Origin of the sequence: Streptomyces sp. NPDC048636 (genome assembly GCF_040650655.1) — a bacterium.
GTDB lineage: Bacteria > Actinomycetota > Actinomycetes > Streptomycetales > Streptomycetaceae > Streptomyces.
In genome coordinates, this window is record NZ_JBEZHR010000022.1 from 1 (window position 1) to 54,470 (window position 54,470).

Below are 54,470 nucleotides of genomic sequence, written 5' to 3' on the forward strand. Positions count from 1 at the left end.
AGGGGGGACCCTGTGGGAGAGTAGGACGCCGCCGAACAATTTTTAGCCTCGGTCCCGGACATTCAATGTCCGGGACCGAGGCATTTTTGCGTTCAAGGCAGGACCCGCGGCGCGCGGCAGGACCGCACGTACAGTGACCTACGCGAAGTCTTCTCTGTTCCGATGTCGAGAACCCGTGACTGGCTCCGTCCCCGTAGTGAAGGCGACCAGGACGGGTCGCCCCAGTACTACCGAGGAGAGAAACGATGGCCAAGTACCTGCTGCTCAAGCACTACCGCGGCGCCCCGGCATCGGTGAACGACGCGCCGATGGACCAGTGGACGCCGGAGGAGATCTCGGCCCACGTGCAGTACATGAACGACTTCGCGGCCCGGCTGGAGCAGACCGGCGAGTTCGTCGGCGGCCAGGCACTCGCCCCCGAGGGGACATGGGTGCGGTACGACGGTGAGGGGCGCCCGCCGGTCACCGACGGTCCGTTCGCGGAGACCAAGGACCTCATCGCCGGCTGGATGGTGATCGACGTCGACAGCTACGAGCGCGCCGTCGAGCTGGCCGGAGAGCTGTCGGCCGCCCCCGGGAAGGGCGGCGAGCCGATCCATGAGTGGCTGGAGCTGCGTCCGTTCCTGGGCCCGCACCCCACCATCACCGAGTGCCCTCATCGATGAACGAGGCCCTCATCCGGAGCCTCACGCCGAGCGTGCTCGCCGTCCTCGTCCGCCGCGGAGCCGATTTCGCGGCGGCCGAGGACGCCGTACAGGAGGCGCTGATCGAGGCGGTCCGCGTCTGGCAGGCCGACCCGCCGCGGGATGCGAAGGGCTGGCTGACCACCGTGGCCTGGCGGAAGTTCCTCGACGCCACCCGCTCGGATGTCGCCCGCCGCCGGCGTGAGGACCTGCTCGACGAGGAACCGGCACCCGGGCCCGCGCCCGCGGTGGACGACACCCTCCAGCTCTATTTCCTGTGCGCCCACCCGTCGCTGACGCCGTCCTCCGCGGTCGCGCTCACGCTGCGCGCCGTCGGCGGGCTGACCACCCGGCAGATCGCCCAGGCCTACCTGGTGCCCGAGCCGACCATGGCGCAGCGCATCAGCCGGGCCAAGCGCACCGTCTCCGGTGTGCGGTTCGACCAGCCCGGCGATGTCGCCACCGTGCTGCGCGTCCTCTATCTGGTCTTCAACGAGGGCTACTCCGGTGATGTCGACCTCGCCGCCGAGGCCATCCGGCTCACCCGGCAGCTGGCGGCCGCGATCGACCACCCCGAAGTGGCGGGGCTGCTCGCCCTGATGCTGCTCCACCATGCCCGCCGCGCGACCCGGACCGCGCCCGACGGCGGTCTGGTGCCGCTCGCCGAGCAGGACCGCGGCCGGTGGGACACGGAGTCGATCGCCGAGGGCGTGGAGGTTCTCCAGGCGGCCCTGGCCCGCGACCGGCTGGGCGAGTTCCAGGCCCAGGCCGCCATCGCGGCACTCCACGCCGACGCGCGCACCGCCGAGGAGACGGACTGGGTGCAGATCGTGGAGTGGTACGACGAGCTCGCGCGGCTGACCGACAGCCCGGTCGTCCGGCTCAACCGCGCGGTGGCCATCGGCGAGGCCGACGGAGCGCGCGCCGGGCTGGCGGCGCTCGCGGCGCTGGACGAGGCCGTGCCCCGCCACACCGCGGTGGCCGCGTACCTCCATGAGCGGGACGGCGACGCGGCGACGGCGGCACGGCTGTACGCCGAGGCGGCCCACAAGGCACCCAACCTGGCCGAGCGCGACTATCTGACGCGCCAGGCCGCCCGGCTCAACACGCGCCGGAGTCACTGACGGGCGGCGCCCGGACTCCCCCGCGGCTCCGGTTGCAGCCCACCGCGGGCCTCCGGCGCCGCTCGGTCAGCCCTGCTCCTGGGCCGCCAGGGAGTGGTGCGGCCAGCGTGCCCGTGCCTGCTCCCGCGAGCGCATCAGCGCCAGGGTGGGCAGACCCTGGGCGGCACCCTGGGCCAGCAGATCAGGCAGCGCCGGGAGCGGGGCCACGGCGGCGACATCGTCGAGGACGACGGTGAGTGGTGGGTCGAGCCGACCGGAGGATGACCGTTCGGCCATGCGCCGGCCGTGCTCGACCACGTACGAGGCGAGTGCGGTCAGCAAGGGCATCGCACCCGGATGGGTCCGCGGATCCTCGATGGATTCGCCCATCACATAGAGCGTTCCCCCTTCGCCCACGAATGACTCCAGCGCGAGCGCATCGGCACGCCCCGGATTGCAGGCGTCCCGGATGTGGATCGAGGACAGTGCGCCCAGCGTCCGGGCCGTCAGTTCCTGGGCCAGATCGCGCCGTTCGGGGTGAGCGGTGAGTGTGGCCTCGAGCTCGCCCGCGGCACCGCCCGCCGCCTTGGGGCTGGTCCGCAGGATGCGTACGGGCTCATGGGCGGAGCTGCCCTGTGCCCAGCGGTGCACCTGGCGGAAGGGGCGGCCGTCCACCGCCGCGGCATGCAGCCAGCAGCGGAGCAGTGTCTCCGCGGCCTCCGCCATGGGCCTGTCCATCGCGTGCGCGGGACGTACGGGGGCGAGGAGCGCCGCGGCGCGCGCGGCCGCGATGTCACGGGATCCGCAGTCCGCCGCCGGGTTCCAGCGCAGCCGGGCGGGGGTGTCGAGGAGATGGGACGGATCGAAGACATGGGTGGGGCCGAACGTGGCCCGTGCGTCCTTGGTCGAGGACCAGAGCGCGGCGTTGCTGGTGACCACCAGGACGGGCCCGACGGCCTCCAGGACGGCCGCGGCGGCCGACGTACCGCGCTGTGCGCCGAAGAGCACCCGGGACCGGGTCAGCTCCCCGTCGGGGAGTGCGGCGGTCACGGGGTCGGGGCGGGGCGTCGGCAGCGGGGCGTCGCCGTCGGCGGTGGGAGCGTCCGAGGCGGTGGCGGCGTCCGAAGTGGTGGCGGCTCGCTGCTCGGCGACGGGGGCGGTGGCCATGGGCGCGGGGCCGGTGTTGACGGCGGCGGACGCGGGGACCGCGCCGGGTGGCCGGGGGCTGCCCGGGCCGGGGACCGCCGCGGCGCTCGCGGGCGGGGCCGTCTGCTCCTCGTGCGGGCTGCCGGGGCCCGGGGCCGCGGCGCCGTATCCGGCCGTCTCGTACGCGCCGCCCGTGGTGGGGGCGGGTGGGAGCGGCGCGGCGGTGCCGTGCACCGCGCCCCGTCGCTTCGCCTCGGTGGCCGCCTCCGTCTCCGCCGCGGCCTGGATCGCCTCGGCGCGGCGTCCGGCGCGGACCGCCCGGTAGCGGGTCACCGTGCCGATGGTGAAGACCGTCAGCACGATCAGCACCATCAGCTCGCTGATGAAGATGCCCCAGAAGAGTCCGTACCCGGAGAGCTGCGCCTTCGGGGTGACGGGCCATGCCGCCGCGAGGTTGTGCGGCTCCTCGACCAGGTGACGCAGCGCCAGCGGCGTATGCATGAAGGCCAGTCCGTCCGGCCAGGCGCCGTGGGCGAACAGCCCGGCCAGGCCGGTGGCCGACCACACAAGGCAGGTCAGGCCCAGTAGGAACGCCATGACGCCGATCAGCAGTCCGTCCGGAATGCCGCCCTCCGGGCGGCCCGGAGGTCTCCCGTATTCCGCGGGCCCGCCGCGGTTCAGCCCCGCTCTCATGTCATGCCACCGTGGATCCGTACGACGGTCCGCCGTATGCCTCCGCCTCCGCGGCCTCGACCGCCGCGGCGGCCCGTTCCTCGGCTTCCGCTTCCGCCGCCATCTGGACGGCGAGCCCGTCCTCCGTCATGGCCCGGTCGGTGTACACGAGGGGGCGTTCGGCCTCGGTGATCAGGTGTTTGACGACCTGCACGTTGCCGTTGACGTCCCAGACGGCGATACCGGGCGAGAGCGTCGGAATGATCTCTACCGCCCAGCGGGGCAGCCCCAGCACCCGTCCGGTGGCCCGTGCCTCATCCGCTTTCTGGGCGTAGATGGTCCGGGTGGACGCCATTTTGAGGATCGCCGCGGCTTCCCGTGCCGCGGCGCCGTCGACCACGTCGGAGAGGTGGTGGACCACGGCGACGAAGGACAGCCCGAGCCGTCGGCCGAACTTCAGCAGCCGCTGGAAGAGCTGGGCGACGAAGGGCGAGTTGATGATGTGCCACGCCTCTTCGACCAGGAAGATCCGCTTCTTGCGGTCCGGCCGGATCCAGGTGTGCTCCAGCCAGACGCCCACGATGGCCATCAGGATCGGCATCGCGATCGAGTTGCGGTCGATATGGGAGAGGTCGAAGACGATAAGCGGTGCGTCGAGGTCGATTCCGGCCGTGGTCGGCCCGTCGAACATGCCGCGGAGGTCACCGTCGACCAGCCGGTCCAGTACCAGGGCGACGTCCAGGCCCCAGGCCCGTACGTCGTCTATGTCGACGTTCATCGCCTCGGCGGACTCGGCCTCGGGGTGCCGTAGCTGCTCGACGATATCGGTGAGCACCGGCTGCCGGTCGACGATGGTCTCGTTGACGTAGGCGTGCGCGACCTTGAGGGCGAACCCGGAGCGCTCGTCGAGCCCATGGCCCATCGCCACCTCGATGATGGTGCGGAGCAGGGCGAGCTGACCGGTGGTGGTGATGGACGGGTCCAGGGGGTTGAGCCGGATTCCGCCGTCCAGGGCCGCCATCGGGTCGAGCCGGATGGGCGTTATGCCGAGCTCCTGGGCGATGAGGTTCCATTCGCCCACGCCGTCCTCGCCCTGGGCGTCCAGCACCACGACCTGGCGGTCGCGGAAGCGAAGCTGGCGCAGGACGTAGGTCTTCTCCAGGGCCGACTTCCCGTTTCCGGATTCGCCGAGCACCAGCCAGTGCGGGGCGGGCAGTTGCTGGCCGTAGAGCTGGAAGGGGTCGTAGATATAGCCCTTCCCGGAGTACACCTCGCGACCGATGATCACGCCGGAGTCACCGAGGCCGGGTGCCGCGGTGGGGAGATAGACGGCCTGTGCCTGTCCGGTGGAGGTGCGGACGGGCAGCCGTGTCGACTCCACCTTTCCGAACAGAAAGCTGGTGAACGCTTCGGTGAGAGCGCTCATCGGATCGGCCACGGCGGAGCCCCTATCGTCCCTGTCGTCCCAGTCGTCTCTATCTGCTCTACTGGCTCGGTCGGCTCTATCGGCGGATGCCGGTCGCGAACGGCAGCGTGTTCACAAAAGCCCGGTGGTGCTCACGATCGCACCACTCCAGCTTGAGATAGCTCTTCCCCGCCGAGGCCCGGATGGTCCGCTTGTCACGCGCGAGTGCCTCCGGTGAGCGGGAGGAGACGGTGATGTAGCCGACGAGGTTGACGCCCGCGGCGCCGCTGGCGAGATCCTCACCGCGCTGGTCCAGACGGCCGTGGGCGGCGATGTCCCGGGGGTCGACGGTGCGGTTCATCTTCGCGGCACGGCTCGCTTCGGCCTCGTCGTTGGTCTTCTCGGTGAGCATCCGCTCGATGGCGATCTCGGTGGGCTCCAGGTCCATACAGACCGCGACCGTACGGATGACGTCGGGGGTGTGGACGAGGAGCGGGGCGAGGAAGTTGACCCCGACGGGCGTCATGGGCCACTCCTTCACCCATGCGGTGGCGTGGCACCAGGGGTCGCGGGTGCTGGACTCGCGCGTCTTCGCCTGGAGGTAGGTGGGCTCCATCGCGTCCAGCTCGGCGGGCCAGGCGTTCCGCTTGGTCATGGCCTGGATGTGGTCGATGGGGTGGTCCGGGTCGTACATCGAGTGGATCAGCGAGGCCAGCCGGCCCTGTCCGAGGGGCTGGCGGACGCGGATATCGGCCTCGGCGAGCCGGGCGCAGATGTCGGTCAGCTCGCGGGCCATGACCACGGCCAGGCCCGCGTCCTTGTCGAGGCGGCGGCCACCGGAGCTGTGGCGGGTCGCGCGGGCGATGGCCTGGGCCTCGGCGGCCAGGTCGCGGGTGTAGTGCATACAGGCGACGAGGTACGCCCGGTGCTGCTCGGAGGAGGTCGAGACCATCGACTGGAGCTGGTCGTAGGAGTCCTTGAGCCAGTGGGGCGCCTCGCGGTCGCCGCGGCGCTCGACGTCCTTGGCATGGGCGTCGGGGTCGGCGGGGAGGGTACGGGCCAGCATCTGTAGGCGCGTCACGAAGCCGTCGCCGTTGGCGACATGCTTGAGCAGGGTGCCGAACCGGTCGACGAGGGCCTCCTGGTCCTCGCTGTCGCGCAGCCCGACGCCGGGGCCCTCGATCTCGATGGCGGCGGTGACGGTGCGGCGGTCGGCGTGCAGCAGTACGGCGATCTCGTCGGGGCCGAAGGGGGCGGCCAGCCAGTTGATCCGGCCGATGCCGGGGGGCGGGCCGACCTCGACCTCACGGCCGTCGAGCCGGGTGCCGGCCTCGGCGGCGGGGGAGCGGTAGGCGGTGGTGCCCTTGCGGACGGCGCGCTTATAGGAACGGTTGATCTCGAACCACCGGTAGAAGGTACGGCCGTTGTACGGCACGTACACGGCGGCGAGGGCGAGGGTGGGGAAGCCGACCAGGGCGAAGATGCGCAGGCTGAGCACCGGCACCAGCAGCCCGCACATCATGCCGACGAACGCGCCCCCGATGATCAGGGCGATCTCACCGGTCTCGCGGTTCTTGCCGACGATCGCGTTGGGTCGGGCGCGGCCGATCAGATAGGTGCGTCGGGCCGTATGGACGGGGTGGGCCTGGGCGTCGAACGTCACCGCCGGTCACCTCCCGGGGGGTTGCCGGAGTTTCGGTTCGGGGTGCGGGGGGCGCCGCCGCGGCTGCCGCCGCCGGTGTGGCCGGTACGGCTGGCGGAGGAGGCGCCTCCGCCTCCTCCTCCACGGCCGCCGGGGCTGCCGCTGCCGCTGCCTCCGCCGGAGCGGGTGCTGTGGGCGGCCACGCCGCCGGAGACGGGGTTGGCGGGCTTGGCCGGTGCCGCACCGCCACCTCCTCCGCCGTCGCCGCCGCGGGCGCTGTGGGTGTTGATGCCCTGCTTCACCAGGGCGGCGGGCGAGCTGATGATGGCGGCGGCCTGACGGGATGCCGGGTCGGCGCTGGCGCTGCGGGCCTTGACGATCTCATCGCCGAAGCCGGGCACGAAGCGGTAGATCATCGCGCTGGCGAAGATGGCCAGGATGATGATGGAGAGACCGGAGACGACGGCCGAGAAGGCGTCGGGTTCGTCGCCGGAGGTGGAGAGCGCCCCGGCGAGGGCGAGGACCGTGACGACCACCGGCTTGACGAGTATCACGGCGATCATGATCCCGGCCCAGCGGCGGACGTGGCCCCACATGTTCTTGTCGACCAGGCCGGAGTAGACGGCGGTGCCGAGCAGGGCGCCGACGTAGAGCAGGGCGGCGCGGATGACCAGCTCGAGGCAGAGGACGCCCGCGGCGAGGATCGTCACAAGGGAGACGACGATGAGCATGATGGGGCCGCCACCGATGTCCTCGTCCTTCTTGAGGGCCTCGGCGAACGAGCCGAAGAAGGCGTCGTTGTCCGCGCCCGTGCCGGAGGCGATGGCCTCGGTGACGGCGTCGGTGGCGGTGACGACGGTATAGAGGATGAGCGGGGTGAAGGCGGAGGCCAGGACCGTCAGCCAGAGGAAGCCGATGGCTTCGGAGAGCGCCTCGCCGAGCGGCGCGCCGCGGATGGCGCGCTTGGTGACGGCGAGGAGCCAGAGGATGAGGGTGAGGACGGTCGAGGCGGCGAAGACGACGGCGTACTGGCGGAGGAAGGCCTCGTTGGTGAAGTCGACATTGGCCGTCTCTTTGACCAGCTTGGAGAGCTTGCCGACGAGCCAGGCGGCGGCGTCGGCGCAGCCGCGGGCCAGGGAGGCGGCGGGGTCGAGGGGGTTGGAGGGGTCGGGGGGGCCGTTGGAGCCGCCGCCAGAACCCTTGCCGCAGGGCGCCGGGCCGATGATGTCGTCACAGTGACCGTCGTCCGGGCTGGGAGTGGGATCCGGGGCGGCAGCGGCACGGCTTGCCAGCAGGACAGCGGCCGCCTGTACGGACGCGAGGACGCCGACGAGAGTCAGCGCGCGGCGGGGGCTAGCGGGCATAGGTGAACCCTCCGTACTGCTCGACTGCCTTGGCGATCTCGTCGGCCGTTGAGGCGGTGCGGTCGCTGTTGACCGGGGCGGGCCCGTCCTTCTGGCGGTAGCCCTCGGCCTTCCAGTCGTTGTCCACCCAGCGCAGCTTCAGCGTCAGGGTGAACCAGTCGTTGGTGACCGGGTTCTTCGATCCTTCACCGGCGGTGCCGAACACGCCGGTGCACCAGACCTCGACCGTCGCGGCGGTGGCGGCGAACTTCCTGACCTTGGTACCGATGGGGGCGGTGCGGGAGACGTAGGTCATCCCTTCGGGCGCCTTGCCGTCCGTATCCAGGCCGATCCGCTCGAGCGAGTCGGCCGAGTACGCCTTGTCCAGCTTGGTCTGGAGCGATCCCGCGGCCGCGCTGGTGAAGATCTGGGGCACGAGCTCATGGCGCCGCTCGCGGTTGAACATATCGGCGGACCCCAGCGCCACCGCGTAGTTCGCCGCCGCGCTCTGCGCCCCCTGCTCGGTCTTGGGGAAGCCGGAGGCGATGCCCGTCACGCTGTTCTTGCCCTCGACCGGGCGCTGGCCGGTGGGGGCGGTGGGCTGGCTTTCGGCGCTGGTGCCGTTCGCACCGCCGCCGTCGGAGTCGCTGTCCTTGCCGCCGCCGCGGTTGACGAACGCGATGGCCGCGAGGAGGAGGACGACGACGCCGACCACGGTGATCAGATTGCGGCTGGGCTTGGCCGTGCGGCCGGGGCCGCGGCGGGGTGGCCCGTAGGGGTCGCCGTCGCCCTCGGGCAGGCGGGTGCGTGTCAGGTGGGTGTCGGAGGCCGCGCCGCGGCCGCGGCCCGTGTCATGGCCGTCGTAGTCGCCGCCGTATCCGTCGTCGCCGCCCATGCTCATCGCGCGTACGCCCCTTCAACCGTGCCGTCCCTGCCGCCGACCGGGCCGCTCCAGCCGCCCGTACCGACCGCGTCGACCATGGCCGCTCTTGCGCCACCCGTATACGACGGTAACGGTGCGGACTGACGCTCGGGCGCGGTGGTGTGAGTGGACATCAAGCTGACACGACCTCAGCGGGAAGGGCGGGCATCAGGGAGCAGCCTCGGGTAACGGGAAGGGGGCCGGTAGGGGGGATCGGGGGCGTACGCCGGGTGGGCGGGGCGGCTCCGGGGCTCGAAGAGCAGCGCGCGCTCCGGCGCCTGCGCCGGTTCCACGGGCTCCGCGCTCCCCTGCACGGTACGTCCGTCCGCCACTCCGGGGGGCGGCTAGATGGCCATGCCGTACACGATCGTGAAGAGGGTGCCCAGTGAGCCGATGATGAACACGCCGGTGAGGCCGGCGACGATCAGCCCCTTGCCCTGTTCCGCGCTGAAGGTGTCGCGCAGCGCCGTGGCACCGATCCGCTGCTTGGCCGCACCCCAGATCGCGATGCCGAAGCAGAGCAGGAGCGCGACGGCCATCACGACCTCGATCATCACGCGGGCCTCGCTGCCCAGGCTCCCGAACGGACCCCAATCTGGGGCGATTCCGCCGATGATGGTGTTGATGTCGCCCTTTTCGGCCGCTAGGAACATTTTGAACTCACCGCCCCTTATGGGTAGTTGTATCTGCCTCGCCGTCATGGCGTGGGCCGGTCTCTATCTTCGCTGACGATTCCGCTTCCGCATGTCGACTTGGCGGCATTTCTTGGCGGATCTCGCACATGTTGTGGACCACGGTGGCCCGGCCGGTGGGCGAGGCGCGTCAGAAGAGGGCCCTATGGTTACTCTGTGTATCACGCACCCGGGTGTCGGGCAACGATGAGTGACCGCCATCAGGCCCAGTGACGCGTCACCCGACACGCGGGTCGGGCACGCCGTTCGGTGGCTCAGGGTCACCCGTCCGGAGTCGGCCCCGGAGTTGGTCCCGTGCCGCCCGGAGCCGGCCCGACGGTTCGTCATCCGCCCTCACCCCTCGGTGAAGTCGTCGAATCCCGCCCGGACGTGGTCCGGGCGCCTCGGACGCGCCGGACTCTACGCGTTCCACGGTCCGCCGGGAGGCGGCCTGGGCGGAGCGGCGAGGCACAGGGGGCGCGTACCCGGCTCCGCCGTATGGTTTCGGCTGGGAAGCGGCTGAATTTCGCCGCGCGTACGGAAACGCGTTCGCACCACCGGTGGATGGGGGAGGATGGCCGGGTGCGCAAGGTCTGGCTGGGCGTCAGTGTCGGTCTCGGGGTCACGTCCTCGTTCGTCGGCCTGCTGGTCGTCGGCACCTATATGGTCGCCGCGGATCTGACCGGCGGCGGCAGCGGCAGGGCCGTCGGGCTGGCCAGAGGCGCCGTGCCGGCCGCGTACGAGTCGCTGGTCCAGAAGTGGGGCAATTCCTGTCCCGCCATCAACCCCGCGCTGCTGGCCGCGCAGCTCTACCAGGAGAGCGGCTGGAACGCGAAGGCGCAGAGCCCGGCCAACGCCAGGGGGATAGCGCAGTTCATCCCCTCCACCTGGGCCGCGCACGGGGTGGACGGCGACAAGGACGGCGACCGGGACATCTGGGATCCGAACGACGCGATCGCGTCGGCGGCCGCCTACGACTGCTCCCTCGCCAAGTATGTGAAGGATGTCCCGGGCGATGCCACGCGCAACATGCTGGCCTCGTACAACGCCGGTGCCTACGCCGTGATCAAGCACGGTGGAGTGCCGCCGTACCGCGAGACGCAGAACTACGTGAAGACGATCACCACCCTCGCCAAGAGCTTCGAGGCGCCCGTCCAGCGGGTGCAGCCCTCACAGCAGTCGGCCGGGGCGATCTACTTCGCGCAGAAGCAGCTCGGCAAGCCGTATCTGTGGGGCGGTAACGGGACGCCCGATCAGGACGGCCGGTTCGACTGCTCGGGGCTCACCAAGGCGGCGTACAAATCGGTCGGAATCGAACTCCCGCGCGTCGCCAACGACCAGTGGAACGCCGGGCCCCACCCCAAGCGGAACGAGCTGATCCCCGGGGACCTGGTCTTCTTCGCCTACGACCTCGACGACCCGAGGTCGATCCACCACGTGGGGATGTACGTGGGCGGCGGGTACATGATCAACGCTCCTTACACGGGCGCGGTGATCAGGTTCGACAAGATCGACTCCCCGGACTACATCGGCGCGACGCGGGTGACACAAGATGGCGCAAAAGCGTTGCCGCGGGCGAACTCCGCGTAAAGATTCCCCCTGAGCTGGGACGATGGGTCACCCTTCGATAACGTCCCGGTGATCGTTGGGTTGAGAACGGAACGCCCGGCGGAAAGAGGGCGTTCCCTTGGGAGTGGACGATTCCACCGACGGGATCAGTGTGGTCCGACGTGAACGGGTGCCGGTTCTCCGGCACCGGTCACGGCGGCCACCGGCCGTCATCACCACGGGGGCCGTCAGCGGCTGTAGCAACAGGCAAGAGATAAGGGGCCACGGCACATGGCTGGACTCGCGCTGGACGGGTCGAACCCCGATGTCAGCCTGCTCTACGACATCAACGGACTCGCCAAGGACGCCCCCCACTGGTTCGACCGTGTGATGGAGTTCGTCGGCGAGTCCGGGATCGTCATCGCACTGGTCCTGGTGGCTCTCGGGGCCTGGTGGAGTGTGCGCAAGCGCTCCCAGGAGGCGCCGTCCGCCGTCGCGGGGCTGATATGGGCGCCGCTGGCGGCCGGGCTCGCGCTGGTGGCCAACATCCCCATCCGCGGCTTCGTCCAGCGGCCCCGCCCCTTCAGGGACCACCAGGGGCTCGACGTCCTGGTCGCGGGCAAGACCGACTACTCCTTCGTCAGTGATCACGCGACGCTGACCATGGCCATCGCCGTCGGCGTCTTCATGGCCCACCGTGCCTTCGGGGTCGGTGCCATAGCGCTGGCCCTCCTCGAAGGCTTCTGCCGGGTCTACATGGGCGTGCACTACCCCACGGACGTGATCGGCGGGTTCGCCCTGGGCACGGCGGTCACCTTGCTGCTGGCGCCGCTGGCGATGATGCTGCTCACCCCGCTGACGACCGCCATCGCGGGCTCGCGCGCGAGCTGGCTGGTACGGGACGGCCGCGCCGATCGCGCTGTCGGGACCGCGCCGGGGGAGGGGCTGCCGGAGCTGCCCGAGCACCATGCGCCCGGCGGCGAGCGCGGCAGCAAGGACCTCGCGGCCTAGCCCCCGTTCCCCCGTTCACATAAGGGAAGGCCCGGCGGATGGACCGCCGGGCCTTCGGTCATGCGCGGGGGTTACAGCGCCTGCGGGAAGTCGAAGAGCCGGTCCGGGTCGTAACGCTTCTTCAGCTGGGCCAGCCGGTCCGCGGCGGGTCCGTAGTACGCCTTCCGCCAGTCCTTCAGGGACGCGTCGGTGTAGTTCTGGTACGCCGCCCCCGAGGCGTGGCGCCGCATCGCCGCGTGCGCGCCGACCAGCCAGGAGTTCTGCGCGTCGCCCGAGCCGCTCGCCGCCCAGGAGCCGGTGTACTGCGCGAGGAACCGCGAGCGGCGGTGGACGAACGAGGTGCTCTGGGCCGATACCCGGTTCACGGCGCCGCCGAGCGCGGTGAGCGCGATGCTGACCGAGCCGCCGCCGCTGGTGCGCCGTCCGAACCGCTCGACCTGGTCGAGCATGGCGCGGACGCCCGCCGTGCTCAGTGAGTGGTCGTAGAAGTCCGAGCGCGCCGCGTAGGTCTCACGCTTGAGCACCCCGGAGGCGCTCTGGCCGGGCTGGCCGCCGAGCAGATGGCAGTTGGTGGTCGAGGTGTCGCCGCAGCCCGCGTACATCCGCATCGCGTCGACGTAGCCGCGGCGGCGGAGGGACACCCGGGTGGCCGGGCCGGGGCCGCCAGGTCCGTCGGCCAGCCGGTCCACGGCGTTCTGGAGGGCGCCGTAGGTGCCCAGCGAGAAGCAGCTGACGGAGACGGTGGGGGTGTGGCCGGGGACGGCGGACAGATGCAGGGCGGACCAGATCTCGTCCGGCTGGTCCGGGCCCCACTTCTGCCAGGCGCTCAGTACCTTCGCCGCCTTCGACCATGGCCATGACATATAGGCGGTGACGCCGTCGTGGGTCTTGTGGGTACGGAAGCGGAGTTCGGTGACCACGCCGAAGTTGCCGTTGCCGGCCCCGCGCAGGGCCCAGAACAGCTCGGCCTCGTGGTCCTTGGAGACGTCCAGCGTCTTGCCGTCCGCGGTGACGATCTTCGCGCCGGTGAGGTTGTCCGACGTCAGCCCGTACGCCCGGGAGACCACTCCATGGCCGCCGCCCAGCGTCAGACCGGAGATGCCGACCGTGGGGCAGGAGCCACCGGGCACGGTGACTCCGCGCGCGCCCAGCGTGGTGTAGACGTCGATGAGCTTGGCGCCGCCGCCGATCCGGGCCTCGCCCGTGGTGCTGCGGATCGTGCGCAGCGCGGAGACGTCGATGATCAGCCGGCCGTCGCCGCTGGACCATCCGGCATAGCTGTGGCCGCCGTTGCGGATGGCCACCGGGGTGCCGTGGCGCCGGGCGAAGGCCAGACAGGCGGCGATGTCCGCGGTGTTCTCTATATAGGCGACACCGGCCGGACGCAGATGGTCGAACCGGGTGTTGTAGAGCCGCCGGGCCGAGGCGAAGTCGGAGTCGTCGGGGCGTAGCAGATCACCCTTGAGATCCCTGCCGAGCGCCTTCCAGTCCGCGGCCCGCGCCTTTCCGGCGAGGGAGCCGGGGCGGCCGGAGGTGGCGGCCGAGCGGGCGTCCGTGCCCGAGGCGGAGCGGGAGGAGGCGGCCCGGCCCGAATCGTTGCTGCACGCGGTGGCCCAGCCGGCCGTCGCCGCGAGTCCGGTGCCCGCTGCCAGCAGTGTCCGCCGGTTCATGGCGGTGTCCCCTCCCTGTCGACCTGTGTCCCAACGGTCGACCGGGCGGCGCTCGCGCGGGCCCGGTCTCTGGGTCAGAGGGCCGGCCGGGCGTGGCGGTTCCGTTTGTCCGGACGGGAGTTCGGCGATTCGGCCATCGACCGGCACTCAATCGGCCATCGGGGAGGCGCCGGTGGTACGGCGGACAGGGGAGCTCGGTGACGGCGCCGTCATGGGGCGCGGGGTACGGGGTACGGGGCGCGGGGGAGCACCGCCGTCACGGGGTACGGGGCGCGGGGGAGCGCCGCCGTCAGCGTGAGCCGGGTGCGGAGTGACGGGTCGTCGAATGCGCGGCCGCGTCGTCGCGCGCCAGTCCGCGGGCCCGACGGGCCGGTCCCGACCAGCCACAGGTGCAGCGGGCGAGGCAGAACGAACCCCGCTCCACCATGGACGTGAGGGGGTGGTCGGCGGCCGTGCCGCCCGGGCCGCCGTCGTCCGCGCCGGGTCCCGTGTCACCTGAGTCGAGCACATAACCACGCTACCGGGCCGTGACGGGCCGCCCGACCGGATCGTTAAACGAACAAGTACCAAGACGAGCGTGGCCAGGGGGTCGACGGTCGATGGAGTTCCAGCAGCGCGGACTCGGCGTACGGAGACGGGTGAGCGCGGTCGCCGGGGTCGTGGCGGGCGGTCTGCTGGCTGCGCTCCTGGCCGCGATCAGCGGCTGTTCCTCCGAGACGGCGGCCGATGAGCGCCCCGGCGGTGCCGCCCCGGACGCGGCCGCGGTCGCGGCGCTGCACCGGGCGGCTGACGTCCTGGTCCGCGAAGGCAGTTCACGGGTCCGTACGACCATGGAGACGGCCACGGGCGGCACCCGCGTGTCCATCCGGGGAGCCGGGGCGTATGACTTCGAGAAGCGGCTGGGGCGGCTGAAGCTGCTGCTGCCGCGGGACGCGATGGGGGCCGCCGAGCATGCGCCGATCACCGAACTGCTCGCCTCCGGTGCGCTTTTCATGCGCAACCGCGGGGCGGGTATCCCGCCCGACAAATGGGTCCGGGTGGATACCACCGACATTCCGGACGGCAATCTGGTCACCGGAGGGGCGACGGACCCGCTGGTCGCCGCCGAACTGCTGCGCGGGGTGCGGGAGGCGAGCCTGGTGGGCGAGGAGGGGCTGGATGGATTCCTGCTGCGCCACTACCGCGGCACCACCGACATCGGCCGCGCCGCGCGGGTGGCGTCGCCCGGGACGCGCGGCGCGCTGACGGCCGCGGCCAGGGGGTTCGACGAGGGCGTGGTCCCCTTCGACGCGTATCTCGACGGACATGGGCGGCTGCGTGAGGTGCGTCACCGGTTCACCGTGGGCACCCATGCCAGCGGGCGGGACGCGGCCGGGGCGCAGGGCGCCACCGCCCGCGCGGTGGGGGTGTCCTCCACCACCGAGCTGTACGACTTCGGGGCCCCGGCCCGGGTCGAGCTGCCCAAGCCCGCGGATATCTACACAGGGAAGGTCGGATCACCTCAGAAGTAGTCGGAGGGGCCCGCTCTGCCCTTCGAAATGGCCCGTCCGTGCCATGCGCGGAGTGTGTACCGATCCCTACGCTGGGAAGCCGCTGCTCGAAAGTGCTCGCAGGTGCTCGCAGGAGGAGGTGAAACACGTGGTTGCGCGTCGCGGCTCGTCGGGCCCGGACCCCGTGGCCCTCGTCGAGATCGATCTCTACGGTGATTTGATGATCGCTGCGTCGAGCGCGGACGAGGACAGGCTCAGTACGGATCGCATCGACGAGGTCCTCCGTGTGCGGGCCGACCGATCAAATTCGGCCGAGCGCGCCAAGCCGGGCCGTGCCGAACCGGATCGCGCCACGCCGGGCCGTGCCCGGGGTGCGGGCCGGGATCCCGATGCGGAGCAGGATCCGGAAGCCGAGGCCCCGGACGCCGGGTGAGAGATGTCACCGCCTCGTCGGCGGGCGCCGAGCGTTCCGCCCGGCGAGGCCGCGGTGCGGCCCGCACAGGACCCGCGGACCGGGCCCCCGGCGGAGCGCCCGCTCGGCCCGCTCGGCCCGCTCGGCGCGGTCGGCCTCGTCAGGTCCGCAGCAGGCGGGCGATGGCCGCTGTGGCCTCCGCCACCTTCGCGTCGACCTCGCTCCCGCCCTCGGGCTCGCCCTGGGCGGCGCTCTCCACGGCCGCGCTGGCGACACAGTGGCGCAGATGCTCCTCCAGCAACTGGAGGGCGAAGGACTGGAGCGCCTTGGTGCCGGCCGAGACCTGGGTGAGTATGTCGATGCAGTAGACGTCCTCTTCGACCATTCGCTGCAACCCTCTGACCTGGCCTTCGATCCGGCGCAGCCGTTTGAGGTGCTGGTCCTTCTGCTTGGCGTACCCATGGCCGCCGTGGCTCTCGGGAGCCGGTACCGACGCCTGGCCGGACGCCTCGCCCCCGGCGCCGCCCTCGAGGGGTGCGCCCGCGTCGGCTGCCGTGGTCGTCATGGCGTCCTCCCGTTGTTCATGCTATGTCCGCATATACCCCCACTGGGTATATGGTACCGGGTTTTCCGGCCTGTCCAGGCCCCTGTGAAGAGCACTCTTCCTGATGGGCGACACTGGGAGCGCCGGTTACCGTGGCCGGAAGATGCGCCTAGCATCGTCGAGTCCCCATCCGCTGCATCCCGAGGATCCCCAGTGCGCTTTCGTCTGACCCCCAGGGAGACGAGCTTCTACGACATGTTTGCCGCCTCCGCGGACAACATCGTCACCGGCTCCAAGCTCCTGATGGAATTGCTCGGGGCGGACTCCTCCGCTCGCGCCGAGATCGCCGAGCGGATGAGGGCCGCGGAGCACGCGGGAGACGACGCCACCCACGCGATCTTCCATCAGCTGAACTCCTCCTTCATCACGCCGTTCGACCGCGAGGACATCTACTCCCTGGCCTCTTCCCTCGACGACATCATGGACTTCATGGAGGAGGCCGTCGACCTGGTCGTCCTCTACCAGGTCGAGGAGCTGCCCAAGGGCGTGGAGCAGCAGATCGAGGTGCTGGCCCGCGCGGCCGAGCTGACCGCCGAGGCGATGCCGAACCTGCGCACCATGACGAACCTCACCGAGTACTGGATCGAGGTCAACCGGCTGGAGAACCAGGCGGACCAGATCCACCGCAAGCTGCTGGCCCACCTCTTCAACGGCAAGTACGACGCCATGGAGGTGCTCAAGCTCAAGCAGATCGTGGATGTGCTGGAGGAGGCGGCCGACGCCTTCGAGCATGTGGCCAATACGGTCGAGACCATTGCCGTCAAGGAGTCCTGAGCCCCGGCATGGAGACCTTCGCGCTTGTCGTGACCGTCGCGGTCGCGCTCTTCTTCACCTATACCAACGGCTTCCACGACTCCGCGAACGCCATCGCGACCTCGGTCTCCACCCGGGCGCTGACCCCGCGGGCGGCCCTGGCGATGGCCGCCGTGATGAACCTCGCCGGTGCCTTCCTGGGCAGCGGGGTCGCCAAGACCGTCAGTGAGGGGCTGATCGCCACTCCGACCGGCAAACAAGGCATGATGATCTTGTTTGCCGCTCTGGTGGGCGCGATCACCTGGAACATGGTGACCTGGTACTTCGGGTTGCCGTCCTCGTCCTCGCACGCGCTGTTCGGCGGTCTGGTGGGCGCGGCGCTCGCCGGTGCCAGCACGGTCCACTGGACCGGTGTGCTGGAGAAGGTCGTCATCCCGATGGTGATCTCGCCCATCGTCGGCCTGGTGCTGGGCTACTTCGTGATGGTCGCCATCCTCTGGATGTTCCGGAACTCCAATCCGCACAAGGCAAAGCGCGGATTCCGGATAGCGCAGACCGTCTCGGCGGCCGGTATGGCGCTGGGCCACGGTCTCCAGGACGCCCAGAAGACGATGGGTGTAGTGGTGATGGCCCTGGTCATCGCCGGTGTCGAGGACCAGGGTGACCCGATCCCGGTGTGGGTGAAGATCGCCTGTGCCGCGATGCTCTCGCTGGGCACCTACGCGGGCGGCTGGCGCATCATGCGCACCCTGGGCCGCCGGATCATCGAGCTGGACCCGCCGCAGGGGTTCGCGGCCGAGACCACCGCCGCGTCCGTCATGTACAGCGCGTCGTTCATGTTCCAGGCGCCGATCTCCACCACCCATGTCATCACCTCGGCGATCATGGGCGTGGGCGCCACCAAGCGGGTCAGCGCGGTGCGCTGGGGCGTCGCGAAGAACATCATCCTCGGCTGGTTCATCACCATGCCCGCGGCCGCCGGTGTGGCGGCCGGCAGCTACTGGATCGTGAACCTGGCCTTCGGCTGACGGCCACCTTCCCCCCGCGGCCCGCGGCGGCGTCACCCACGCCCCGCGGGTTTCGCCATGTGGAGGGTCGGTAGGGCCCGCCGTACCCGCGCCCGCAGACAGGAGGCCCGCCCCCGGGAGCCAGGGGCGGGCCCTTCGTCATGCGGTGGCACCGCCATGCAGCACCGCAGGACGCCTGTTCCTCGCTGGGATCGCGAGGGGCCGTGGGTCAGCCGAAGCGGCCCGAGATGTAGTCCTCGGTCGCCTGCACCGACGGGTTGGAGAAGATCCGCTCGGTCTCGTCGATCTCGATGAGCTTGCCGGGCTGGCCGACACCCGACAGGTTGAAGAAGGCCGTACGGTCCGAGACGCGCGCCGCCTGCTGCATGTTGTGCGTCACGATGACGATCGTGAAGCGCTCCTTGAGCTCACCGATGAGGTCCTCGATGGCGAGGGTGGAGATCGGGTCCAGCGCGGAGCAGGGCTCGTCCATCAGCAGCACATCGGGCGCGACCGCGATGGCGCGGGCGATGCACAGCCGCTGCTGCTGGCCGCCGGAGAGCCCGGCCCCCGGCTTGTTCAGCCGGTCCTTGACCTCGTTCCAGAGGTTGGCGCCCTTCAGGGACCGCTCGACGACGTTCTCCAGCTCGCTCTTCTTGTACGAGCCGTTGAGCTTCAGCCCGGCCGCGACGTTCTCGAAGATGGACATCGTCGGGAACGGGTTCGGGCGCTGGAAGACCATGCCGACCGTGCGCCGCACGGAGACCGGGTCGACACCGGAGCCGTAGAGGTTCTCGTCGTCGAGCATCACCTTGCCCTCGACCCGGCCGCCGAGGGTGACCTCGTGCATCCGGTTCAGGGTGCGCAGGAAGGTGGACTTGCCACAGCCGGACGGGCCGATGAAGGCGGTCACCGAGCGGGGCTCGACGGTCATCGAGATGTCCTCGATGGCCTTGTGGCTTCCGTAGTAGGCGGTCAGGCCGCTGACGTCGATGCGCTTGGCCATGTGAATCACTTCTCTTCTTCGTGGCCTCAGCGGCCGGACTTCGGGGCCTTCCAGCGGGCTATGCCGCGGGCGACCAGGTTCAGGATCATGACGAAGGCGATGAGCACGAGTGCCGCGGCCCAGGCCCGGTTGAAGGACGCGTCATTGCCGAGCTGCCACTGCTCGTAGATGTAGTAGGGCAGCGAGGACTGGGCGCCTTCGAACGGGTTGCTGTTGATCCCGGCGGCGCCGAAGACCAGCAGCACGATGGGGGCGGACTCACCCGCGATACGGGCGACCGCGAGCATCACACCCGTGGTGATCCCGCCGACGGCGGTGGGCAGCACCACCTTGAGGATGGTGCGCCACTTGGGCACGCCGAGCGCGAGCGAAGCCTCACGCAGCTCGTTCGGGACGAGCTTGAGCATCTCCTCGGTCGAGCGGACGACCACCGGCATCATCAGGATGGCCAGGGCCATCGCACCGGCGAAGCCGGAGTAGCTGAAGCCCAGGATGATGATCCAGAAGCTGAGGATGAACAGACCGGCCACGATCGAGGGGATGCCGGTCATGACGTCGACGAAGAACGTCACGGCCTTCGCCAGCCGCCCGCGGCCGTACTCCACCAGGTAGATGGCGGTCAGCAGACCGATCGGGGCGGCGATGAGGGTGGCGATGCCGACCTGCTCCAGGGTGCCGATGATCGCGTGGTACGCGCCACCGCCGGGCAGGATCGTCTGCACACCCTCCATGGAGTGGTTCAGGAAGTAGCCGTCGAGCACGGTGCGGCCGCGGTCGACCGTCTCCCAGATCAGCGAGACCAGCGGGACGACGGCGAGGACGAAGCAGACCCAGACCAGGCTGGTGGCCAGCCGGTCCTTGGCCTGGCGGCCGCCTTCGACCACGGCGGCGAGGAGGTAGCTGCCCAGGATGAACAGCACTGCCGCGATCAGGCCCCACTGGAGGGTGTTGCCGAGTCCGGCGGCGGTGCCGATGCCCGCGCCCGCCGCGGCCGAGGCCACGACCATGACCGGCGGCACCCAGCGGGGCAGCCGGGCCTGGTGGAGGGACGAGGTGCCCGCCGGGGCGCCGCCCGTCTCGTTCTTGGTGATCGTCGCGTTGCTCATGCCGCGGCCCCCGAGTACTCCTTGCGCCGGGCGATGATCATCCGCGCGGCACCGTTCACCAGCAGGGTGATGACGAACAGCACCAGACCGGAGGCGATCAGCGCGTCACGGCCGTTGTCGTTCGCTTCCTTGAAGTGGCTGGCGATGTTCTGGGCGAAGGTGCCGCCGCCCGGATCCAGCAGGCTGGCGTTGATCAGGTAGCTGGGGGACAGCACGGTGGCGACCGCCATGGTCTCGCCCAGCGCCCGGCCGAGGCCCAGCATGGAGGCGCTGATGATGCCGGAGCGGCCGAAGGGGAGGACGGCCATCCGGACGACTTCCCAGCGGGTGGCGCCGAGCGCCAGCGCGGCTTCCTCATGCGTCTTCGGGACCTGCCGGAACACCTCGCGGCTCACGCTGGTGACAATCGGCAGGATCATGATCGCCAGCAGGATGCCGACGGTGAACAGGGAGCGCGCGGCGCCGCCCTGGTAGCTGAGGATCCCGGTCCAGCCCAGGTACGTGTCCAGCCAGGTGAACAGCCCGGTCAGATGCGGGACCAGGAAGAGCGCGCCCCACAGGCCGTAGACGATGCTGGGGACGGCGGCGAGCAGATCGATGACGTACGCCACCGGGGCGGCCAGCCGGCGCGGCGCGTAGTGCGAGATGAACAGCGCGATGCCGACGGCGACCGGGACCGCGATGACCATCGCGATGATCGAGCTGATGACCGTGCCGTAGGCGAGGACGGCGATGCCGAACCGCATCGGCTCGGTGCCGGTGTTCCACTCGAAGGTGGTGAGGAAGTTCGCGTCGTCCTTGGAGATCGCGATGGCGGCGCGGTACGAGAGGAAGCCCGCGATGGCCGCCATGATCGCCAGCAGGACGATCCCGGAGCCCCGGGAGAGCCCGAGGAAGATCTTGTCACCGGCGCGGCCCGTGGAACGCTTCTTGACCTGGGGCGGTGGTGACCCGGCGGGCGTGTGTGTGGGTTCTATGTCCGTTTTCATGGGTTCTCCGGTCTGCGGAGCCGATGGGGAACGGCTCCTGCGTGCGGCGGTGCACCGGACGATGCGACCGGCCCCGCCGCGCGTTCACGCGAGGGAGCCGGCCGCATTCGGGTCAGGAGAGGCTCTTGACGGTCTCGCGGACCTTCGTGGCGATCTCGGTCGGGAGCGGGGCGTAGCCGAGCTCCTTGAGGGAGGTCTGGCCGTCCTCGCTGGCGACGTAGTTCAGGAAGGACTTGGTGGCGGCGAGGGTGCCCGCCTTGTTGCCCTTGTCGCAGGCGATCTCGTAGGTGACCAGGGTGATCGGGTAGGCCGAGTCCGCCTTGGTGTCGTACGCCAGGTCCAGGGCCAGGTCCTTGCCGGTGCCCTTGACCTTGGCCTCGGAGATGGCCTTGGACGCGTTGTCGACGGTGGCCGGGACCGGGGCGGAGGCGCCGGTGTCGAGGTCCACGGTCTTGATGCTGTTGGCGGTCGCGTAGGACAGCTCGAAGTAGGAGATCGCGCCGGAGACCTGCTTCACCTGGGAGGAGACACCGGAGGAGCCGTCGGCCGACTGGCCGCCCTTGCCCTCCCACGCCTTGCCCGGCTCGTGCGGCCACGCCGACGGGGCGGCGGCCTTGAGGTACTTGGTGAAGTTGTCGGTGGTGCCCGACTCGTCGGAGCGGTGGAACGCCTGGATCTTCAGGCTCGGAAGCTTGGCGTCCGGGTTGAGCTTCTTGATCGCCTTGTCGTCCCACTTGGTGATCTTCGAGTCGAAGATCTTGGCGAGGGTTTCGGCGTCGAGCACCAGCTTGTCCACACCGGGGACGTTGAAGCCGACCGCGATCGGGCCGCCGACCATCGGCAGGTCGATGCCCTGGCCGCCCTTGCAGACGCTCTTCGAGCTCTTGATCTCCTCGGGCTTCAGGGCCGAGTCGGAACCGGCGAACGCGGTCTTGCCCTGGAGGAACTCCTGGATGCCCGCACCGGAGCCGGTGGCCTTGTAGTTGATCTTGGTGTCCTTGCAGGCGGCGCCGTAGTTCTTGACCCACAGGTCCATGGCGTTCTTCTGCGCCGAGGAGCCGGAGGCCAGCAGCTGGCCCTTGCCGTCGCACTTGATGTTGCCGGCCTTGGTGCCGCCACCGCTGGAGGAGTTGTCGTCCGAGCCGCAGGCGCTGAGGACCAGCGCGCTGGAGACGACGAGGGCACCGGCGGCGACGGCGCGAAGCCGGTTCTTGCGCTGAAGCTGCTTCACTTTCGGAGGTTCCTTCCAGTTGCCGCCGGTGGGGACGGCGCGCGAGTCGGATGAGGCGCACTGCTGAGCGGCTCTTGTGGGTCGGACCGGTTTTCAGTCCCGGCTCGCTCCCAGTAGGGCCGAAATTAGGCAGAACAGGTGAAGCGACCTCAGGGGGTGAGTTAACGGATGGTGAACCTCGGCCGTCAGTGTGGTGGCCAGGTCACGGCCAGGTCACGGCCTGGGGGTGACCGCGGCAGCCGCCGTCCCGGAGGCTCCGTCCGCCGTACGCGCCCCGCGTGCACCGCCCCGGGCCTGGGCGCATCGCCCCCGCGCGGCCACCGGGCGGGGGAGCGCCGCCCGCCGCACCACCCTGACGCCCCCGCTCCATCACCGCCCAACGCCCGTGCGGCGTACGGGTGACAGCCGTGTGACTTCCCTACTGAACGACCGTGACGTCCCGGATCCGGGCGCGGCGGACGTAACTCCCGCGTGTCTCTGTCGGATTGCGGTACGGCATGTCACTATCCGTCCCTACGTGCCGGTACGTCAGGTCTGGTACGTGATACCCACGGCTGCGCTTACGGCCTCGGCGAACGACAGCGGACGAGAGGAGACGGCGGGTGAGTCGGGACGGGATGGGGCGGGGTGGGAGCGCCGCCGCGGCCACCGCGCTCGTATGCGCGCTCGGGATGACGGCCCTACCGGAGGCGGCGCACGCGGCACCCGCCGACCCGGTACCGCGGCCGGACTCGGACGACGGGTCGCCGGGCTCCGGCGGCAAGAGCCTGGAGGAGGTCCGCTCCGAGATCGACGGCCTCTACCGCAAGGCGGAGAAGGCCACCGACGCCTACAACCTCGCGCGGGAGCGCCAGACCCGCCAGGAGAAGGCGATCGTGAAGATCGCGCGGGCCGTGGTGAAGGCGCAGAAGGAGATGGCCGGGCTGCGGAAGCGGGCCGGGGCGATGGCCCGCGCCCAGTACCGCGGCGGCGGGATGCCCGCCGAGGCGCGGCTGCTCCTCAACGATGACCCCGGTGACTTCCTCGACGGCGTCACCCTCGCCCGCAAGGGCCAGCAGGCGACCCATGGGCTGATGAGCCGCCTGGAGCGCACACAGGCCGCGCTGGACCGCTACGCCGAGTCCGCCTCCAAGGAGTGGGAGCGGCTGGACGGAAGCCGTAAGAAGAAGGCGGCGGCGAAGAAGCAGATCACGGCGAAGCTCGCGAAGGCGCAGCGGCTGGAGTCCCGGCTGGAGAAGAAGGAGCGGGAGCGGCTGCGGCGGCTGGAGGAGGACAAGGCCCGCGCCTCCCAGACGAAGTGGCTGGATACCGGCATACTGCGGGAGCTCGGCGCGGGCGCGACCGCGACGGGCAAACGGGCGGTGGCCTTCGCCTCGGCCCAGATCGGCAAGAACTACGTCTGGGGCGCGGTGGGGCCCGACAGCTACGACTGCTCGGGGCTGACCCAGCGGGCGTGGGCGGTGGCCGGGAAGCCGATCCCGCGGACCTCGCAGGAGCAGTGGCGGCTGCTGCCCAAGGTGGGCATCGACGAGATGCGCCCGGGCGACTTGATCATCTATTTCCCGGACGCCAGCCATGTCGGGATGTACGTGGGGAGCGGCGCGATGGTGCACGCCCCGCGCCCCGGCCGCCAGGTGACGGTGGCGGGGGCGGGTTCGATGCCGATCCTGGGCGTCGTCCGTCCGGGCGGCCAGGCGCTCGGCCGGTGATCAGTCCCGCTGTCGCAGGGCCGCCTCGAAGGCGTCGTACGCGGGCTGGTCGAAGAGGACGAAGCGGACCTCGGTGACCGAGGTGTCCGCCGTACGGACCGCCGCCACCGCGATCCTGGCCGCGTCATCGAGCGGCCAGCGGTAGACCCCGGTGGAGACGGCCGGGAAGGCGACGGTCCGGGCGCCGAGCCCGTCCGCGACGCGCAAGGACTCCCGGAAGCAGGAGGCGAGGGTCCCGGAGCGGTCCTCGCTCGTGGAGTGCACCGGACCGACCGTGTGGATCACCCAGCGGGCGGGCAGCCGTCCGGCCGTGGTGGCGACCGCCTGGCCCGCCGGAAGCCCCTTGCCGTAGCGGGATCCGCGTAGATCGCGGCATTCGTCCAGGATGTCCGGTCCGCCCTTGCGGTGGATGGCTCCGTCCACCCCGCCCCCGCCGAGCAGGGACGAATTGGCCGCGTTCACCACGGCATCGGTGTCCTGTTGGGTGATATCGCCCAGAACCAGCGTGATGTTCGTCATTCCGTGATTCTCCCGTTGTCCGCCAAGTCCCGCCCGACGTGGGGCATATGACAAAAGTCGATGCCTGAAGGTCATTCCGTAGAGCCGCGCCCTAGCGCTAAGGTCGCCTGGCAGTATCCGGCACCCACGCCTGTGAAACTTCTGAAACCGACTAGTCGGTGTGCGTGCTGGGGAACGTGCGGTCCGCCGGTCGGTGGCGGGCACCGCGCCCTCGGGGGGAGGGAAGGAATCGAGCGATGTCCGTACCCGTGCCGAGGCAACGGGAGGCGCCGGCCACTCAGGCCCGCCCCGCCCCGCTGCCCGACAGCGGGCTCACCCTGCTGGTGATCGAGGACGATCCGTCCGGTGCCTTCAACGTCCCCGAAATGCTGGACACCGAGGGTAATCGGGTCCGCATCCGCACGGCCCGCAACCTCACCGAGGCCACCCGGCTGCTCACCGACGGTGTGCAGTGCATCCTCCTCGACCTTGCCCTGCCGGGCCCGGAGCGCGAGGGGGCGGACGCGCTGGACACCCTGCGCGCCGTGCTCAGGCTCGCGCCCTCGCACGCCGTCCTCGTCCTCACCGCCGAGGACGACGCCGAGCGCGCCGCCGAGGCGGTACGGGTGGGCGCTCAGGACTTCCTCTTCCGCGGTGAGCTGGACGGCCGCATCCTCAGCCGCGCCATCCGCTACGCCGTGGAGCGAAAACGCTCCGACCTCGCCCAGCGCCAGCTGACCGAGTCCCGGCTGCGCGCCCAGGAGAACGCCCGACTGGAGCGCGGACTGCTGCCCACCCCGCTGTTGGAGGGGTCGGGGCTGCGGTTCGCCGCCCGCTACCGGCCCGGCCGCAGCCGCGCCCTGCTCGGCGGCGACTTCTACGACACCGTGCGCACCTCCGACGGCACGGTCCACGCGATGATCGGCGACGTCTGCGGGCACGGCCCGGACGAGGCCGCCCTCGGGGTGGAGCTGCGGATCGCCTGGCGCGCCCTGACCTTCGCCGGGCTCTGCGGCGACCAGCTGCTGGGCACCCTCCAGCAGGTCCTGGAGAACGAGCGCCCGGACGACGAGATCTTCGCGACGCTGTGCACCGTGGACATCACCCCGGACGGGCGGCGGGCCGGTGTCTGTCTGGCCGGACACCCCTCACCGCTGGTGATCAGGCCCGGAATGGCGCCCCGGCTGATGCCGACCGACGAGAACGGCCCGGCGCTCGGGCTGCTGCCGCACGCCCGCTGGCCGCGCCGGGAGGTCCAGCTCGGCGGCGCCTGGAGCCTGATGATGTACACCGACGGGCTGATCGAGGGCCGTGTCGGCCCCGGGGTGCAGCGGCTCGGGCAGGAGGGGATGGTCGAGATCGTCGCCCGCCAGCTCGGCGAGGGGCGGCGCGGTGAGGAACTGCTCGACACGACCGTCACCGAGGTGCGGACGCTCAACGGCGGGGAGCTGACCGACGACCTCGCGGTGCTGCTGCTCGACCGCGGCTGACACGGACCGGGCGGGGGCTTCGGCCCCCACCGGCCGTCGGTCGCCTACCGGCCGTCGGCTGCCTACCGGCCGTTGTAGGGGCCGTACGGGCCGTCGGAGCTGGAGCCGCGGCCCCGGTTCCAGCCGCCACCGCCCCCGGAGACCTGCCGCAGCGCGGGCCGGACATCCACGATGTACACGATCGTCGCGATCAGCCCGATGATCGGCAGGAAGCTCAGGATGCCCATGAAGAAGTTCACCGCGGCCGCGAGGCCGAGGATGATCAGCCAGAAGGGCTTGGTCTGCTTGTCCGCGGCCCGGTAGGCGTCTTCCCGGCGGAACGCGGAGTCGACGAAGGCGAACAGGCTGAACAGGAGCAGGCCCCAGGAGACCCAGTACAGCAACTCACCGAAACCTTGCACCAGCACGCTGTCCACCGCCTAGAAGAGATGAAGGGGAGCGTCTCCCGGGCCACCGTACCCGCTGGGAGGGCCGGGCACGCAGGGCGAGCCCGGCCCTCCTCAGGGACCTCGGTGGGTCGGCCCGGCTACTTCGGGTCCGCCTTCTTGCCGGTGGCGGGCTTGCGGGCCGGGGCCTTCTTGGCCGGGGCGCTCTGCCCGGCGGGCTTGGCCGCGGGCTTCGGGGCCGCCTTGGAGGAGTCCACCGTGACCGACTGCGACGGGGTCTGCGCCGCGGCGGTGGTGGGCCTGCCGTCCTTGGGCTCGATCGCGCCGGCGAGGTCCACGACCTCGTCGGCCGCCTCACCGCGCCAGGTCTTCACGACCTCCTGGCCGTGCTCGGCCACCTCGTCGTAGCGCTCCCGCGCCTTGACGGCGAACTCGGCGGCCCGGCCGACGCCCTGGAGGGCGAGGTCCTGGGCGGTGTCCCGCAGCCGCTTGAGGTCGGTGTCCAGCGTGCCGAGCACCTCGGTCAGCTTGTCCTGGGCCTCCTTCGCCTGCTGGCTGACCCGGTCCTGGACGGTCTTGGGGTCGGTGTTGCGCACCGCGTTGAAGCGCTCGGGGGCCTCCGCGACGATCTTCTCGACCAGTGACGGCACCTCCTTGAGCTTCTGCGCGGCGAGGTCGGCCGTGCCCGCCACGAAGTACAGCGGGGTCGGGTCGGTGAGGGTCTTGCGTACGTCGTCGGTGATGGCCATCTGGTGGTCCTCCCGGATCAGGTCGAGGGTGGGGTGACGTCGGCGTCCGCGGCGGGGGTGCCGTCCGAGGCGGTCGGGTGTCCGTTCTCCTTGCGGAAGGACTCGTAGATCTGGAGCAGCACCGCCTTCTGCCGCTCGTTGATGGAGGGGTCGGCGAGTATCACACTGCGCACCTCCGCCTCCTCCCGGTCGCGCTCGTCGAGGATCCCCGCTTGTACGTAGAGGGTCTCGGCGGATATCCGCAGCGCCTTCGCCAGCTGCTGGAGGATCTCGGCGCTCGGCTTGCGCAGCCCGCGCTCGATCTGGCTCAGGTACGGATTGGACACCCCGGCGGCGTCGGCGAGCTGGCGCAGTGAGAGCTGCGCGCTGCGGCGCTGTTCCCGCAGGAACCCGCCGAGATTGCCGACGTTCAGTGATGCCATGCCTCGATGCTGCCTCATGAGCGCTAACTATTGCAAGCAAATGCTTGCAATAGTGGTGGGCGCCACGCGGCGGCGGTCCATCTGGTGATCTTGTGATGCGGGCGGAAACCTGCGCATGCTGCCCCATGACCTCACCTTCAGCACCTTCAGAGCCCTCGGCGCCCCTGTCCTCCGTACCCGCCACCTTCACCCTGGGCGGGGAGATCACCGTGCCCCGGCTGGGCTTCGGCGCGATGCAGCTGCCCGGCCGCTGGACGCGTGTGGTCGAGCGGGCGACAGCGGTCGCGGTGGCGCGGCGGGCCGTGGAGCTGGGTGTGCGCTTCATCGACACCGCCGCGTTCTACTTCTCGCCCCGTGCCCGGGCCAACGACATCCTGCGCGAGGCGCTGTATCCGTATCCGGCGGGCGTCACCGTCGCCACCAAGGTCGGCCCGCTGCGGGACGCCGACGGGGAGATGTACGCGGAGGCCACGCCCGGGCAGATACGGGGGCTGGTGGAGGAGAACCTCCGCCAGCTCCGTCTCGACACCCTGGACCTGGTGTCCCTGCGGGTGGGCAGGCTCGGCGCGGTGGGCGGGGTGCCCCTCGGCGAGCGGTTCGCGGCGCTGGCCGCGCTGCGGGAGGAGGGGCTGGTCCGGCACCTCGGGCTGAGCAATGTGAGTGCGGGGCAACTGGCCGAGGCGCGGGACATCGCGCCGGTGGCGGCGGTGCAGAACCGGTTCGGGGTGCTCGGTCAGGAGGACGCCGCGCTGGTCGACCTGTGCGCGGACGCCGGGATCGCGTATATGCCGTTCTTCGCGCTCGGCGGCGGGCACACTGCTTTGGAGGGGGCGGGGCTGCGGACGGTCGCGGAGCGGCACGGCGCCACCGAGCACCAGATCGCGCTGGCGTGGGGGCTGGCCCGGTCGCCCTCGGTGGTGCAGATCCCCGGCACCGCGTCGCTCGCCCACCTCGAGCAGAACATGGCGGCGGCGCGGCTGGTCCTCGACGCGGCGGATATGGAGCTCCTCGGCAGGTGAGGGGGCGTTGTCGGACCCCCGTGGTCCACTGGATGAGGAGAACGGCCGGACGCGGGGCGCGGAGGTGGGCGGATGCCGGATGTGACGGACGGGGCGCGGCCGGTGGTGCGGCTGGAGCCATGGAAGGACGAGCCGTCCTTCCTGGAGCTGCTGCGCGGTACCAACACCCCCGAGATGACACGCCATTTGGGCGGGCCGGAGAGCGAGGAGAAGATCCTCGAGCGGCACCGCCGCTACGCGGGTCTCGCGGGCGAGGGCCGGGGCCGGATGTACCGGGTGGTGCTGCTGCCGGAGGAGGCGGTGGCCGGGTCCATCGGCTTCTGGGAGAAGGAGTGGCGGGGCGGCACGGTGTACGAGACCGGCTGGGCCGTGCTGCCGGAGTTCCAGGGCCGGGGCGTCGCGGCAGTGGCGGCCCGGCTGGTCGCCGAGGCCGCCACGGCGGAGGAGACCCACCGCTGGCTGCACGCCTTTCCCTCACCGGGGCATCCGGCGTCCAACGCGGTATGCCGGAAGGCCGGGTTCACCCTGCTCGGCGTATGCGACTTCGAATACCCGGCGGGAAACCCGATCCAGTGCAACGACTGGCGGCTCGAGCTCATCGATCGGACGTGAGCCCGGGCGGGGCGGGGCCGGTGCGGGCGGGCTCCCGGCCGGGTCAGCCCTCGGCCCCCTTGGCCAGCTCGGCCAGGTCGTGCGTCTCCTTCGCGGGCGGGGCCTTCACCGTGACCGGCTTGTTGATGTCGCGGAAGGTGATCGTCGTGTCCAGCGGGCCCTTGTCGCCCTTGCCGCGCATACGGAACCGCTTGGTGTGGTGGTCCCCGTCGATCCACATGTCCATGGAGAGCCGGTCGACCCCCATCTCCTCGAACCGCTTGAGGCTCTTCTCCCGGCGCTCACGGGTCGCGGTGTCCTGGCCCTTCAGGCTCGCGCGCATCTGGTCGAGGGTGACCGTTCCCCGGTAGTGGGTGGTGGCGACGCCGTCGATGGTCTCCTTGCCGACGCGCCGCACGTTGTCGGCGTCGGAGAGGAAGGTGGATTCGGCGGCCGGGTTCTTGTCCGCCTGGCCGGAGAGCGCGTCCGCGGACGGGTCACCGGAGCCGCCCTTGCCCAGGGTGGCGAGGTCGAACTTGAGCCAGCGCTTGCCTTCCATCTCGGTCGCGGACGCCTTGTCCGCGCCCATGTACATCACCTTGCCGATGACCCGGATCTCGAACGACGCGTCCGCGCCCTGATCCAGGGCGCGGACCTTCATCCGCATCGCCTTGGGGCCGAAGGACATCGCTCCCTCGCCCTCCACCCGGCCCTCCTCGGGGGTGCGGCCGGTCATCCGGTAGCGCAGCGAGGTCAGCTTCTCGGTGTTCCTGGCCGCCGCCTGCACGGCTGCCGCGGGCTTCTCCGCCGCCCCGTCCCCCGACTTGCCGCCGGACTTCTCGGTGCCGCAGGCCACCGTCCCGGCACACAGCAGCGCGGCGGTGAGAACCGCTCCCGCCGCCCTGGTGCGCGCGCCCGGTCTGGTGTGTACGACACTGCCCATTTACCCCACCCCTTGTAATGCCTTCTGATCATTTTCGATCGATGTCGGGACATTAGCGCATGGACGCAGGGAGGAGCGACGCAGTTGATGTCCGGCCCTCAGGCGCAGTGCACGGCGAGGCCGGAGCGGCCCGGCAGGATGTCGGGCCGGAGCACCAGGCTTTCGTCGTAGTCTCCGCCGGTCTCCCGGCGGAACGGGATCGGCTCCTCGGTCGGCAGCGAGGCCAGCCGCTTCCGCAGCGCGGCGGCATGGTCCTCGTACGCGTCGTCCGACAGCCGGTCCGCTCCGTAGATCACATGCGGCGGTACGGCGGACATCCCGCTGTACCAGAAGATGCCGTGCTGGAGGGGGAACAGCAGATCGCCGATGTCGCCATGGGCACCGCGTGGCCCCATGCCGGCCTCGGGCGCCCCCACGGTCAGGACGGCCATGGCGCGTTTTCCGGCGAGTCCGCCGTCCCCGTAGCGCAGGGTGCGGCCGTCCGGGCCTTTGACCCCGTAGGCGAAGCCCTTGACGAAGACGCGGTCGAACCAGCCCTTGAGGATGGCGGGCATGCCGAACCACCACAGCGGATACTGGACGATGAGCGCGTCGGCCCAGACCAGCTTCTCCTGTTCGGTACGGATGTCATCGCTCAACGTGCCCTCGGAGTAGGCGCGTTGGGAGGTGGCGCCGACGATGAGGCGCCGCCCGCCGTCATGGCGGAAGTCGCCGCCGTCCACGACGGGGTTCCAGCGCATCGCGTAGAGATCGGACTGCCGGGTGTCATGGCCGAGCTCCCGTAGGGCGCGCAGCCCCTCGTCACGCAGGGCGCCGCTCAGCGAGCGCGGTTCCGGATGGGCGAATATCCACAGCACGTTCATGGAGTCCATGGTGGAAAACCGGCCCGTGGACAACGAGTGGCCAGATGGACATGATGTGCAAAGATCTGGCCACTCCGCTGCAGCTCTTGCCCTGGTGCTGGCCCTGGTGTCGGCCCTGGCCCGGCCGTCCGCGCGGTCAGCTCCCGTAGGGGCTGGTCTCCCGGGCGGTGCGCAGCGCCCGGCCCCACCAGGCGAGCTGGTCGAGCATCGTGGTGGCGGCGGCGTCCGGGGCGGCGGGGTCCGTCAGCCGCCCGTCCGGGCCGAACAGATCCCACGCCTGGTGGAAGCTGACCGAGTCGCGCACCGTGACCGCGTGGACCTCCGCGAACACCGGCCGCAGATGCTCGACCGCGCGCAGTCCGCCGGAGATCCCGCCGTAGGAGACGAAGCCGACCGGTTTGGCCCGCCACTGGCTGTAGTGCCAGTCGATCGCGTTCTTCAGGGCGGCCGGGTAGCTGTGGTTGTACTCGGGGGTGATCACGGCGTAGGCGTCGGCCGTGTCCAGCCGGGGGCTGACGGCCTCCAGGGCCTTGCTCTCCTCGGGGCCGGGCGAGTGGGTGAGGTGGACGGGCAGGGGGGTGTCGGCCAGGTCGATCACCTCGACGTCCATATCGGCGCGGAGCGCGGCGCGCTCGGTGAACCACCGTGCGACCTTCGGCCCGAAGCGGCCCTCGCGGGTGCTGCCCACGACGACGGCGAGACGGAGCGGGGCGGTGGTGGCGGTATCGGTGCCGGTGCTGGTGGAAGCGGTGGAAACCGCGGTCTGAGAGGTCATGGGAAGAGCCTCGGACTTAAACAATGGTTTAAGTCAAGCTAGGCTCGGCAACATGACACAACTGACCTGGAAGACCCATGAGCTCACGGTCGGCGATCTCTCCCGGCGCAGCGGGGTGCCGGCCTCCGCGCTGCGCTTCTACGAGCGGGAGGGACTGATCCACAGCCGCCGTACCAGCGGCAATCAGCGCCGCTACACCCGCGACACCCTGCGCCGCGTCGCCTTCGTCCGTTCCTCGCAGCGGGTCGGCATTCCGCTGGCCCGGATCCGGGAGGTGCTCGCGCTCTTCCCCGAGGACCACGTGCTCACCAAGGAGGACTGGGCCCGGATCTCGGAGTGCTGGCGCGCGGACATCTCCGAGCGCATCGAGCAGCTGGAGAATCTGCGCGACCACCTCACCGACTGCATCGGCTGCGGCTGTCTGTCGATCGACAAATGCGCGCTGGCGAACCCCTATGACGAGCTCGCCGAGCGGGGCGCGGGCCCGCACCGCTTCCTCAAGTGCTGCTGAGCCCTCGGCCGTCGTACTAGAAGATGTCGGGGCACCAGGGGCGGCGGGCCGCCCGCAGCAGCCGCTCCGCCAGCGCCGCCGCGCCCGCGCGCTCCTCGGTCACCCGCCCCAGCGCGGCGAGCCGCACCGCCGACTCATCGCCCAGCCACAGCGTCCCCAACTCGGCGATGTCCATGGTCAGATCGGCCGTGCGGGTGGTCGGGGCGCATTCGGCGCCGTCCGGGCCCGCCTCCAGCGCGAAGCGTCCGCCCGCCAGCCCGGCCCGGTCGCGCAGATCCAGCACGAGCGAGCCCTCGGCCCGGTAGGTACGGGCGGTCAGCAGCCGGGGTACGTCCAGCGGGCGCAGCCACAGGAAGTCGGCGCAGGTGGTGACCTGTGCCGCGCGCGGATCGCCGAGCAGCAGCGGCAGCAGGTCGTCCGGGGCGCGCAGCCCGCTGTTGACGTACGTGATCCAGTCGACGGACAACAGGAAGTGCCACAGGGCGCGTTCGGCGGCCGGGGTGACCGCGATCAGATCGCGGACGGTCGCCGTGTTCTGCGCCCGCTTGCCCTCCCAGCGGTCATCGGCGGTGTAGACGAGCAGCCCGTCCACGGTGCCGTCGGCCGAGCGGTACACGGCGTAGAACGGTTCCGTCCAGGGGTGGCCGGGAGAGGGGTGGAGCCCGGTGTTGACCCGCCACCAGATCGCGGACCGGTCGATCACGCCGTGCGTCCCGGCGCGCAGCCGCTGGTGCAGTGCGGGGCCGAGCTCCCGCACCTCCTCGCCGTCGGCGAAGTCGACCCGGCCGCCGTCCGCGGGGCCGGAGTACCGCGGGTCCTGCCCGGCCCGTGCCACGTCCACCCGCCACTCGGTGACCCAGGTGGCCGGGCCGAAGCCGTACCGCCCGTAGATCGGGTACTCGGCGGCGATCAGGCTGGCCACCACCTCGCCCCGCTCCTTGGCCGCCCGCAGGTCGTGGTCCATCATCCGGCTGAGCAGACCGCGGCGGCGGTGGGTTGGTGAGACCGTCACATTGCTGATCGCGTCGGCCGGAACCTCGGCTCCGCCGACCGCCGTCAGCCGCTGTGCGAAGCTGCGGAAGGTGGCGACGCAGCGCTCCCCGTCGTATCCCCCCTGCACCCGGTCCAGATCCACCTGGGACCGGCGCAGCTCGACCTCCTCCTTGGACACCGTCGGCGGCCGGAGGAAGCCCGCACTGAGCCCGCGGCTCCAGGAGCTCAGATCGGAGTCGGCGAGCGGAGTGCGGATCTCGATGGCCATGGAGTCACGCTAGGCGTCCGCCTCTCCCGGGCGCACGCGGATTTTCCGGCCCCCGCCACCGACCGGAACGCCGTTCCTAGCCGAGCAGGTCGTCCACCTGCGCCTCTCCCTCGCGGTACCGGCGGGCGATCTCCGCGCTACAGCCGTCGGCGGTGCGCTGGAGCTCCTGCCGCCGCCGGGAGACCTGCTGCTCGTACCCGACCAGGCGGCCCATCGCGCCGCGCAGCTCCTCATCGGTACGGGCCCCCGGGTCGGACAGGCCGACCTCGGCGAGCATCTCCTCGGCCAGCCGCTCGTACTCCGCGCCGTGCGGGGTCCCCAGCGTCACATGGCGGGCGGAGGAGCGGTGCCGGGACGGGACGTCCGCGAGGATCTTCGGCAGCAGCTCCACCAGTGCCGCGGGCGGGGCGTCCGGCACCACCCGCGGCGACGGGTCGCTGCGGCGCTCCACCTCGGCGCGGAGGATATCGATCCGCCCCTGCAACAGCCTGCGCACATAGCTGAGATCCGCCTCCTCGCGCTGAGCGGTGCGGCGCAGCGCCCGCAGCTCCGGCAGCCGCAGCCCGGACAGACTCTGTCCGGAGGCCCCGGCGTCGGCGGCGCCTGAGGCGGCATCCGAGGCGGCGCCTGAGGCGGCGCCCGAAGTGGCGTTCGTGGCGGCGTTCGTGGTCAGCGCCACGGAGTCGGCCAGGCGGCCGCCGCGCTGGCTCGGCGGCCGTGGCGGCAGCAGGCCCTCGGTGGCCGTGTGCTGCCCTGTGCCCGGTGTGATCATTTCTGTCCGTCCCCTCCAGCGGTGCGTCATTCCCGCAGTTCCTGCCCACCTGCACCGCCTGCACGCATCGTGCCACCGCATGTGCACCCTGTGCAGCGGCTCTCCACCCGTTCGGCCCCGGATGGACGCACGGCATGATGGTCCGTATGCGTGCTGTGGTACAGAGAGTGAACGGGGCGAGCGTCGTCGTGGACGGCGAGACGGTCGGGGAGATCGTCGGCCCGGGGCTGTGCGTCCTGGTGGGGGTGACCCATGACGACACCCCCGAGAAGGCGGCCCAGCTCGCCCGCAAGCTGTGGTCGGTGCGGATCCTGGAGGGCGAGAAGTCCTGCTCGGACCTGGCCGCCCCGCTGCTGGTGATCAGCCAGTTCACGCTCTACGGGGACGCCCGCAAGGGCCGCCGCCCGACCTGGAACGCGGCGGCGCCGGGCGAGGTCGCCGAACCGCTGGTGGACGAGGTGGTGGCGCGGCTGCGGGAGTTGGGCGCCCATGTGGAAACGGGCCGGTTCGGAGCGGACATGAAGGTCACGCTCACGAACGACGGCCCGTTCACGGTGATCGTCGAGGTCTGAGCTACTTCACCGACCCCGCCATGACGCCCTGGACGAAGTGCTTCTGGAAGGCGAAGAACACCACCAGCGGCACGATCAGGGACAGGAAGGCGCCCGGTGCCAGCACCCCGATGTTGCTGCCGAACTGCCTCATCTGGGTTTGCAGCGCCACGGTCAGCGGTTGCGACTCGTTGTCGGCGAAGATCAGCGCGACCAGCATGTCGTTCCACACCCACAGGAACTGGAAGATGGTCAGGCTGGCGATGGCCGGGCGGCCCAGCGGCAGGATCAGCCGGGTGAAGATCCGCCACTCGCTGCCGCCGTCCATCCGGGCCGCCTCCAGCATCTCCCGGGGAATCTCCGCGAAGTAGTTGCGGAGCAGGAAGATGGCGAACGGCAGTCCGTAGGCGACGTGGAAGAGCACGACACCGGGGATGGTGCCGAACAGGCCGACCGAGCCGAACAGCTTGGACACCGGCAGCAGTCCGATCTGCACCGGCACCACCAGCATCGCCACGACCACCAGGAAGACCCAGTCCCGGCCGGGGAACTCCAGCCAGGCGAAGGCGTATCCGGCCAGTGCGGCGATCACCACGACCAGCGCGGTGGCAGGCACGGAGATCGCCACCGTGTTCCAGAACGCCTGGACGATGCCCGAATCCTTCAGCAGCGCCTGGTAGTTGTCGAAGGAGAGCGAGCTGGGGCTGGAGAAAGCCTTCCACCAGCCGGAGGTGGAGTTGTCCTGGTCAGAACGGAGCGAGGACAGGAAGAGCCCGGCCGCCGGGGTGAGCCAGATCAGCCCCATCAGCAGCAGGAACGCTTGGATGAGACCGTTGCTGAGCTTCTTGGTCAGCCAGGCGGCGGGCCCCCGGCCGGGCTTCCGGGGAGCGGCGGACGTCTTCGCGGGGGTCGCCGCGGCCGGTGCGGCCACGGGTGCGCCGGGTTCCCGTCCGGCGGTGTCGTGGAGGGTCATGACTGGCTCCTGCGGAAGCGACGGACGTTGAGGACCATGGCGGGGACCACCAGCACCAGCAGCAGGACGCCGAGCGCGCTGCCGAGGCCCTGGTTGTTGCCGCCGCCGAAGGAGACCAGCCACATCCGGGTGGCCAGCACGCTGGCGTCCTGTTGCACCGGCCCCGGCGCGATGATGTAGACGAGGTCGAAGACCTTCATCACGTTGATCACCGTGGTCACGAAGACCACGCTCAGCACCGGGCTGAGCAGCGGGACGGTGATCTTCCGGAAGATCTGCCACTCATTGGCGCCGTCCATCCGGGCCGCCTCCAGCGCGTCCCGCGGCAGCGAGGCCAGCCCCGCGCCGATGAGCACCATGGAGAAGCCGGTCCAGATCCACAGATAGGCGCCGATGATCGCCGGAGTGATCAGTGACGGGCCCAGCCAGGAGATCCCCTGGTACGCCTCGGCGAAGTCCTTCTGGGGCAGTTGCAGCCGGTAGTCACCGGACGGCAGGTCCTCGAACCGGTACGAGCCGTCGTTCCCGGTGGTGGCGGTGGCGACGACCTCGCCGTCCTTCACCGCCTCCACCGCAAACTGCGGCAGTCCACGTTCGGTGGGGTCCACCTGGCCCGGCTTGCCACCGCCGCCGAGGGTGAAGTCGATGAAGACCACGCCCTTCAGCTCGCCCTTGGCCGCGGGGGCCGAGGACGCCTCCCGGGCGGGCTTGGCGGTCTTGGGCACGTCCTTGGGCGGCACGCCGACCAGGCCGAGGTTGACGGTGTCACCGGGAGAGGAGGTCTTCGCCGTCCGGTACGAACCGTCCTTCTGGGCCGGGATCACCCGTGGGTTCTGGGGGTGGGCCGTCGGGTATCCGGCGGTGTCCCCGGTGAAGGCGTCATGGACGCCGACGGTCACCGCGTTGAGCACACCGCGGTCGGGGTCCGCCTCGTAGGCGACGCGGAAGATGATGCCCGCGGCGAGGAAGGAGATCGCCATCGGCATGAACATCAGCAGTTTGAAGGCGGTCGCCCAGCGGATCTTCTCGGTGAGCACCGCGAGGATCAGGCCGAGGCCGGTGAGCAGGACCGGGGCCACGATGACCCAGATCGCGCTGTTGCGGATCGCCTTCATCGTCGCCGGGTCATCGAACATCTCGGTGTAGTTGTCGGCACCGACGAAGGTGTCGCCCGAGGCGTCGAAGAAACTGCGCCCGACCGAGAAGAGGATGGGATAGGCGACCAGGGAGCCCAGCAGCAGCAGCGCGGGCAGCAGGAAGGCCAGTGAGATCAGCTTACGGCGGCGGGCCGCGCGGCTGCGGGGCGTGGGCCCGGACGGGGTGCCGCCCGCGGTCGCGGGCGGCACCTTGCCGACAGTGGCAGACATGACGGGCACTCAGTCCTTGTACGCCTTGGCCGCGGCGGCCTCGAGCTTGCGCGCGGTGCCCTTCGCGTCCGACGGATTCTTCAGGAAGTCCTGGAGGATCTTCCACTCACCGGTGCCCACGGTCCCGCCGAACGCGGCCGGGGCCTGGTCCGACATGTCGAACCGGACGTTGTCCCCGGCGTCGACCAGCGACTCGGCGATCGCGCGGGTGGTCTCGTCCTTGTAGGCGGTCGGCTTGAGGTTGGTGTTGGGGGAGACGAAACCGCCCGCCCCGGCCCACAGCGCGGCGGCCTCCGGGCTCGCCAGGTACTCCAGGAACGCCATGGCGGCCTTCTTGTTCTTGCCCGCCTTGAGCACCACCGCGGCGTCGCCGCCGCTGACCACCGGGGCCTTCTTGCCGTCCACCGCGGGGAAGGGGAAGAACCGGGCGTCCTCGCCGACCTTCTTGTTGAACTGGCCGGAGATCAGACCGCCCACGAAGTCGCCCTCGTAGACCATGCCCGCCTTGGGCTCGCTGCCGAAGACGTTCTCCACCGACTCGGGGAAGTCGGTGCGCAGCGCCTCCGTGTTGCCCCCGGCCACCAGGTTCTTGTCGCCGAACAGCTTGCCCAGCGTGGTCAGCGCCTTGACCACGCTGGGATCGGTCCAGGGGATGCTGTGGGAGGCCAGCTTGTCGTACATCTCGGGACCGGCCTGCGAGAGGTAGATGTTCTCGAACCAGTCGGTGAGGACCCAGCCGTCCTCGCCGCCGATGGAGAAGGCGGGCGTCCCGGAGTCGGAGACGGTCTTGGCGGTCTTGAGCATCTCCTCGTAGCTCTTCGGCGGCTCCACCCCGGCCTGCTCGAACGCCTGCGGGGAGTACCAGACCGTCGACTTGTGCGACGCCTTGAAGTACAGGCCGTAGTAGGTGCCGTCGACGGTGCCGTACTTCTTCCACACCGTGGCGAATGTGGCCCCGGCCTGGGCGCCGACCTTCTTCGACAGCGGGGTGAGCCAGCCCTTCTTGGCGAACTGCTTGAGCACGCCGACCTGCGGCACCATCACCACGTCGGGGGCCTTGCCGCCCTCGATCTTGCTGCCGATGACGGTGGAGACGTTGTCACCGGTGGGGACGAAGTTGGTCTTGGCGCCGGTCTTCTCCGAGAAGGCCTCCAGCACCTTCTTGAAGTTCTTCATCTCCACACCGGTCCAGGTCCCCGCCACGTTCACGGTCTGGCCCTTGAGCTTCTGCTCGCCCTTGGAGGAGTCGCCGTCGCCGCCGCCGCAGGCGGTCGCGGTCAGTGCGAGGCCGAGGACGGTGGCGGTCGCGGTCACTATGCGTCTCATCGTGGATGTCCTTTCGCGGGGGCTCATCGGGGGTCGATGTCGCTGATCCACCAGGCGGCGGTGGAGCCGGGGAGGATGCCGACCGGGCAGTCGCCACTGGCCAGCAGGGGGGTGCCGGAGACCGGCGCGGGGGCCGGTTCGGTACCGAAGTTGACCGCGCACACCAGGCCGTCGCCCCGGACGAAGGCGAGCACCTCCGGCGGGGTCTCCAGCCAGCGCAGGGAGCCCTCGCCGAGCTGGGGGAGGCTGCGGCGCAGATGGAGCCCGTCGCGGTAGAGGTGCCAGAAGGAACGGGTGTCGGACAGGGCCCGGTCGGTGGCGTGCTCGGCGAACCACTCGGGCTGCGGAAGCCACGGCCGGGCGCCGCCCTCGGCGGGGGTGAAGCCGAACGGGGAGGCAAGACCGGACCAGGGCAGCGGCACCCGGCAGCCGTCGCGGATATGCCGGCGGCTGCCGGTCCGGCGGAAGATCGGGTCGGTGAGCACCTCGTCGGGCAGGTCGAGCACCTCCGGCAGCCCCAGCTCCTCGCCCTGGTAGACGTAGGCGGCGCCGGGCAGCGCCAGCATCAGCAGGGCGGCGGCGCGGGCCCGTGCCGGACCGTGGTCGGTGAGGGCGTCGCCCTCCCCGGCCGGGCCGGAGGCGTACCGGGTCACGGTCCTGACCTGGTCGTGGTTGTTGAGCACCCAGGTGACGGTGGAGCCGGTACCGGCGATATCGCGCAGCGCCTCGGTGATGGTGCTCCGGAAGGCGTCCACATCCCAGCGGGCGCTGAGCAGATGGAAGAAGAACGCCTGGTGCAGCTCGTCGGGGCGGACGTACTCGGCGTGCTCCCGGGCGGTGGGCACCGACACCTCACCGACCAGCAGCCGGTCATGGCCGTCGGTCTCCGCGTAGGCGTCGCACAGGGCGCGCCAGTCGCGCCACACCTGGTGCACCTCGGGCTGGTTCCAGGCCAGCTGGTTGACCGAGTCGCGGGTGCGCTCGTCGGCCTCCGGGTCGGGGGAGTCGGGGAGTTCGGGGTGGCGGAAGAGGCCCGCGGCCACGTCGATGCGGAAGCCGTCGACACCGCGGTCCAGCCAGAACCGCAGGACGTCGAGGAAGTGCTCGCCGACCGCGGGGTTGCGCCAGTTGAGGTCGGGCTGCTCGGGGGTGAACAGGTGGAGGTACCACTGGCCCTCGCTGCCGTCGGTCTCCCGGACCCGGGACCAGGCGGGGCCGCCGAACATCGCGCGCCAGTTGTTGGGCGGGAGCTCGCCGTGCTCCCCGCGGCCGTCGGCGAAGTGGAAGTACTCCCGCTCCGGGCCGCCGGGGGCGCCCGCCAGCGCGGCCTGGAACCAGGGGTGCTCGCTGGAGCAGTGGTTGGGGACGATGTCGACCAGGATCTTCATTCCCAGCCGGTGGGCGTCGGCCACCACCGAGTCGAACTCGGCGAGGTCGCCGTAGACCGGGTCCACCCCGCGGTAGTCGGCGACGTCATAGCCGTGGTCGTGCTGGGGCGAGGGGTAGAAGGGGCTCAGCCAGATGCCGTCCACACCCAGCTTCTTGAGGTACGGCAGACCGGCGCGGACCCCGGCCAGATCGCCTATGCCGTCGCCGGTGCTGTCCAGAAAGCTGCGGATGTACACCTGGTAGATCACCGCATCGCGCCACCAGCGCCGCTGCGAGAGGTCCGCAGGGGTGGGCGAGGGGCCGTTGCCGGCCGTGGCTGTGAGCATCGTGCCGTTTACCCGTTCTCAGCGGGCGTGCGCCGCACGCCATCGTCGGCTGTTATGCATGCATGTTAAGTAAGCGTTGCGAACGGGTGTCAACGAAAATCACAGAAGTAGCAAAAGACTGTCCGAGTTTGCGGTGTTTTGCCCGGCGTGCGGATGCTCTTCGGCTACTTAACACGTAAGTAGGAAGCAGAGGCCCGGAGGGGACGGGGGGCGGCCGGAACCGGCCGTCGGGTCAGTCCGTGCGGACGACGTCACCGAGCTCGCGGCGGAGCCGGGTGATGGTCTGCTCGATGGACTGCCGCTGCGCCATCGCGTCGTGCACCACGGCCTGCACGGCCAGGCTCACCTGCTCATAGCGGGGGCTCTTGGGGCGCGGCTTGGCCGCGAGGAGGCCCTTGCGGAGCGTCGGCAGATACGGGTACTTCCGCACCAGCGCGGGGTCGGTGTAGAGATCGGCCCACACCGGTGGCAGTGCCCCCTTGGTGAGGACCTGGCGCTGAACCTTCTCGCTGGTCAGATAGGCGATCAGATCGGTGGCCGACTTCTGGTGCCTGGAGTGCGCGTTGACGGCGAGGTTGGAACCGCCCAGCACACTGGAGCCGGGACCGTCCGGGCCCGGCATCGGCACCACGCCGACCTCCCCGGCGACCGGCGAGGACGGGGCGTTGGCCAGCGAGTACACATAGGGCCAGTTGCGCAGGAACAGCAGCCGCCCGTTCTGGAACGCCCGCCGCGACTCCTCCTCCTTGTAGCGGAGGGCCTCCTTGGGTATCCAGCCGTCCCGCACCCCGCCGGCCAGGAAGTCCAGCGCCCGGCGGGTGGCCGCGGAGTCCACGGTGACCTTGGCGCCCTCGTCGCCCAGGATCGTCCCGCCCGCCGACTGCACGGCTTCGGTGACATTGGTCGTCAGCCCCTCGTACGGCAGGAACTGGCTCGCGTAGCCGTCCAGACCGTGGGCGGGGGCGGCGGTCTCGGCGAGCCGCTTCAGCTCGGCCCAGGTCCGGGGCGGTCTCTCATGCTCCTGGGCGAGGATGTCCTTGCGGTAGTAGAGCAGCGCCGCGTTGGTCACATACGGCACCGCCCGCAGCCGCCCGCCGAAGGTGGCGGTGTCGACCACCGGCGGCAGGAAGCGGTCCAGCGGGAAGCGGTCGGCGTTCAGCGGGGATATCCAGCCCGCCGCGGCGAACTCCGAGGTCCACGCCACGTCGATATTGAGCACGTCGTAGCGGTCGCTCCCGGAGCGCAGCCCGGTGACCATCTGGGCGCGCACCTCGTCGGCGGCGTCCGGCAGCTCGACGAGCGTGACCTTCTCCGCCGGGTGCTCACGGTTCCAGCCGTCCAGCACCCCGCCCAGATAGCCGGTGAGGTCACCTCCGGTGACCAGGGTGAGGGGACCGCGGCCGCCTCCGTCGGCGGCTGTCGGAGCCCCGTCCGGGCCCCGCGCGCCCGCCTGGCCCGCGACCAGCAGCGCGGTCACGAGGAGGGCTCTGCCGGCGGCGTATGTCCACCGCATCGGTCCCTCCTCGCGTGCGTGTACCGGTCGGATCCGGCTACCGGCATCCGGCCACCTGTATACCCGTTAGGCATGCGGGATACTAGATGTCGCAGGAAGATACGCGGGCGATCCGGCACACAGTCGGAAAGGGCCCCTAACGGACATGTACGGCTCGGCGGAGGAGGGCACGGGTGCGGCTCCCGCTGCTGGCGCTACTCGCGCGCGGCCCGGCCCACGGCTACGAGCTCAAGCAGGACCTTGAGAAGCTCCTGGGGTCGGCGTACCCTCAGCCCAACATCGGACAAATCTACGTCACTCTCAACCGGCTCCAGAAGTCCGGTCTGATCGAGGGCGAGGATGTTGCCCAGTCGACCCGGCCCAACAAGCGCATCTACCGGCTCACCGACGCCGGACGCGAAGCGTTGGCCCTATGGTTCGAGGAGCCGACGGATGAGCCGCGGGTACGGGACGAGTTCTTCATGAAGCTCGCCCTCGCTCCCCAGACCGGGGACGTCGACCAGATCGGCCTGATCAACAAGCAGCGCCGGCACTATCTGAACGCCATGCGCGACCTGTCCAAACTGGCCGCGGCCGAGGAACGGGACAGCCGGATTCCCCAGCTGCTCATAGAAGGGGCCATGCTGCACCTCCAGGCCGACCTCGACTGGCTGGAGCGCTGCCAGGAGGAGCTGGAGGAGGAGCAGAGATGAGCCGCGAGGAGTCCTCTCGCGCCACCGGGCCGTCCGCGGACTCGATCGTGCGGGCCGAGGGCCTGGTCAAGACCTATCGCACCGAGGGCGCGGCCCCGGTCCAGGCGGTCCGCGGGGTCGACCTCCATGTCGAGCGCGGTGAATTCGTCGCGGTCACCGGACCCTCCGGGGCGGGCAAGTCCACCCTGCTCCATCTGCTCGGCGGCCTCGACCGCCCCGACAGCGGCTCCCTGTGGCTGGACGGCCGCCAGGTCGACTCCTACAGCGAGGCCCGCTGGGCCGTACTGCGCCGCAAGAAGATCGGCATCGTCTTCCAGTTCTTCAACCTGGTCTCCAACCTCACCGTCGCCGACAACGTGGAGCTGCCCGCGCTGCTGGCCGGATCCACCCCGCGGCAGGCCAGGGCCGACCGGGAGGAGCTGCTCGCCGAGCTGGGCCTGGCGGGCAAGGAACAGAGCATGCCCGCCGAGCTGTCCGGCGGTGAGCAGCAGCGGGTCGCCCTGGCCCGGGCGCTGGTCAACACCCCGAGCGTGCTGCTGGCCGACGAGCCCGCGGGCAGCCTGGACAGCAAGGGCACCCGCGAGGTGCTGCGGCTGCTCTCCCGCTTCCACCAGCGCGGCCAGACGATCGTGCTGGTCACCCATGACGCCCGGATGGCCAGCGCCGCGGACCGCGTGATCAGCTTCTTCGACGGCCAGGTCGTCGACGACGTGGCGCTCCAGGGCGGCGGCGGACGCCGCGGCGGCGGAGTGGCCGACGTCCTCGAGCTGAAGGGCTGACCCCGGTGCGGGCCACCCTGCGCTGGGCACACGCCGATCTGCGCGCACACCGCGGCGCGGCCCTGTTCACCGTGCTCGCCACCGCCGGGATCATCGTCTCGCTGCTGCTGGCGAGCGCGTTCTTCGCCTATGCGGCCAACCCCTGGCAGCGGGTCTTCACCCAGTCCTCCGGCGCCCATGTGTGGATCCACACCGAGGCCACGGCCGACGCCGCGTCACTGGCCGAGCTGGACGGGGTCGCGGCCGCCTCCGGGCCCTTCCGCACCGCCCGGGCCACCCTCGAGCACGGCGGCGCCCGCGCCTCCCTGGAGCTGCGCGCCGCCGGGTCCGAGGAGCCGGAGACCGCCCGTCCGCTGATCACCGGCGGCCGCTGGCTCTCCTCGGACGCGCGCGACGGCATCGTGCTGGAGAGCTCCCTCGCCCACGCCCTGTGGGCCGAGCCGGGGGACACGCTCACCGTCCGTGCCCCCGGCGGAAAGCCCCGTACGCTGCGGGTCGCGGGGGTCGCGGAGACCGCGGAACCCCGCTACGACCCCGGTGAGACCCCGGGTGTCGGCTGGGTGCTGCCCGCCGCCCTCGGCTCGGTCGAAACGCGTCCCGACCACCTCGGCCAGGCCATCGGGCTGCGGTTGCAGGACCCGACGGACACCGACTACGCGGTACAGCGGGCGGTCACCGAACTCGGCTCCGACCAGGTCACCGGGGTCTCGCTGTGGCAGCGGGCGCGCGCCGAGGCGGTGGGCGACGACCGGCTGCTGGGCCAGCTGCTCGGCCTGTTCGGACTGGGCGCGCTGCTGGCCGCGGCGCTCGCGGTGGGCGGTGCGATCACCACCCGGGTCCGCGGCCATCTGCGGGACATCTCGGTGCTCAAGGCGATCGGCTTCGCCCCCGGCCAGGTCGTGCGCATGTTCCTGGTCCAGCATCTGGGTCTGTCCCTGCTGGGTGTGGTCTGCGGGGCGCTCCTCGCCGAGGTGCTGGGCCCGCATCTGCCCGGCCGGATCGGTGAGGCGGTGGCGCTGTGGCAGGCGCTCCCGGAGCACCACTGGGCTCCGTTCGCCATCATGGGCGGCGCCGTCGTCTTCATCGCCGTCGCCACCTGTCTGGCCGCCTGGCGTGCGGGCCGGGTGCCGCCGGTGCCCGTCGCCCGCGCCGCCATCGACCCCGGGCGCCGGATGTCCGGCACCACCCGGCGGGCGCTCGGTATGCGGCTGCCGCCCGCGCTGGTGCTCGGCTGGCGCGGTGCCTTCCACCGCCCGGTGCGCTCGCTCGCGGCCATCGGACGGCTCGCCCTGCCGCTGCTGCTGATCACGGTCGCCGTCGGCACCCTGACCACTCTCGGCCGGTTCGAGAGCCACCCCGAGAAGATCGGGCTGGCCGCCCCGCTCACCGCCCGCGGCGAGGGACTGTCCGACGCCCGGATCCGCGCCCTGCTCGGCAAGGATCCCGAGGTCACCGCCGTCTACCCGGGCACCGAGACCGAGGCGCTGGTCCCCGGGCAGACCGGGACGATCACCCTCCAGGGCCTCGGCACCGACCGCCACCCCTACCCGTTCTCCGTCGCCGAGGGGCGGCCCGCCCGCGGCCAGGACGAGGCGGTGGCCGGACAGGGCCTGCTGGACCTGCTCGATGTGAAGGTCGGCGACTGGGTCCGGATGACGGTCGGCGGAAGCCCCCAGGTGCTCCATATCGTCGGGCGGAGCATAGAGCCGGAGCAGGGCGGCCGGGTGATCTCCACCTCGGTCGACACCCTCCGCGAACGCGATCCCCGGCTCGAACCGGACTTCTACCACCTGGCCCTGCGCCCCGGCGCCCGCCCCGAGGCGGTCAGCGCCTCCCTGGCCGACACCTCGCACGGCCGTCTGGAGGTGCGGGAGATCCCCAACCCGGCAGACCGGCTCTCCGCCGTCCGCGGGGTGACCCTCGGGCTGATCGCGGTGCTCGGGCTGATCGGCCTGGCCGAGCTGTCGACGACGATCGGCGCGGCGGTGCGCGACCGCCGCCGCGATCTGCTCGCGCTCCGGGCGATCGGACTGACCCCGCGCCAGATCGCCGCGGTGATCGTGGTCGGCACGGGGTTCACCGCCCTGGCCGCGGCCCTGGCCGGGACGGTGATCGGGACGTTCGCCTCCGGCTGGATGATCGACCTCCAGGGCCGCAGCAGCGGGATGGGCGCGGGGATCGCCGAGGCCCCACCGCTGGGGGTGCTGCTGCTGATCGGCGCCGCGGCGGTGGCCGGCGCGGTCGCCGCGGCCGCCCTCCCCGCCGCCCGAGCCGCCCGCAGCCGCCTGGCAGACACCGCCACCGACCTCCTCTGACCCCGCCCCACAGGGACGCGCCCCGCAGGGGCGCGGGGAACGGCGCGACCGGCCACAAACGCACCCGCAGTCGCGAACGCCACCGCCCGCACCCCGCCCGGAGCGCCAACGGCTGAGCCTCGCCGCCGGGGGTGCGCCCCGCAGGGGGGCGGGGAACGGCGCGACCGGCCACAAACGCACCCGCAGCCGTGAACGCCACCGCCCGCACCCCGCCCGGAGCGCACCCCGCCACGACGCACAACGCCCCCGCACAACGCCATCGCGCAGCACCGCGCGGAGCGCTACGGCTCGACGACAACCTCCTGCGCCGCCGCCGTCGTATCCGCCAACAACTCCGCGTCCACCGGAACATTCCGCTTCACCAGCGCCAGCGCAATCGGCCCCAGTTCGTGATGGCGGGCCGAAGAGGTGATGAAGCCCAGCTGACGGCCCTCCTCGCCATCCGCGGCCAGCCGTATGGGCGCGCCATGACCGGGCAGCTTCACCTCGCTGCCGTCGAGGTGGAGAAAGACCAGCCGACGCGGCGGTTTGCCCAGGTTGTGCACCCGGGCCACCGTCTCCTGGCCCCGGTAGCAGCCCTTCTCCAGGTGGACCGCGGTGCCGATCCAGCCCAGCTCGTGCGGGATGGTGCGGTGGTCGGTCTCCAGGCCCAGCCGGGGCCGGTGCGCCTCGACCCGCAGCGCCTCGTACGCCAGCACACCCACCGGCGGACCGGCGGCCCCGGCGAAGGACTCCAGCCGCTCGCGCGGCAGGAACAGGTCGCGGCCGTGCGCGGCCTCCCGGACCACGGTGTCCTCGGGGGCCTCGGTGATGCTCCCGGCCGGGAGGTGGACCACCGCGTACTCCCCGGTGCGGTCGGCGATCTCGACCCGGTAGAAGAACTTCATGCTCTCCAGGTACGCGATCAGATCGCCCTGACTTCCGGGTTCCACATGGGCCCAGGTGGTCTCACCGTCGTCGACGAGATAGAGCGCGTGCTCGATATGGCCGTGCGCGGAGAGGATCAGGGCCTCGGTGGCCTGACCGGCGGGGAGTTCCTGGACGTGCTGGGTGAGCAGCAGATGGAGCCAGCTCAGCCGGTCGGCGCCGGTGACCGTGACCACCCCGCGGTGCGAGAGGTCCACAAAACCGGAACCGTCGGCGAGCGCGCGCTGCTCGCGGAACAGGTCGCCGTAGTGGGCGGCGACGCCTTCGTCGGGGCCCTCGCCGGGGACGGCGCCGGGCAGCGACAGCAAAGGGCTTTTCATGAGCTCAGCCTACGACTTGGCCGCTCGGCCCTGGGCGGAGTCGTCGGAGCCCTGGCCGGCCCGCTGCGGCGCGCCCTGCCCGGCGGTGCAGTCGGCGCACCGGCCGAAGATCGCGAAGTGCTTCATATCGGTGTCGAAACCGAACTCGCTCCGCAGCCGCCGGGTGAACGCCTCGGCCACCGAGACATCGGCCTCGATCACATTGGTGCAGTCCCGGCACACCATATGGATGTGGTGGTGCCGGTCGGCCAGGTGGTACGTGGGGGCGCCGTGCCCCAGATGGGCATGGCTGACCAGGCCCAGCTCCTCGAGCAGCTCCAGGGTGCGGTACACCGTGGAGATATTGACCCCGCTCGCGGTACGGCGCACCTCGGTGAGGATCTCGTCCGGAGTGGCGTGCTCCAGGTGGTCGACGGCCTCCAGGACAAGCTGCCGCTGCGGGGTCAGCCGGTAGCCGCGCTCCCGCAGATCGGTCTTCCAGTCGGTGGTCGCCACGAAGCCAGTGTAGGCGGGGCCCGCCGGAGGCTCAGCGGAAGAAGGCGATCCCGTCGTCCGGCAGGTCCTTGAGGTCCTTGGCCCATTCCCGCGGGTCGACGACCTTCTTCAGGTGCGCCGACATATACGGCCGCAGCTCGACCTCGGGGGTGGCCTTCTCGCCGACCCACATCAGATCGCTGTTGACATAGCCGTAGAGCCGCTTGCCGCCCGCGTAGGGTCCGGCGGCGGCGGTGCGCGCCACGGCGTCGGTGGCCAGGTCGATCTGCGGTTTGCCGTCGGCCAGCTCGCCGTACCAGATCTCGACGACGCCCTGGTCGCGGCACATCACGACCTCGACCTTGCGGTTCTCGTCGATCCGCCAGTAACCGCTCTCGGACTCCAGCGGGCGGACCTTCTTGCCCTCGGAGTCCAGCACCCAGGTGTGCGAGACGTACTCGATGAAGTCGCGCCCGTCGTGGGTGAAGGTCGCCTCCTGGCCGAAGTTGCACTTCTCGGCGCCCGGGAAGTCCGAGACACCGGCCCCTTCCCAGTTGCCCAGGAGGAAGGCGAGCGGCACCAGGCCGGGGTGGAGGTCGGAGGGAATCTCGATCATGGGCTCAGGCGATCTGTCGAGGGCGGTCGGTGGTGGCGGTGTGGGGAGCGCGGATCACCGCTGGCCCTGGAACAGCTTCTTCCAGGTGAGTGCGCAGAAGCCAAGGGTGGCGACGGCGACCAGGATCATCAGCGTGGTGAAGACTGCCTCAAGCACGAGCGCGCTCCTCGAACGGCGTGTGTCCCCCGGCTCCGCGGGCGGCGGAGGGCCGGTGGAACGGTTGACGGACCGCGCCCGAGTCTAGTCGGCGGTCCGGCGGGCGGCGTCGCGAGGCCCCGAGCCTAGGCTTGGGCACATGGCGAAGAAGCTGGTGATCAAGGTGACGGCGGGCGCGGACGCGCCCGAGAGGTGCTCCCAGGCGTTCACGGTGGCGGCGGTGGCCGTGGCGAGCGGAGTGGAGGTCTCGCTGTGGCTGACCGGTGAGTCCGCCTGGTTCGCGCTCCCGGGGCGGGCGGCGGAGTTCGAGCTGCCGCATGCGGCACCGCTGCCCGAGCTGATCGAGGGGGTCCTCGCGGGCGGCACCCTCACGGTGTGCACCCAGTGCGCGGCCCGGCGTGAGATCGAGGAGAAGGACCTGATCGAGGGGGCGCGGATCGCGGGCTCCCAGGTCTTCGTGAGCGAGATCATGAAGGACGGCGTCCAGGCGCTCGTCTACTGAGCTCAGGAGATCCGGCCCGTCAGCGGCTCGGCAGCGGTCAGTGGCGGTGGTTGTGCTCGTCCAGCTCCCGCCACCACCGGTCGGACTCCTCGTCCCCCGACTCGTCCCACCAGCGGTCGTCCGGACCCCGCCGGTTGGCGACGATGGCCGCGAACGGGGGGATCACCATGGCGACGATGCACATCACGACGGCCGCCGGGACCGACCACAGGCGCACGAAGGCCCACGCCGAGATGAAGAGCGTCAGACACGCGCCCATCAGGAAGAAATATGCGTGGCGACGTCGCGCGTACATGTAGCCAGGATACGTCCGGGGGCGCGGCGGGGGCGGGTCGAGGACCGGATCCGCGGGGGCGGTCCCCGGACCGGTCCCCGGACGGACGGAAGGGCCGTACCCCGCCGAGGCGTCCAACCCCGGGGTACGGCCCTCCCGCCGTGCGCATGACGCGCGGTGTGGCGTCAGACGGCGATGGCGACCTCCGCCAGACCGCCCTTCTGGGCGACGACCGTGCGGTCCGCGGTACCACCGGGGACCAGGGCGCGCAGCGTCCAGGTGCCCTCGGCGGCGTAGAAGCGGAACTGTCCGGTCGCGGAGGTGGGGACCTCGGCGGTGAACTCGCCGGTGCTGTCCAGGAGGCGGACGTAGCCGGTCACCGGCTCGCCGTCACGGGTCACCGACCCCTGGATCGTGGTCTCACCGGGCTTGATCGTCGAGGCGTCGGGACCGCCGGCCTGGGCTCCACACATGGATGTCTGTCCTTACGTCGGGGGGAGGGAGGGGGTCAGCTGTTGGCGCCGAGCTCGATCGGCACGCCGACGAGGGAGCCGTACTCGGTCCAGGAGCCGTCGTAGTTCTTGACGTTGGTCTGGCCGAGCAGCTCGTGCAGGACGAACCAGGTGTGGGCCGAGCGCTCACCGATGCGGCAGTAGGCGATGGTGTCCTTGGACAGGTCCACGCCCTCGCCCTCGTAGAGCTCCTTCAGCTGCGCGTCGGACTTGAAGGTGCCGTCGTCGTTGGCCGACTTGGACCACGGGATGTTGCGCGCGGTCGGGACGTGGCCCGGACGCTGCGACTGCTCCTGCGGCAGGTGGGCCGGGGCGAGCAGCTTGCCGGAGAACTCGTCGGGGGAGCGGACGTCCACCAGGTTCAGCGAGCCGATGGCGTCGACGACATCGTCGCGGAAGGCGCGGATCGAGGCGTCCTGCGGCTTGGCCTTGTACTGGGTGGCCGGACGGGACGGCACCTCGGCGACGAGGTCGCGGGAGTCCAGCTCCCACTTCTTGCGGCCGCCGTCGAGGAGCTTCACGTCCTGGTGGCCGTAGAGCTTGAAGTACCAGTAGGCGTAGGACGCGAACCAGTTGTTGTTGCCGCCGTAGAGGACGACCGTGTCGTCGTTGGCGATGCCCTTGTCGGACAGCAGCTTCTCGAAACCGGCCTGGTCGACGAAGTCACGGCGCACCGGGTCCTGGAGGTCCTGCTTCCAGTCGATCCGGATGGCGTTGGTGATGTGGTTCTTGTCGTAGGCCGAGGTGTCCTCGTCGACCTCGACGATGACCACCTTGGGGTCATCGATCCGGGCCTGTACCCAGTCGGCGTCCACCAGGACGTCACTGCGGCTCATATGTCTCTCCTCCGGGGCAGTTGCGGCGGTAGCGATACGCTCGGACGGCGCGAGGCGGGCTCGGTTGCGAGCGTACGAGCGGAGTGCGGGAAGATCCGGCTGACGGGCCGAGGAGGGCGGGCCGGGGACGTCTCGTCGGCGGCCACGCGTCCTCGTCTCAGACGGCGTGACAGAGCATGGCGGCGACGCGGCACAGGTCGACTGCCCGCCGCTTCGTGAGATCCGCCTGTCGCTTCATGCGTCCGATCGTAGGGACGGACCGGTGGGCGTGTCACCGGCGTGTCGAATCGTGAGACGAGATTGTCCACGATTCGGGATTAAGGGTCGGAGCGCGTCCGGGCGGGGCCGTCGCGGGGCCCTGTGGCGGCTGTGAGCTGGTGTCGCGGAGGAGGCCGTCTCACTGCCTGGACCGGCGGTCCGCGGGCGAGGGCGGCCGTGCGGTGCCGCTCAGCCCGTCAGTGCGACATTCGTCCCGGCGACCGAGACCTCCATACCGTCCTTGTCGGTCTTCACCGTCTCCAGCCGCATCCCGGTCGGCAGCCCCTCCACCTTGCGCTCCATATCGGTGCGCTCCCGGACCTTCTCCTCCCAGCGCGGGACGGAGCCGCCGGGGATGGACTCGGCGTGCAGCTTGATGGTGTCCCCGTTGACCACGGTGATGCGGGAGCGCGCGGTGAGGGAGAGGCCCAGCAGACTGCCGGTGATCTTGACCTGGTTCTTGGCCGACGGGTCGTAGCCGACCGTGACCCCCGGGCCCGCGGCGCGCGACAGGTCCGCGTAGCTGATGTGGGCCGTACCGGTGGCGCGCTCCGCGGTGGCGGACGAGAAGTTGCCCGAGATGGCCACCGTGTGGAGCTGGGCCTCGAGTTCGGCGACCCGGACGCTGCGCCCGTTGCCCGCGTCCGTCGTCAGCCCCTCCATGCTGATGTCGACCTCGTCCAGCTCCTTGCCCGCGATCTGGGTCAGGAACGGGAAGCCCTTGATCGAGACATCGGGCGTACCGGACAGCCCCTGGGAGCTCTGGATCTTGTCCGCGGCCTTGGACTCGGCGATGCTCACCGCGATGCGGTCCGCGGCGACGAAGAGACCGCCGAGTATCACGACGACGATCAGTGTGATGCGTAGTGCGCGCATGTGCTGTGGGCCCCCTGGCTCTGATCAGGCGCTCGCCTGAGGTTGTGAGCCTAACCGGAGCGGCGAGCCAGGGGCTCGAACATCAGACCAGTGCGCGCCCGATCACATAGACGACCGGTGCGGCGGCCGCCAGCGGCAGGGCCACCCCGGCGGTCATATGGACAAAGCGGGACGGGTAGTCGTAGCTCGCCACCCGGTGGCCGATCAGCGCGCACACCCCGGCCGCCAGACCCAGCACCGCGGCGTCCGTGGTGCCGGTGCCGGTGAGCTGTCCGGCCCCGGCGCCCGCGCCCGCGGCGGCGACCAGCGCCACCACCACGGATACGGCGATCGGCAGCGGCACCGCGCGCACCAGCACGGCTCCCGCCACCCCGGCCGCGCCCACCACCACGGCGTCGGTGGACTCGGCGGCCGTGGCCAGGTATCCGGCCGCGATCACGGCGAGCGCGGTGGAGGCCACGGTGGCGGTCAGCCCGTACATCCGCTCGTCCGGCCCGCTGTGGCTGCGCAGCTGGAGCACGAGCACCAGCAGCAGCCAGACGCCGAGCGTGCCGATGATCACCGTCGGGGCGTGCACCCGCTCGGTGGCGAGCAGTCCGGCGGTCGCGGCCAGCCCGCCCGCGTAGGCGAGCGCGATGCCCTGCCGGGCGGGCCACATGCCGTTCAGGCGGAACCAGCCCGCCGCGGTGACCGCCTGGAGCAGCGCCACCACGACGGCGACCGCGGGGCGGCCCAGCGAGGCGGCCCCGGCGAGGGCCGCCGCGATGGCGGAGGTCAGGACGGCCGGGACCGGACCCGGGTGGAGGATCTGCGGACGGCCCTCGGCCCGGGCCTTCTCGGCGGCGGTGAGCGGCCGCGACTCCTCCTCGGGGGCGGCGGGCGCGGCGGTGGCCGGATGCTCCGGACCGGCCGGGTCCGCCGTGGCCGCCGGGGCGGCGGCGGGTCCCTGGGGGCCGTGCGCCGCGAACGCGGCGGCCGGCTGCGGCTGGTGGTGCTGCTGGGGCTGCTGCTGGTCCCAGCCGGGGGTGTACGACTGCTGGGGGTGGCCCTGCTGCTGATGCCCCGGCGGCGCGGCGGCGTACGGGTCCGGATACGCCTGCGGGTGCTGGCCGTAACCCTGGTGCTGGCCGTGCTGGCCCCACTGGCCGTCGTATCCCTGGCCCTGGCCCTGCTGCGGCTGCGGCTGCTGCCCGGCCTGGTCGTACCCGCCCTGGTCGTACCCGGTCTGGTCGTAACCGCCCTGGCCGTAGCCGCCGTACGGATCGGCCGGCGGCTGCTGTCCCCCGTACGGCGTCGTCGGGGACCCGTACGGACCATGGGGCTCATACGGGTTCTGCGGGTTGTGCGGCTGGTTGCTCATGACCTCGGGGTCACCCTCCTGCGAACGGCGGGAGCACCTCGACCGTGCCGCCCTCGGCCAGTTGGATCGTCGTGTGGTCGCGGGTGCCGACGGGCGTGCCGTCGACCAGGAAGGCGCAGCGGAGCAGCACCCGCGCGAACTCCGGGCGCGTGGTGTGCCGCCGCCGGGCCGCGTCGAGCGCCTCGGCCAGCGTCGCCGCCGCGTACGGCTCCTCCGACGTACCGGCCGCCGCGCGGGCCGCGGCCCAGTACCGGATGGTGCCGGCGGGCGGCGCGTTCTTCATCGCCATCGCGATCCCTTCCCGTCTACCGCCTCCATGATGACGGGTGCGGGCACCGGTCCGGGACCAACGGCCGCCCAGGAAATAAGAGGCCCGCTGTCGGCCCCCTCGCTTACTGTTTCGGTGTGCTGGTCCGACTCATACGGGCGTATCTCAGGCCCCACACCCGAACGATCGCGCTGATCGTGCTGTTGCAACTGGTGCAGACGCTGGCGACGCTCTACCTCCCCGCGCTCAACGCCGACATCATCGACGGCGGAGTGGTGAAGGGGGACAGCGGCTACATCCTGCGCATCGGCGGTCTCATGATCGCCGTCACGCTGGTACAGATCGTGTGCGCCATCGGCGCCGTCTACTTCAGCGCCCGCACCGCCATGGCGCTCGGCCGGGATGTGCGGGCCGCGGTCTTCGACCGGGTGCAGTCCTTCTCCTCCCGTGAGATGGGCCACTTCGGGGCGCCCTCGCTGATCACCCGGACCACCAACGACGTCCAGCAGGTGCAGATGCTGTGCCTGATGGCCTTCACCCTGATGGTCTCGGCGCCGATCATGTGCATCGGCGGCGTGATCATGGCGCTCAACCAGGACGTTCCGCTCTCCGCGCTGCTGCTGCTGATCGTCCCGGTGCTCGGGGTCATCGTCAGCCTGATCATCCGCAGGATGCGCCCGCTGTTCCGCGGCGTCCAGGAGCGCATCGACACCGTCAACCGGGTGCTGCGCGAGCAGATCACCGGGATCCGGGTCATCCGCGCCTTCGTCCGCGACTCCCATGAGCGCGACCGCTTCACCGGGGCCAACAGCGCCCTGATGGACGTCTCGCTGCGCGCCGGGCGGCTGATGGCGCTGATGTTCCCCGCGGTGATGCTCGTGGTGAACGTCTCCAGCGTGGCCGTGGTCTGGTTCGGCGGACACCGTATCGACAGCGGCGGGATGCAGATCGGCGCGCTGACCGCGTTCATCAGCTATCTGATGCAGATTCTGATGTCGGTCATGATGGCCACCTTCATGTTCATGATGGTGCCGCGCGCCGAGGTCTGCGCCGAGCGCGTCCAGGAGGTGCTGGACACCCGGACCAGCGTGGTTCCGCCGCTGGTGCCCGTCGCGCCCGCGCCCACCGGTGGCGGACGCGGGCTGCTGGAGCTGCGCGGTGTGGAGTTCCGCTATCCCGGCGCCGAGGAGCCCGTGCTCCGCGAGATCTCGCTGATCGCCCGGCCCGGCCGCACCACCGCCGTGATCGGCTCCACCGGCAGCGGGAAGTCCACCCTCCTCGGGCTGGTGCCCCGGCTGTTCGACGCGACCGACGGCAGCGTCCATATCGACGGCGTCGACGTGCGTGACCTGGACACCACGGTGATGTCGCGGTCCGTGGGGCTCGTCCCGCAGAAGCCGTACCTCTTCTCCGGCACGGTCGCCTCCAACCTGCGCTACGGCAAGCCGGACGCCACC

56 protein-coding genes (1 of these 56 running past the window's edge) are annotated in these 54,470 nt (G+C 70.9%); 19 read left to right on the forward strand and 37 right to left on the reverse strand.

Going from position 1 to position 54,470, the window contains the following annotated elements; genetic code table 11:
- Window positions 1–245: 245 nt before the first annotated feature.
- Window positions 246–665, forward strand: coding sequence for a YciI family protein (locus AB0C66_RS34310; RefSeq protein ID WP_362447907.1), 420 nt, complete (start codon window positions 246–248; stop codon window positions 663–665).
- Complete coding sequence (locus AB0C66_RS34315; protein WP_362448134.1) at window positions 662–1,807, forward strand: DUF6596 domain-containing protein; 1,146 nt, start codon at window positions 662–664, stop codon at window positions 1,805–1,807. The genes AB0C66_RS34310 and AB0C66_RS34315 overlap by 4 nt, the downstream gene beginning before the upstream one ends.
- Window positions 1,808–1,873: 66 nt before the next feature.
- Here the strand turns inward: AB0C66_RS34315 and AB0C66_RS34320 are convergent, their stop codons facing one another.
- From AB0C66_RS34320 to AB0C66_RS34345, 6 genes are all read right to left on the reverse strand, one after another.
- Complete coding sequence (locus AB0C66_RS34320; protein ID WP_362447910.1) at window positions 1,874–3,625, reverse strand: hypothetical protein; 1,752 nt, start codon at window positions 3,623–3,625, stop codon at window positions 1,874–1,876.
- 1 nt (window position 3,626) lies between these two features.
- On the reverse strand, window positions 3,627–5,042 hold the full coding sequence (locus tag AB0C66_RS34325; RefSeq protein ID WP_362447913.1) for an ATP-binding protein: 1,416 nt from the start codon (window positions 5,040–5,042) through the stop codon (window positions 3,627–3,629).
- Window positions 5,043–5,106: 64 nt separating this feature from the next.
- The gene (locus tag AB0C66_RS34330) at window positions 5,107–6,672 is read right to left on the reverse strand and encodes an SCO6880 family protein (protein WP_362447916.1); all 1,566 of its coding nucleotides are present in this window, start codon (window positions 6,670–6,672) and stop codon (window positions 5,107–5,109) included.
- Window positions 6,669–8,015 (reverse strand): hypothetical protein, encoded by a 1,347-nt coding sequence (locus AB0C66_RS34335; protein WP_362447919.1) that lies wholly within the window; start codon window positions 8,013–8,015, stop codon window positions 6,669–6,671. Before AB0C66_RS34335 ends, AB0C66_RS34330 begins: the two co-directional genes overlap by 4 nt.
- The gene (locus AB0C66_RS34340; protein WP_362447922.1) at window positions 8,005–8,895 is read right to left on the reverse strand and encodes a hypothetical protein; all 891 of its coding nucleotides are present in this window, start codon (window positions 8,893–8,895) and stop codon (window positions 8,005–8,007) included. Before AB0C66_RS34340 ends, AB0C66_RS34335 begins: the two co-directional genes overlap by 11 nt.
- 365 nt (window positions 8,896–9,260) lie before the next feature.
- Complete coding sequence (locus AB0C66_RS34345) at window positions 9,261–9,569, reverse strand: hypothetical protein (RefSeq protein ID WP_009716148.1); 309 nt, start codon at window positions 9,567–9,569, stop codon at window positions 9,261–9,263.
- 582 nt (window positions 9,570–10,151) lie between these two features.
- Here AB0C66_RS34345 and AB0C66_RS34350 point away from each other — a divergent pair.
- Both AB0C66_RS34350 and AB0C66_RS34355 read left to right on the forward strand, forming a co-directional pair.
- Complete coding sequence (locus AB0C66_RS34350; protein WP_362447925.1) at window positions 10,152–11,177, forward strand: bifunctional lytic transglycosylase/C40 family peptidase; 1,026 nt, start codon at window positions 10,152–10,154, stop codon at window positions 11,175–11,177.
- A gap of 249 nt (window positions 11,178–11,426) precedes the next feature.
- The gene (locus AB0C66_RS34355) at window positions 11,427–12,146 is read left to right on the forward strand and encodes a phosphatase PAP2 family protein (protein ID WP_362447928.1); all 720 of its coding nucleotides are present in this window, start codon (window positions 11,427–11,429) and stop codon (window positions 12,144–12,146) included.
- A gap of 71 nt (window positions 12,147–12,217) precedes the next feature.
- Here AB0C66_RS34355 and AB0C66_RS34360 read toward each other — a convergent pair whose 3' ends face one another.
- Together AB0C66_RS34360 and AB0C66_RS34365 are read right to left on the reverse strand one after the other, a co-directional pair.
- Window positions 12,218–13,816 (reverse strand): FAD-binding oxidoreductase, encoded by a 1,599-nt coding sequence (locus AB0C66_RS34360; RefSeq protein ID WP_362447931.1) that lies wholly within the window; start codon window positions 13,814–13,816, stop codon window positions 12,218–12,220.
- A gap of 289 nt (window positions 13,817–14,105) precedes the next feature.
- The gene (locus AB0C66_RS34365; RefSeq protein ID WP_362447934.1) at window positions 14,106–14,324 is read right to left on the reverse strand and encodes a hypothetical protein; all 219 of its coding nucleotides are present in this window, start codon (window positions 14,322–14,324) and stop codon (window positions 14,106–14,108) included.
- Between the two features lie 91 nt (window positions 14,325–14,415).
- On the opposite strand from AB0C66_RS34365, the gene AB0C66_RS34370 reads away from it, so the two are divergent.
- Entirely contained in the window at window positions 14,416–15,327 is a 912-nt protein-coding gene (locus AB0C66_RS34370; protein ID WP_362447936.1) for a hypothetical protein, read from the forward strand.
- A gap of 127 nt (window positions 15,328–15,454) precedes the next feature.
- Entirely contained in the window at window positions 15,455–15,739 is a 285-nt protein-coding gene (locus AB0C66_RS34375) for a hypothetical protein (protein ID WP_362448161.1), read from the forward strand.
- A gap of 139 nt (window positions 15,740–15,878) precedes the next feature.
- Here the strand turns inward: AB0C66_RS34375 and AB0C66_RS34380 are convergent, their stop codons facing one another.
- Window positions 15,879–16,283: a metal-sensitive transcriptional regulator gene (locus tag AB0C66_RS34380; RefSeq protein WP_362447939.1), complete on the reverse strand. Its 405-nt coding sequence runs from the start codon at window positions 16,281–16,283 to the stop codon at window positions 15,879–15,881.
- 192 nt (window positions 16,284–16,475) lie between these two features.
- Here AB0C66_RS34380 and AB0C66_RS34385 point away from each other — a divergent pair, with 192 nt between their 5' ends.
- Window positions 16,476–17,096 (forward strand): DUF47 family protein, encoded by a 621-nt coding sequence (locus AB0C66_RS34385; protein ID WP_037954969.1) that lies wholly within the window; start codon window positions 16,476–16,478, stop codon window positions 17,094–17,096.
- 8 nt (window positions 17,097–17,104) lie between these two features.
- A complete protein-coding gene (locus tag AB0C66_RS34390) occupies window positions 17,105–18,103 on the forward strand; it encodes an inorganic phosphate transporter (RefSeq protein ID WP_362447942.1) in 999 nt (332 codons plus the stop codon).
- A gap of 208 nt (window positions 18,104–18,311) precedes the next feature.
- Here AB0C66_RS34390 and pstB read toward each other — a convergent pair whose 3' ends face one another.
- From pstB to pstS, 4 genes are all read right to left on the reverse strand, one after another.
- Window positions 18,312–19,088 carry a phosphate ABC transporter ATP-binding protein PstB gene (gene pstB / locus AB0C66_RS34395; protein WP_362447945.1) on the reverse strand — a complete coding sequence of 259 codons (777 nt, stop codon included), beginning with the start codon at window positions 19,086–19,088 and terminating at the stop codon, window positions 18,312–18,314.
- 26 nt (window positions 19,089–19,114) lie between these two features.
- Window positions 19,115–20,194 (reverse strand): phosphate ABC transporter permease PstA, encoded by a 1,080-nt coding sequence (gene pstA, locus AB0C66_RS34400; protein ID WP_362447948.1) that lies wholly within the window; start codon window positions 20,192–20,194, stop codon window positions 19,115–19,117.
- Window positions 20,191–21,183 carry a phosphate ABC transporter permease subunit PstC gene (gene pstC, locus AB0C66_RS34405; protein ID WP_362447951.1) on the reverse strand — a complete coding sequence of 331 codons (993 nt, stop codon included), beginning with the start codon at window positions 21,181–21,183 and terminating at the stop codon, window positions 20,191–20,193. The genes pstA and pstC overlap by 4 nt, the downstream gene beginning before the upstream one ends.
- Window positions 21,184–21,295: 112 nt before the next feature.
- Window positions 21,296–22,414 (reverse strand): phosphate ABC transporter substrate-binding protein PstS, encoded by a 1,119-nt coding sequence (gene pstS / locus AB0C66_RS34410; protein ID WP_362447954.1) that lies wholly within the window; start codon window positions 22,412–22,414, stop codon window positions 21,296–21,298.
- Between the two features lie 617 nt (window positions 22,415–23,031).
- On the opposite strand from pstS, the gene AB0C66_RS34415 reads away from it, so the two are divergent.
- On the forward strand, window positions 23,032–24,123 hold the full coding sequence (locus tag AB0C66_RS34415; RefSeq protein ID WP_362448137.1) for a C40 family peptidase: 1,092 nt from the start codon (window positions 23,032–23,034) through the stop codon (window positions 24,121–24,123).
- Here AB0C66_RS34415 and AB0C66_RS34420 read toward each other — a convergent pair whose 3' ends face one another.
- Window positions 24,124–24,642: an O-acetyl-ADP-ribose deacetylase gene (locus tag AB0C66_RS34420; protein WP_362447957.1), complete on the reverse strand. Its 519-nt coding sequence runs from the start codon at window positions 24,640–24,642 to the stop codon at window positions 24,124–24,126.
- Window positions 24,643–24,878: 236 nt separating this feature from the next.
- On the opposite strand from AB0C66_RS34420, the gene AB0C66_RS34425 reads away from it, so the two are divergent.
- Window positions 24,879–26,111, forward strand: coding sequence for a fused response regulator/phosphatase (locus tag AB0C66_RS34425; protein ID WP_362447960.1), 1,233 nt, complete (start codon window positions 24,879–24,881; stop codon window positions 26,109–26,111).
- Between the two features lie 62 nt (window positions 26,112–26,173).
- On the opposite strand, the gene AB0C66_RS34430 is transcribed toward AB0C66_RS34425, so the two are convergent.
- From AB0C66_RS34430 to AB0C66_RS34440, 3 genes are all read right to left on the reverse strand, one after another.
- A complete protein-coding gene (locus AB0C66_RS34430) occupies window positions 26,174–26,518 on the reverse strand; it encodes a DUF2516 family protein (RefSeq protein ID WP_362447963.1) in 345 nt (114 codons plus the stop codon).
- Between the two features lie 119 nt (window positions 26,519–26,637).
- The gene (locus tag AB0C66_RS34435; RefSeq protein ID WP_362447966.1) at window positions 26,638–27,246 is read right to left on the reverse strand and encodes a hypothetical protein; all 609 of its coding nucleotides are present in this window, start codon (window positions 27,244–27,246) and stop codon (window positions 26,638–26,640) included.
- A gap of 17 nt (window positions 27,247–27,263) precedes the next feature.
- Entirely contained in the window at window positions 27,264–27,668 is a 405-nt protein-coding gene (locus AB0C66_RS34440; RefSeq protein WP_362447969.1) for a helix-turn-helix transcriptional regulator, read from the reverse strand.
- A gap of 125 nt (window positions 27,669–27,793) precedes the next feature.
- On the opposite strand from AB0C66_RS34440, the gene AB0C66_RS34445 reads away from it, so the two are divergent.
- Window positions 27,794–28,687: an aldo/keto reductase gene (locus tag AB0C66_RS34445; protein ID WP_362447972.1), complete on the forward strand. Its 894-nt coding sequence runs from the start codon at window positions 27,794–27,796 to the stop codon at window positions 28,685–28,687.
- A 72-nt stretch (window positions 28,688–28,759) separates the two neighbouring features.
- Window positions 28,760–29,299 carry a GNAT family N-acetyltransferase gene (locus AB0C66_RS34450; RefSeq protein ID WP_362447975.1) on the forward strand — a complete coding sequence of 180 codons (540 nt, stop codon included), beginning with the start codon at window positions 28,760–28,762 and terminating at the stop codon, window positions 29,297–29,299.
- 43 nt (window positions 29,300–29,342) lie between these two features.
- Here AB0C66_RS34450 and AB0C66_RS34455 read toward each other — a convergent pair whose 3' ends face one another.
- The 3 genes from AB0C66_RS34455 to AB0C66_RS34465 form a co-directional block, all read right to left on the reverse strand.
- A complete protein-coding gene (locus AB0C66_RS34455; protein ID WP_362447978.1) occupies window positions 29,343–30,221 on the reverse strand; it encodes a DUF1396 domain-containing protein in 879 nt (292 codons plus the stop codon).
- 98 nt (window positions 30,222–30,319) lie between these two features.
- Window positions 30,320–31,084, reverse strand: a complete 765-nt coding sequence (locus AB0C66_RS34460; RefSeq protein WP_362447981.1) for an NAD(P)H-dependent oxidoreductase — start codon at window positions 31,082–31,084, stop codon at window positions 30,320–30,322.
- Window positions 31,085–31,220: 136 nt separating this feature from the next.
- Window positions 31,221–31,859 carry an NAD(P)H-dependent oxidoreductase gene (locus AB0C66_RS34465; protein WP_362447984.1) on the reverse strand — a complete coding sequence of 213 codons (639 nt, stop codon included), beginning with the start codon at window positions 31,857–31,859 and terminating at the stop codon, window positions 31,221–31,223.
- A gap of 52 nt (window positions 31,860–31,911) precedes the next feature.
- Between AB0C66_RS34465 and soxR the strand changes: the two genes are divergently transcribed.
- On the forward strand, window positions 31,912–32,370 hold the full coding sequence (soxR, locus tag AB0C66_RS34470; RefSeq protein WP_362447987.1) for a redox-sensitive transcriptional activator SoxR: 459 nt from the start codon (window positions 31,912–31,914) through the stop codon (window positions 32,368–32,370).
- Window positions 32,371–32,386: 16 nt separating this feature from the next.
- Here the strand turns inward: soxR and AB0C66_RS34475 are convergent, their stop codons facing one another.
- Together AB0C66_RS34475 and AB0C66_RS34480 are read right to left on the reverse strand one after the other, a co-directional pair.
- Window positions 32,387–33,631 carry a GNAT family N-acetyltransferase gene (locus AB0C66_RS34475; protein WP_362447990.1) on the reverse strand — a complete coding sequence of 415 codons (1,245 nt, stop codon included), beginning with the start codon at window positions 33,629–33,631 and terminating at the stop codon, window positions 32,387–32,389.
- Between the two features lie 76 nt (window positions 33,632–33,707).
- Window positions 33,708–34,403, reverse strand: coding sequence for an ABC transporter substrate-binding protein (locus AB0C66_RS34480; protein ID WP_362447992.1), 696 nt, complete (start codon window positions 34,401–34,403; stop codon window positions 33,708–33,710).
- Between the two features lie 146 nt (window positions 34,404–34,549).
- Between AB0C66_RS34480 and dtd the strand changes: the two genes are divergently transcribed.
- Window positions 34,550–34,975 carry a D-aminoacyl-tRNA deacylase gene (gene dtd / locus AB0C66_RS34485; RefSeq protein ID WP_362447995.1) on the forward strand — a complete coding sequence of 142 codons (426 nt, stop codon included), beginning with the start codon at window positions 34,550–34,552 and terminating at the stop codon, window positions 34,973–34,975.
- A 1-nt stretch (window position 34,976) separates the two neighbouring features.
- Here dtd and AB0C66_RS34490 read toward each other — a convergent pair whose 3' ends face one another.
- From AB0C66_RS34490 to AB0C66_RS34510, 5 genes are all read right to left on the reverse strand, one after another.
- Window positions 34,977–35,759: a carbohydrate ABC transporter permease gene (locus AB0C66_RS34490; RefSeq protein WP_362448140.1), complete on the reverse strand. Its 783-nt coding sequence runs from the start codon at window positions 35,757–35,759 to the stop codon at window positions 34,977–34,979.
- Window positions 35,760–35,923: 164 nt separating this feature from the next.
- Window positions 35,924–37,294 carry an ABC transporter permease subunit gene (locus tag AB0C66_RS34495; RefSeq protein WP_362447997.1) on the reverse strand — a complete coding sequence of 457 codons (1,371 nt, stop codon included), beginning with the start codon at window positions 37,292–37,294 and terminating at the stop codon, window positions 35,924–35,926.
- 9 nt (window positions 37,295–37,303) lie between these two features.
- On the reverse strand, window positions 37,304–38,620 hold the full coding sequence (locus AB0C66_RS34500) for an extracellular solute-binding protein (protein ID WP_362448000.1): 1,317 nt from the start codon (window positions 38,618–38,620) through the stop codon (window positions 37,304–37,306).
- Between the two features lie 23 nt (window positions 38,621–38,643).
- A complete protein-coding gene (locus AB0C66_RS34505) occupies window positions 38,644–40,335 on the reverse strand; it encodes a glycoside hydrolase family 13 protein (protein ID WP_362448003.1) in 1,692 nt (563 codons plus the stop codon).
- Window positions 40,336–40,567: 232 nt separating this feature from the next.
- The gene (locus AB0C66_RS34510) at window positions 40,568–41,848 is read right to left on the reverse strand and encodes an ABC transporter substrate-binding protein (protein WP_362448006.1); all 1,281 of its coding nucleotides are present in this window, start codon (window positions 41,846–41,848) and stop codon (window positions 40,568–40,570) included.
- Window positions 41,849–42,021: 173 nt separating this feature from the next.
- Between AB0C66_RS34510 and AB0C66_RS34515 the strand changes: the two genes are divergently transcribed.
- From AB0C66_RS34515 to AB0C66_RS34525, 3 genes are read left to right on the forward strand one after another with little or no spacing between them, the layout of a single operon-like run.
- On the forward strand, window positions 42,022–42,540 hold the full coding sequence (locus tag AB0C66_RS34515; protein ID WP_362448009.1) for a helix-turn-helix transcriptional regulator: 519 nt from the start codon (window positions 42,022–42,024) through the stop codon (window positions 42,538–42,540).
- Window positions 42,537–43,319 carry an ABC transporter ATP-binding protein gene (locus AB0C66_RS34520; protein ID WP_362448012.1) on the forward strand — a complete coding sequence of 261 codons (783 nt, stop codon included), beginning with the start codon at window positions 42,537–42,539 and terminating at the stop codon, window positions 43,317–43,319. Before AB0C66_RS34515 ends, AB0C66_RS34520 begins: the two co-directional genes overlap by 4 nt.
- 5 nt (window positions 43,320–43,324) lie before the next feature.
- Window positions 43,325–45,634 carry an FtsX-like permease family protein gene (locus AB0C66_RS34525; RefSeq protein ID WP_362448015.1) on the forward strand — a complete coding sequence of 770 codons (2,310 nt, stop codon included), beginning with the start codon at window positions 43,325–43,327 and terminating at the stop codon, window positions 45,632–45,634.
- A 281-nt stretch (window positions 45,635–45,915) separates the two neighbouring features.
- Here AB0C66_RS34525 and AB0C66_RS34530 read toward each other — a convergent pair whose 3' ends face one another.
- Genes AB0C66_RS34530 through AB0C66_RS34540 form a run of 3 tightly spaced genes read right to left on the reverse strand, consistent with a single transcriptional unit; the run spans window position 45,916 to window position 47,971 of the window.
- Complete coding sequence (locus AB0C66_RS34530; RefSeq protein ID WP_362448018.1) at window positions 45,916–46,881, reverse strand: folate-binding protein; 966 nt, start codon at window positions 46,879–46,881, stop codon at window positions 45,916–45,918.
- A gap of 9 nt (window positions 46,882–46,890) precedes the next feature.
- Complete coding sequence (locus tag AB0C66_RS34535) at window positions 46,891–47,376, reverse strand: Fur family transcriptional regulator (RefSeq protein ID WP_362448021.1); 486 nt, start codon at window positions 47,374–47,376, stop codon at window positions 46,891–46,893.
- A 31-nt stretch (window positions 47,377–47,407) separates the two neighbouring features.
- A complete protein-coding gene (locus AB0C66_RS34540) occupies window positions 47,408–47,971 on the reverse strand; it encodes an FABP family protein (protein WP_362448024.1) in 564 nt (187 codons plus the stop codon).
- Window positions 47,972–48,266: 295 nt separating this feature from the next.
- Between AB0C66_RS34540 and AB0C66_RS34545 the strand changes: the two genes are divergently transcribed.
- The gene (locus AB0C66_RS34545; RefSeq protein ID WP_362448027.1) at window positions 48,267–48,629 is read left to right on the forward strand and encodes a DsrE family protein; all 363 of its coding nucleotides are present in this window, start codon (window positions 48,267–48,269) and stop codon (window positions 48,627–48,629) included.
- Between the two features lie 37 nt (window positions 48,630–48,666).
- On the opposite strand, the gene AB0C66_RS34550 is transcribed toward AB0C66_RS34545, so the two are convergent.
- The 7 genes from AB0C66_RS34550 to AB0C66_RS34580 form a co-directional block, all read right to left on the reverse strand.
- Window positions 48,667–48,924, reverse strand: a complete 258-nt coding sequence (locus AB0C66_RS34550; RefSeq protein ID WP_176181506.1) for a DUF3099 domain-containing protein — start codon at window positions 48,922–48,924, stop codon at window positions 48,667–48,669.
- Window positions 48,925–49,088: 164 nt separating this feature from the next.
- Window positions 49,089–49,376, reverse strand: coding sequence for a DUF1416 domain-containing protein (locus AB0C66_RS34555; RefSeq protein ID WP_006603933.1), 288 nt, complete (start codon window positions 49,374–49,376; stop codon window positions 49,089–49,091).
- Between the two features lie 35 nt (window positions 49,377–49,411).
- The gene (locus AB0C66_RS34560) at window positions 49,412–50,251 is read right to left on the reverse strand and encodes a sulfurtransferase (protein WP_362448031.1); all 840 of its coding nucleotides are present in this window, start codon (window positions 50,249–50,251) and stop codon (window positions 49,412–49,414) included.
- A 157-nt stretch (window positions 50,252–50,408) separates the two neighbouring features.
- Window positions 50,409–50,489: a putative leader peptide gene (locus AB0C66_RS34565; protein ID WP_362448143.1), complete on the reverse strand. Its 81-nt coding sequence runs from the start codon at window positions 50,487–50,489 to the stop codon at window positions 50,409–50,411.
- 209 nt (window positions 50,490–50,698) lie between these two features.
- Complete coding sequence (locus AB0C66_RS34570; RefSeq protein WP_362448034.1) at window positions 50,699–51,385, reverse strand: DUF2993 domain-containing protein; 687 nt, start codon at window positions 51,383–51,385, stop codon at window positions 50,699–50,701.
- An 82-nt stretch (window positions 51,386–51,467) separates the two neighbouring features.
- Complete coding sequence (locus AB0C66_RS34575) at window positions 51,468–52,745, reverse strand: hypothetical protein (protein WP_362448037.1); 1,278 nt, start codon at window positions 52,743–52,745, stop codon at window positions 51,468–51,470.
- A gap of 10 nt (window positions 52,746–52,755) precedes the next feature.
- Window positions 52,756–53,034, reverse strand: a complete 279-nt coding sequence (locus tag AB0C66_RS34580; protein ID WP_362448040.1) for a MoaD/ThiS family protein — start codon at window positions 53,032–53,034, stop codon at window positions 52,756–52,758.
- Between the two features lie 116 nt (window positions 53,035–53,150).
- Between AB0C66_RS34580 and AB0C66_RS34585 the strand changes: the two genes are divergently transcribed.
- On the forward strand, window positions 53,151–54,470 hold the 5' portion of the coding sequence (locus AB0C66_RS34585; RefSeq protein ID WP_362448043.1) for an ABC transporter ATP-binding protein. Its footprint extends 423 nt past the window's final position; the window shows 1,320 of its 1,743 coding nt (coding positions 1–1,320); it begins with the start codon at window positions 53,151–53,153; its stop codon lies beyond the right edge, outside the window.

Excerpts from the sequence above, each read along its gene's own strand:
- AB0C66_RS34310 (WP_362447907.1), top strand. The coding sequence starts at position 246 with ATGGCCAAGTACCTGCTGCTCAAGCACTACCGCGGCGCCCCGGCATCG.
- AB0C66_RS34315 (WP_362448134.1), top strand. The coding sequence starts at position 662 with ATGAACGAGGCCCTCATCCGGAGCCTCACGCCGAGCGTGCTCGCCGTC.
- AB0C66_RS34320 (WP_362447910.1), bottom strand. The coding sequence starts at position 3,625 with ATGAGAGCGGGGCTGAACCGCGGCGGGCCCGCGGAATACGGGAGACCT.
- AB0C66_RS34335 (WP_362447919.1), bottom strand. The coding sequence starts at position 8,015 with ATGCCCGCTAGCCCCCGCCGCGCGCTGACTCTCGTCGGCGTCCTCGCG.
- AB0C66_RS34340 (WP_362447922.1), bottom strand. The coding sequence starts at position 8,895 with ATGAGCATGGGCGGCGACGACGGATACGGCGGCGACTACGACGGCCAT.
- AB0C66_RS34345 (WP_009716148.1), bottom strand. The coding sequence starts at position 9,569 with ATGTTCCTAGCGGCCGAAAAGGGCGACATCAACACCATCATCGGCGGA.
- AB0C66_RS34350 (WP_362447925.1), top strand. The coding sequence starts at position 10,152 with ATGGGGGAGGATGGCCGGGTGCGCAAGGTCTGGCTGGGCGTCAGTGTC.
- AB0C66_RS34355 (WP_362447928.1), top strand. The coding sequence starts at position 11,427 with ATGGCTGGACTCGCGCTGGACGGGTCGAACCCCGATGTCAGCCTGCTC.
- AB0C66_RS34360 (WP_362447931.1), bottom strand. The coding sequence starts at position 13,816 with ATGAACCGGCGGACACTGCTGGCAGCGGGCACCGGACTCGCGGCGACG.
- AB0C66_RS34370 (WP_362447936.1), top strand. The coding sequence starts at position 14,416 with ATGGAGTTCCAGCAGCGCGGACTCGGCGTACGGAGACGGGTGAGCGCG.
- AB0C66_RS34380 (WP_362447939.1), bottom strand. The coding sequence starts at position 16,283 with ATGACGACCACGGCAGCCGACGCGGGCGCACCCCTCGAGGGCGGCGCC.
- AB0C66_RS34390 (WP_362447942.1), top strand. The coding sequence starts at position 17,105 with ATGGAGACCTTCGCGCTTGTCGTGACCGTCGCGGTCGCGCTCTTCTTC.
- pstB (WP_362447945.1), bottom strand. The coding sequence starts at position 19,088 with ATGGCCAAGCGCATCGACGTCAGCGGCCTGACCGCCTACTACGGAAGC.
- pstA (WP_362447948.1), bottom strand. The coding sequence starts at position 20,194 with ATGAGCAACGCGACGATCACCAAGAACGAGACGGGCGGCGCCCCGGCG.
- pstC (WP_362447951.1), bottom strand. The coding sequence starts at position 21,183 with ATGAAAACGGACATAGAACCCACACACACGCCCGCCGGGTCACCACCG.
- AB0C66_RS34415 (WP_362448137.1), top strand. The coding sequence starts at position 23,032 with ATGGGGCGGGGTGGGAGCGCCGCCGCGGCCACCGCGCTCGTATGCGCG.
- AB0C66_RS34420 (WP_362447957.1), bottom strand. The coding sequence starts at position 24,642 with ATGACGAACATCACGCTGGTTCTGGGCGATATCACCCAACAGGACACC.
- AB0C66_RS34425 (WP_362447960.1), top strand. The coding sequence starts at position 24,879 with ATGTCCGTACCCGTGCCGAGGCAACGGGAGGCGCCGGCCACTCAGGCC.
- AB0C66_RS34435 (WP_362447966.1), bottom strand. The coding sequence starts at position 27,246 with ATGGCCATCACCGACGACGTACGCAAGACCCTCACCGACCCGACCCCG.
- AB0C66_RS34440 (WP_362447969.1), bottom strand. The coding sequence starts at position 27,668 with ATGGCATCACTGAACGTCGGCAATCTCGGCGGGTTCCTGCGGGAACAG.
- AB0C66_RS34445 (WP_362447972.1), top strand. The coding sequence starts at position 27,794 with ATGACCTCACCTTCAGCACCTTCAGAGCCCTCGGCGCCCCTGTCCTCC.
- AB0C66_RS34450 (WP_362447975.1), top strand. The coding sequence starts at position 28,760 with ATGCCGGATGTGACGGACGGGGCGCGGCCGGTGGTGCGGCTGGAGCCA.
- AB0C66_RS34455 (WP_362447978.1), bottom strand. The coding sequence starts at position 30,221 with ATGGGCAGTGTCGTACACACCAGACCGGGCGCGCGCACCAGGGCGGCG.
- AB0C66_RS34460 (WP_362447981.1), bottom strand. The coding sequence starts at position 31,084 with ATGAACGTGCTGTGGATATTCGCCCATCCGGAACCGCGCTCGCTGAGC.
- AB0C66_RS34465 (WP_362447984.1), bottom strand. The coding sequence starts at position 31,859 with ATGACCTCTCAGACCGCGGTTTCCACCGCTTCCACCAGCACCGGCACC.
- soxR (WP_362447987.1), top strand. The coding sequence starts at position 31,912 with ATGACACAACTGACCTGGAAGACCCATGAGCTCACGGTCGGCGATCTC.
- AB0C66_RS34475 (WP_362447990.1), bottom strand. The coding sequence starts at position 33,631 with ATGGCCATCGAGATCCGCACTCCGCTCGCCGACTCCGATCTGAGCTCC.
- AB0C66_RS34480 (WP_362447992.1), bottom strand. The coding sequence starts at position 34,403 with ATGATCACACCGGGCACAGGGCAGCACACGGCCACCGAGGGCCTGCTG.
- dtd (WP_362447995.1), top strand. The coding sequence starts at position 34,550 with ATGCGTGCTGTGGTACAGAGAGTGAACGGGGCGAGCGTCGTCGTGGAC.
- AB0C66_RS34490 (WP_362448140.1), bottom strand. The coding sequence starts at position 35,759 with ATGGGGCTGATCTGGCTCACCCCGGCGGCCGGGCTCTTCCTGTCCTCG.
- AB0C66_RS34495 (WP_362447997.1), bottom strand. The coding sequence starts at position 37,294 with ATGTCTGCCACTGTCGGCAAGGTGCCGCCCGCGACCGCGGGCGGCACC.
- AB0C66_RS34500 (WP_362448000.1), bottom strand. The coding sequence starts at position 38,620 with ATGAGACGCATAGTGACCGCGACCGCCACCGTCCTCGGCCTCGCACTG.
- AB0C66_RS34505 (WP_362448003.1), bottom strand. The coding sequence starts at position 40,335 with ATGCTCACAGCCACGGCCGGCAACGGCCCCTCGCCCACCCCTGCGGAC.
- AB0C66_RS34510 (WP_362448006.1), bottom strand. The coding sequence starts at position 41,848 with ATGCGGTGGACATACGCCGCCGGCAGAGCCCTCCTCGTGACCGCGCTG.
- AB0C66_RS34520 (WP_362448012.1), top strand. The coding sequence starts at position 42,537 with ATGAGCCGCGAGGAGTCCTCTCGCGCCACCGGGCCGTCCGCGGACTCG.
- AB0C66_RS34530 (WP_362448018.1), bottom strand. The coding sequence starts at position 46,881 with ATGAAAAGCCCTTTGCTGTCGCTGCCCGGCGCCGTCCCCGGCGAGGGC.
- AB0C66_RS34540 (WP_362448024.1), bottom strand. The coding sequence starts at position 47,971 with ATGATCGAGATTCCCTCCGACCTCCACCCCGGCCTGGTGCCGCTCGCC.
- AB0C66_RS34545 (WP_362448027.1), top strand. The coding sequence starts at position 48,267 with ATGGCGAAGAAGCTGGTGATCAAGGTGACGGCGGGCGCGGACGCGCCC.
- AB0C66_RS34550 (WP_176181506.1), bottom strand. The coding sequence starts at position 48,924 with ATGTACGCGCGACGTCGCCACGCATATTTCTTCCTGATGGGCGCGTGT.
- AB0C66_RS34555 (WP_006603933.1), bottom strand. The coding sequence starts at position 49,376 with ATGTGTGGAGCCCAGGCCGGCGGTCCCGACGCCTCGACGATCAAGCCC.
- AB0C66_RS34560 (WP_362448031.1), bottom strand. The coding sequence starts at position 50,251 with ATGAGCCGCAGTGACGTCCTGGTGGACGCCGACTGGGTACAGGCCCGG.
- AB0C66_RS34565 (WP_362448143.1), bottom strand. The coding sequence starts at position 50,489 with ATGAAGCGACAGGCGGATCTCACGAAGCGGCGGGCAGTCGACCTGTGC.
- AB0C66_RS34570 (WP_362448034.1), bottom strand. The coding sequence starts at position 51,385 with ATGCGCGCACTACGCATCACACTGATCGTCGTCGTGATACTCGGCGGT.
- AB0C66_RS34575 (WP_362448037.1), bottom strand. The coding sequence starts at position 52,745 with ATGAGCAACCAGCCGCACAACCCGCAGAACCCGTATGAGCCCCATGGT.
- AB0C66_RS34580 (WP_362448040.1), bottom strand. The coding sequence starts at position 53,034 with ATGGCGATGAAGAACGCGCCGCCCGCCGGCACCATCCGGTACTGGGCC.